This window comes from Desulfomarina sp. (assembly GCF_054039375.1).
The window spans coordinates 1-42,079 of sequence record NZ_JBPLBA010000271.1 but is presented as its reverse complement, the minus strand read 5'-3'; the positions used below and the strand labels follow the sequence as shown (position 1 = coordinate 42,079).

36 protein-coding genes and 1 tRNA gene are annotated in these 42,079 nt (G+C 49.1%); 8 read left to right on the top strand and 29 right to left on the bottom strand.

Translation table 11 applies throughout. The features are described 5' to 3' along the window. Nucleotides 1-478 precede the first annotated feature (478 nt). A complete protein-coding gene (locus tag ACXLDX_RS14915) occupies nucleotides 479-673 on the top strand; it encodes a hypothetical protein (protein ID WP_457577980.1) in 195 nt (64 codons plus the stop codon). 9 nt (nucleotides 674-682) lie between these two features. Then, nucleotides 683-1,498, top strand: a complete 816-nt coding sequence (locus tag ACXLDX_RS14910) for a histidinol-phosphatase (RefSeq protein ID WP_457577979.1) — start codon at nucleotides 683-685, stop codon at nucleotides 1,496-1,498. Here the strand turns inward: ACXLDX_RS14910 and ACXLDX_RS14905 are convergent. Then, nucleotides 1,473-3,233 carry a HEAT repeat domain-containing protein gene (locus tag ACXLDX_RS14905; protein WP_457577978.1) on the bottom strand — a complete coding sequence of 587 codons (1,761 nt, stop codon included), beginning with the start codon at nucleotides 3,231-3,233 and terminating at the stop codon, nucleotides 1,473-1,475. The two genes, ACXLDX_RS14910 and ACXLDX_RS14905, sit on opposite strands and share 26 nt — an antisense overlap. A gap of 176 nt (nucleotides 3,234-3,409) precedes the next feature. On the opposite strand from ACXLDX_RS14905, the gene ACXLDX_RS14900 reads away from it, so the two are divergent. Then, the gene (locus tag ACXLDX_RS14900; RefSeq protein ID WP_457577977.1) at nucleotides 3,410-3,934 is read left to right on the top strand and encodes a rhodanese-like domain-containing protein; all 525 of its coding nucleotides are present in this window, start codon (nucleotides 3,410-3,412) and stop codon (nucleotides 3,932-3,934) included. 8 nt (nucleotides 3,935-3,942) lie between these two features. Further along, on the top strand, nucleotides 3,943-4,818 hold the full coding sequence (locus ACXLDX_RS14895) for a metallophosphoesterase family protein (RefSeq protein WP_457577976.1): 876 nt from the start codon (nucleotides 3,943-3,945) through the stop codon (nucleotides 4,816-4,818). Between the two features lie 17 nt (nucleotides 4,819-4,835). On the opposite strand, the gene ACXLDX_RS14890 is transcribed toward ACXLDX_RS14895, so the two are convergent. The 25 genes from ACXLDX_RS14890 to ACXLDX_RS14770 form a co-directional block, all read right to left on the bottom strand. Further along, nucleotides 4,836-6,563 carry an FAD-dependent oxidoreductase gene (locus tag ACXLDX_RS14890; RefSeq protein ID WP_457577975.1) on the bottom strand — a complete coding sequence of 576 codons (1,728 nt, stop codon included), beginning with the start codon at nucleotides 6,561-6,563 and terminating at the stop codon, nucleotides 4,836-4,838. 53 nt (nucleotides 6,564-6,616) lie between these two features. Then, nucleotides 6,617-7,444, bottom strand: a complete 828-nt coding sequence (locus ACXLDX_RS14885) for an ABC transporter permease (RefSeq protein WP_457577974.1) — start codon at nucleotides 7,442-7,444, stop codon at nucleotides 6,617-6,619. Next, complete coding sequence (locus ACXLDX_RS14880; protein WP_457577973.1) at nucleotides 7,441-8,100, bottom strand: ABC transporter ATP-binding protein; 660 nt, start codon at nucleotides 8,098-8,100, stop codon at nucleotides 7,441-7,443. The genes ACXLDX_RS14885 and ACXLDX_RS14880 overlap by 4 nt, the downstream gene beginning before the upstream one ends. Further along, nucleotides 8,054-9,517 (bottom strand): two-component system sensor histidine kinase NtrB, encoded by a 1,464-nt coding sequence (locus ACXLDX_RS14875; protein ID WP_457577972.1) that lies wholly within the window; start codon nucleotides 9,515-9,517, stop codon nucleotides 8,054-8,056. Before ACXLDX_RS14875 ends, ACXLDX_RS14880 begins: the two co-directional genes overlap by 47 nt. Beyond that, the gene (locus ACXLDX_RS14870; protein ID WP_457577971.1) at nucleotides 9,510-11,156 is read right to left on the bottom strand and encodes a radical SAM protein; all 1,647 of its coding nucleotides are present in this window, start codon (nucleotides 11,154-11,156) and stop codon (nucleotides 9,510-9,512) included. Before ACXLDX_RS14870 ends, ACXLDX_RS14875 begins: the two co-directional genes overlap by 8 nt. Before the next feature lie 185 nt (nucleotides 11,157-11,341). Next, a complete protein-coding gene (ftsZ, locus tag ACXLDX_RS14865) occupies nucleotides 11,342-12,556 on the bottom strand; it encodes a cell division protein FtsZ (protein ID WP_457577981.1) in 1,215 nt (404 codons plus the stop codon). A gap of 339 nt (nucleotides 12,557-12,895) precedes the next feature. Then, the gene (gene ftsA, locus ACXLDX_RS14860) at nucleotides 12,896-14,182 is read right to left on the bottom strand and encodes a cell division protein FtsA (protein WP_457577970.1); all 1,287 of its coding nucleotides are present in this window, start codon (nucleotides 14,180-14,182) and stop codon (nucleotides 12,896-12,898) included. Between the two features lie 2 nt (nucleotides 14,183-14,184). Beyond that, nucleotides 14,185-15,201 carry a cell division protein FtsQ/DivIB gene (locus ACXLDX_RS14855; RefSeq protein ID WP_457577969.1) on the bottom strand — a complete coding sequence of 339 codons (1,017 nt, stop codon included), beginning with the start codon at nucleotides 15,199-15,201 and terminating at the stop codon, nucleotides 14,185-14,187. A gap of 116 nt (nucleotides 15,202-15,317) precedes the next feature. After that, nucleotides 15,318-16,241 carry a UDP-N-acetylmuramate dehydrogenase gene (gene murB / locus ACXLDX_RS14850; protein WP_457577968.1) on the bottom strand — a complete coding sequence of 308 codons (924 nt, stop codon included), beginning with the start codon at nucleotides 16,239-16,241 and terminating at the stop codon, nucleotides 15,318-15,320. A gap of 104 nt (nucleotides 16,242-16,345) precedes the next feature. Continuing rightward, nucleotides 16,346-17,725: a UDP-N-acetylmuramate--L-alanine ligase gene (gene murC / locus ACXLDX_RS14845; protein ID WP_457577967.1), complete on the bottom strand. Its 1,380-nt coding sequence runs from the start codon at nucleotides 17,723-17,725 to the stop codon at nucleotides 16,346-16,348. A 50-nt stretch (nucleotides 17,726-17,775) separates the two neighbouring features. Next, nucleotides 17,776-18,885 (bottom strand): undecaprenyldiphospho-muramoylpentapeptide beta-N-acetylglucosaminyltransferase, encoded by a 1,110-nt coding sequence (gene murG / locus ACXLDX_RS14840; RefSeq protein WP_457577966.1) that lies wholly within the window; start codon nucleotides 18,883-18,885, stop codon nucleotides 17,776-17,778. Between the two features lie 28 nt (nucleotides 18,886-18,913). Further along, on the bottom strand, nucleotides 18,914-20,338 hold the full coding sequence (gene murD, locus ACXLDX_RS14835) for a UDP-N-acetylmuramoyl-L-alanine--D-glutamate ligase (RefSeq protein ID WP_457577965.1): 1,425 nt from the start codon (nucleotides 20,336-20,338) through the stop codon (nucleotides 18,914-18,916). A 68-nt stretch (nucleotides 20,339-20,406) separates the two neighbouring features. Continuing rightward, nucleotides 20,407-21,486 (bottom strand): phospho-N-acetylmuramoyl-pentapeptide-transferase, encoded by a 1,080-nt coding sequence (gene mraY, locus ACXLDX_RS14830; protein ID WP_457577964.1) that lies wholly within the window; start codon nucleotides 21,484-21,486, stop codon nucleotides 20,407-20,409. 24 nt (nucleotides 21,487-21,510) lie between these two features. Then, nucleotides 21,511-24,567 (bottom strand): UDP-N-acetylmuramoyl-L-alanyl-D-glutamate--2,6-diaminopimelate ligase, encoded by a 3,057-nt coding sequence (locus ACXLDX_RS14825; RefSeq protein ID WP_457577963.1) that lies wholly within the window; start codon nucleotides 24,565-24,567, stop codon nucleotides 21,511-21,513. Further along, nucleotides 24,554-26,431, bottom strand: a complete 1,878-nt coding sequence (locus ACXLDX_RS14820; RefSeq protein ID WP_457577962.1) for a hypothetical protein — start codon at nucleotides 26,429-26,431, stop codon at nucleotides 24,554-24,556. Before ACXLDX_RS14820 ends, ACXLDX_RS14825 begins: the two co-directional genes overlap by 14 nt. A 289-nt stretch (nucleotides 26,432-26,720) precedes the next feature. Further along, entirely contained in the window at nucleotides 26,721-27,113 is a 393-nt protein-coding gene (locus tag ACXLDX_RS14815) for a hypothetical protein (protein ID WP_457577961.1), read from the bottom strand. Between the two features lie 24 nt (nucleotides 27,114-27,137). Next, entirely contained in the window at nucleotides 27,138-28,037 is a 900-nt protein-coding gene (gene rsmH / locus ACXLDX_RS14810) for a 16S rRNA (cytosine(1402)-N(4))-methyltransferase RsmH (protein WP_457577960.1), read from the bottom strand. Beyond that, entirely contained in the window at nucleotides 28,037-28,492 is a 456-nt protein-coding gene (locus tag ACXLDX_RS14805) for a division/cell wall cluster transcriptional repressor MraZ (protein ID WP_457577959.1), read from the bottom strand. Before ACXLDX_RS14805 ends, rsmH begins: the two co-directional genes overlap by 1 nt. Before the next feature lie 380 nt (nucleotides 28,493-28,872). Beyond that, nucleotides 28,873-29,703 (bottom strand): 3-methyl-2-oxobutanoate hydroxymethyltransferase, encoded by an 831-nt coding sequence (gene panB / locus ACXLDX_RS14800; RefSeq protein ID WP_457577958.1) that lies wholly within the window; start codon nucleotides 29,701-29,703, stop codon nucleotides 28,873-28,875. 181 nt (nucleotides 29,704-29,884) lie between these two features. Further along, nucleotides 29,885-30,946: a Holliday junction branch migration DNA helicase RuvB gene (gene ruvB, locus ACXLDX_RS14795; RefSeq protein WP_457577957.1), complete on the bottom strand. Its 1,062-nt coding sequence runs from the start codon at nucleotides 30,944-30,946 to the stop codon at nucleotides 29,885-29,887. Continuing rightward, a complete protein-coding gene (gene ruvA, locus ACXLDX_RS14790) occupies nucleotides 30,943-31,566 on the bottom strand; it encodes a Holliday junction branch migration protein RuvA (RefSeq protein ID WP_457577956.1) in 624 nt (207 codons plus the stop codon). The genes ruvB and ruvA overlap by 4 nt, the downstream gene beginning before the upstream one ends. 245 nt (nucleotides 31,567-31,811) lie before the next feature. Further along, nucleotides 31,812-32,285, bottom strand: a complete 474-nt coding sequence (gene ruvC, locus ACXLDX_RS14785; RefSeq protein ID WP_457577955.1) for a crossover junction endodeoxyribonuclease RuvC — start codon at nucleotides 32,283-32,285, stop codon at nucleotides 31,812-31,814. A 25-nt stretch (nucleotides 32,286-32,310) separates the two neighbouring features. Beyond that, on the bottom strand, nucleotides 32,311-33,060 hold the full coding sequence (locus ACXLDX_RS14780) for a YebC/PmpR family DNA-binding transcriptional regulator (RefSeq protein WP_457577954.1): 750 nt from the start codon (nucleotides 33,058-33,060) through the stop codon (nucleotides 32,311-32,313). 12 nt (nucleotides 33,061-33,072) lie between these two features. Further along, nucleotides 33,073-33,702, bottom strand: coding sequence for an SAM-dependent methyltransferase (locus ACXLDX_RS14775; RefSeq protein WP_457577953.1), 630 nt, complete (start codon nucleotides 33,700-33,702; stop codon nucleotides 33,073-33,075). Then, nucleotides 33,690-35,216, bottom strand: a complete 1,527-nt coding sequence (locus ACXLDX_RS14770) for a CCA tRNA nucleotidyltransferase (RefSeq protein ID WP_457577952.1) — start codon at nucleotides 35,214-35,216, stop codon at nucleotides 33,690-33,692. The genes ACXLDX_RS14775 and ACXLDX_RS14770 overlap by 13 nt, the downstream gene beginning before the upstream one ends. A 103-nt stretch (nucleotides 35,217-35,319) precedes the next feature. On the opposite strand from ACXLDX_RS14770, the gene ACXLDX_RS14765 reads away from it, so the two are divergent. Continuing rightward, complete coding sequence (locus ACXLDX_RS14765; RefSeq protein WP_457577951.1) at nucleotides 35,320-36,279, top strand: tRNA dihydrouridine synthase; 960 nt, start codon at nucleotides 35,320-35,322, stop codon at nucleotides 36,277-36,279. Between the two features lie 25 nt (nucleotides 36,280-36,304). Here ACXLDX_RS14765 and ACXLDX_RS14760 read toward each other — a convergent pair whose 3' ends face one another. Together ACXLDX_RS14760 and recN are read right to left on the bottom strand one after the other, a co-directional pair. Further along, nucleotides 36,305-37,357 carry a thiamine biosynthesis protein gene (locus ACXLDX_RS14760; protein WP_457577950.1) on the bottom strand — a complete coding sequence of 351 codons (1,053 nt, stop codon included), beginning with the start codon at nucleotides 37,355-37,357 and terminating at the stop codon, nucleotides 36,305-36,307. Continuing rightward, a complete protein-coding gene (gene recN, locus ACXLDX_RS14755; protein ID WP_457577949.1) occupies nucleotides 37,354-39,039 on the bottom strand; it encodes a DNA repair protein RecN in 1,686 nt (561 codons plus the stop codon). Before recN ends, ACXLDX_RS14760 begins: the two co-directional genes overlap by 4 nt. A 697-nt stretch (nucleotides 39,040-39,736) precedes the next feature. On the opposite strand from recN, the gene ACXLDX_RS14750 reads away from it, so the two are divergent. Beyond that, nucleotides 39,737-40,243, top strand: a complete 507-nt coding sequence (locus ACXLDX_RS14750) for a metal-dependent transcriptional regulator (protein ID WP_457577948.1) — start codon at nucleotides 39,737-39,739, stop codon at nucleotides 40,241-40,243. A 92-nt stretch (nucleotides 40,244-40,335) separates the two neighbouring features. Here ACXLDX_RS14750 and ACXLDX_RS14745 read toward each other — a convergent pair whose 3' ends face one another. Then, complete coding sequence (locus ACXLDX_RS14745) at nucleotides 40,336-40,557, bottom strand: SelT/SelW/SelH family (seleno)protein (RefSeq protein ID WP_457577947.1); 222 nt, start codon at nucleotides 40,555-40,557, stop codon at nucleotides 40,336-40,338. 91 nt (nucleotides 40,558-40,648) lie between these two features. On the opposite strand from ACXLDX_RS14745, the gene ACXLDX_RS14740 reads away from it, so the two are divergent. Further along, nucleotides 40,649-41,932, top strand: a complete 1,284-nt coding sequence (locus ACXLDX_RS14740) for a deoxyguanosinetriphosphate triphosphohydrolase family protein (RefSeq protein ID WP_457577946.1) — start codon at nucleotides 40,649-40,651, stop codon at nucleotides 41,930-41,932. Between the two features lie 70 nt (nucleotides 41,933-42,002). Continuing rightward, a tRNA-Arg gene (locus ACXLDX_RS14735) sits at nucleotides 42,003-42,079 on the top strand.

Here is a 42,079-nt window from a genome sequence, read left to right as displayed (position 1 = left end):
CGGTCATGGATTAATTATAATACTCATTTGTAAAAAGTAATGGTAATTATTAAAGAGAAATTACGGGAGTGTTGAGTCAGTGCATTATATAAAAAAAGGTATCTGATTACGTATGAAACTCAGCCTGATAAAACTGGCATATCCACAATTTGGCTGAGTTTCATGGGTAATCAAGAAAAGGTAACCGCATACCCATGAAACTCAGTCGGGCGAAGGTAATTGGTCACAGGTTCATTTCCAGGCTCACAAGCAGTCTCTGGGAAATGGTAATTACTCACAGGTACCCCAGCTTTTCACGGTCTCTTTCGTCCGCATAGGTAGGCTATAGCGAACAAAAGAGCCTGCAAAAATCTGAGGCACCTGTGAGCAATTACAGTTCAGAGGTAATAAAATCATATAATTGCTACCCCTGTGAGTAGTTACAAACAGGGAAGAATAGATTTATCGATGGTGAACCTGCCATAAAGGATTACGCTGCATGAAATTGTTTTCTCCCCCCATAGATCTCTCATCCGTCAGTACTGTTGTTTATCATCTACCCGATGGGACGACACTTTCACTGAAGATTGAAGGTATTGAAGAATACCTTGACCTGGAAATGGAACTCGGTCATATCTGTGACACTTCTGAAATCGACGGTGTTCTCCATTTTTTTCCCAGGGGTAACGCCTGAAAACTCTTTATGACGCCCGTCTTCCCAAATAAGAGACTCCCTCTGGATTACAAAACGGATCATCATATTCACACTTCGTTCTGCGGCCACGCGACTGGAGAGATGGAGGAGTATGTTCTTGCGGCCATAAAACAAAAACTCGACGGTCTGGTCTTCCTTGAACATATGGAAGAGGGGATCACGGCTGAACACTGCACCTGGCTTTCGGAAGAAGATTTTGATCTCTTTTTCATGGAAGGTAAACGGCTGCAGAAAAAATATAAGGGATTTATTGAAATCGGCCTGGGTGTTGAATGCGGTTATAACCCGGCCGCCTGCAAAAAATTACTTTCACGCCTGGAACGTCGCAGTTGGGCAGAAATCGGCATCTCCTGTCATTTTGTGAAAATGAAGGGCAGAGAAAAACACCTGAATCTGTTCAGCAGGAGGAAAGAGAGTATTGAAAAAATAGCCCGGTACGAAAGAGAAGAAATCCTGACTCTCTATTTCGAATCTCTTCTCGAAGCAGTTATCAACCTGCCCGGCACAATACTCTGCCACCTTGACGCTGCGATGAGGTTTCTACCTGATATCCACCCCACCCACAACCAGATGGACAGAATCGAACAACTGCTTGACAGAGTGAAGAACCGGGGAATGGCCCTGGAGTTGAATACGTCAGGGATGGCTATCAGGGGAGAACAGTTCCCGACCCGTACGATTCTGGAAATGGCCGTTTCAAAGAAAATACCGCTGGTCCTCGGTTCGGATTCCCACAGACCGGAAACAGTGGGAGCCCATTTTGAGACCATGAAAACGCTTACTGCTTCAATGCATCTTCCATAGCCGCTCCCAGAGTCTTGGCATTGAACGGCTTGTGGAGAATGGAATTCACTCCCGCCGCATAGGCAGCTTCGTTATCCTGCGCCTCGTTCTGGGTTGTAACCATAATAATCGGCAGAATTTTAGCAGAATATTTTTCCCTGATCCTCGAGGTCAGCTGTACTCCAGTGATTTCCGGCATATTCAGATCGGTCAGAACCATCAACGGTTTTTCTGTTTCCAGCCATTCCAGGGCTGACGCGGGAAATTCGAAAAGAATGGGATCATATCCGAGTTCATGGAGAGTTGCTTTATAGATATTGAGGATCATCCTGGAATCATCAACAGCCACCACCTTCGGTCTGACTCCGGCCTCATCTTCACCCACCAGTTTTCTGGCAAAATCATTTTTGCCCGCATCCAGCAGTAACTTGTGATAATGCTCCCTGATATCCTTATGGGTATGTGGAAGGTAGATAAGGGCCAGTTCCTGGAAAACCTCATCATCGGCCAGATTCATAAAGACATTGTCCACCTGGGCGTTGACAATGATTTTTGCTATATGCCTCGCCTCCTCTTCCGGCCCCCGCAGCAGGTTCTTTATACCCGCACCGAGAATCGGTGAAAAATTCCGGTCAATGGCTCTGGCCGCCGCCACACAGACATGATCCTCCACATCCGTCAGGCCCGCGGTCAAAGTGTAAGCTCCTTTCTTGAGAGGAAGGAGCGCCAGTGCCTCATAGGCGGCAAAGCGTACATTTGCACTCCTGGGTTCGTTGGAGAGCAACTTTCTGATGGGAACAATGGCGGATTCATCGGCGATTTCTCCCAGCACATTCAAGGTATGGATGAGAAAGTCAGGGTCATCATGGAGCAGGTTCTCTATCAGGTAAGGTACTGATTTCGGCCCTATTTCCACAAGCTTCTGCTTGGCGTAGGTCCGCATATGGGCATATTTTGAACGGATGGTATCATTGAGCTTTTCAAGAGAAATCTGATCCTGCACCTCCGAGAAGATAGAGAGAATCAGAAAATCAATCTCATTGTCCGTTCCCATTCTTTCCGCCAGCCTGTGCATCGCTGTCGGGGTTCCAACCTGACCGAGGGACTGCACTGCCGCCATTATCAGTTCACGGTTGGCTGCATAAAGATAATCGGTGAGTGTGTTGATGGCTTCGGGATCACCAATCTGGCCCAGGGTCTCTATAATCAGTAGAATCTGTGCCTCATCCTCTGATTCAGCCACCATGTCCAGGAGAATGGGAGTCGCCTCTTCGAACTTGAGTTCACCCACCACCCTGATCAACTCGGTCTTATCCTCGATATCCGGAGAAGCCAGGAACTCCAGCAGTTTTTCGGGATAAGCCAGAAGCTGACTGAGAAAAGTTTCCCGGATTATGGGCATTTCATCGGCCACTTCCACCTTTTCCGTCAGCAGGTAGAGAAAGAGGGGAATTGAAAAATCCAGCTCTGCCCTGGAAAGAAGATAGATCAGTGTTTTCTTGGTCTTTTCATCCACATGTTCTATCTGATCCAGAACAAGCCTGGTTTTCAACGCATCCCCGGTTTTTATGTTATCCTTTACCTCATCAATCATGTGTTGAGGATTTAAATCAACCATATCTGTTCCACCTGTTTTCTGAGTTCCATGCTCTTCAACCCTCAATTCTTCAGTCTGTTCCCTGGTGAACTGAAGTCCTGATTTTTCTGATTTTCGCTTTCCAGACCAGGAAAGAGCGTAATTAATAATCCTTTTCAAAAGATAATATCATAAAAAAAACAACTTTGTCTAATTGAACTGACCCATTTTTTCAGACAATCGTTGGAAAAAGCTTAATACGGCACTTTCGGAAAAGGTACCACGTATTGACAGGGGTAAATGCAGTGGATAGTTTTTAACTGACCCTCAATTCCCATCAACCTACGGAGGCCGCTTTGAAGACAAAAAACTATTTCCCCGCGTTTTTTTGCTGTGTCCTGTTATCGTTTTCCACTCCTCTTTCCACTGTCGCAGCCACCAGTATTGAACAGATCAGACAAAATGTGGTGAATCTCTGGCAACCCCTCAAACAGAACCAACCCCATGTTAATGCGGTGGAATTTAAAAAAATCATGGACAGTGGGGAAGAATTTGTACTTCTCGATGTTCGCACGGAAAAGGAATACAATGCCGCCCATCTTCCCGGCGCAATTCATATCAACCGGGGATTGATTGAATGGATGGTTCCCGGCAGAATCACGAATCCGGATACAAAAATATATCTTTATTGCCGGACAGGGGCCCGTTCAGCCTTTGCGACCCGGCGACTGCTCGAAATGGGATACACGAACGTCACCAATATATCTGATGCTTTCAGAGGATGGGTTGTTGCAGGATATCCGGTATACAACAGGCATGGCGAGTTCACTCTGAAACCTGAATCTTTTGAGAAAAAAGACCCCTATATTGAGGAAAATTAACCGATCTGATGGTTTCAGACGACTCAATTTCGGCCCTTAACAGAGGCTGCAGACAATTTACAGACTCACCCGAAACAGTCTTCCAACCGGTTCGGTTTGCTGTGATCGCAGATTGCCACATCGATATCGATGAAGACAGTATCGAACACATTCAGGATGCCATTGAAAGACTCAACCATGTCAAGGGATTGGCTTTTGTTCTTTTCAATGGTGATCTCCTCCGGGACGGTGAAGTTGAAAATGCGGAAGCAGTTCGCGACCTGCTGAACACACTGAAAACTGAGGTCTTCGTTCTCCGGGGCAACCACGACTACCAGCCTGCAGATCCGCAAAGGAGAAAAACCGGAGTCCGCTACCTGGCGCCTGATGCTTTTATCAGTTTTTTCAAAGGATTTGGCTATGATAAATTGAAAAAATCATATTACGCGAAACAAATAGCACCAGGCCTGCGCCTGCTGGCCCTGGACAGTTGCCTGCCCGATGAAAGAGAGAAATGGGGTGGTATTCTGCCGGCGGAACAGCTCAACTGGCTGGATACTCAGCTCTCCTCGCATACCGGCCAGATCCACCTGGTATTCATGCACCACGGATTAATCCACTGGAACCGGGAAGACCGGGAAGACGAGTTAAAACAATGGTACTGCATTGACAATGCCGGAGAAGTTCGGACAGTGCTGGAAAAAAACATAAGGGCCACGCCGGTTGCCATCTCCGGCCACCATCATATAAGCCTGCATAATTGCAAACTCAGGGGAATAAATTATTTCACTGTCCCGCCGCTTCTTCCTCCTGTTCCATGCTACACCCTTTTCACCATAACACCCGAACAGATTTCCTGGGAGAGTTGCGACCTCTCCAGCCACAACTGCTCACAGGGTCAATAACTCTTTGTTTTTCAAGCTCAACTCTCCGGTAGCCAGTCTGCCCCCATGCGTTTGATCACATTGTAGCCGCCAGGTAGAACCAGGTTATTGGTCAGCCCCATCGCATCGAGGAAAACCTGAATCTCAAAGGAACGCGTCCCCGCATTGCAGAAAATGATCAGGGTCTTGTCCGTCGGCAATTCACCATAACGCTCACGTATTTCATCATAGGGCAGAGAAATCCAAAGGGATTCACCAAATTTTTCCACAAATGGTGTCGACTGCTTGACATGACGGACATCAAGAACCAGCCAGTCCGGCTCAATGGAACGGTCTGCCATAAAGGCGTAGAAGGAATCCATGGAAATCTGCCTCATCCTCCCCGCACAGAGATTATCTGCCACATAGGCAGCACCATTGATGGGATCAATGGCACTTGAAAAAGGAGGGGAATAGGCCATTTCCATATTACTGAAATCATCTATCACCGCATTGTTGCACAGGGCCACTGCCGCAGCATCCAGTCGGGCCAGCAGGCCGTCGCTGGTGGAACCCGCTCCTTGAAACCCCAGAACCCGCCTGGTTTTCCTGTCGAAAATCATCTCCAGACACATAATGGACTGGGTAGGATAAAAATGAGCCCGATCCGCGGGAGAGGTCAGTGACACCTCAGCATCAAAGCCCTCCGCCAATGCCGTTTCCAGGCTAAGTCCCGTGGAGCCGATAGACATCTCAAATGCCTTCAATATGAAAGAACCCACTCCGCCCTTGAAAACGGAAACCAGTCCCGCCATATTGTCCGCGGCCACCCTGCCCTGTTTGTTCGCCATTGAGCCGAACGGGGCGAAAAATTTCCTCCCGGAAATCAGATGCGGGATTTCGATACAATCCCCTGCTCCGTAAATATGCGGATCCGAAGTCTGCAGCCTCTCATTGACCACGATGGCACCACCGTTTGAAACATGGAGTCCCGCCTCTTTTGCCAGCTCTGAGCGGGGCCTGACACCCACGGCCATGATGACAATGTCTGCCACCAGGCTCCTCTTTGCCGTTTTCACGCCCACAGCCCTGCCATCCTCCGTGATAATCTCCCTGGCCGCTTCACCGAGAAAGACCTCCACGTTATTATCCCTCAGGTGTTTTTCCAGGATTGAGGAAAGAGTTCGACTGACAATACGGGGCAGGAGCTGATCAGTAAATTCAACAAGGGCGGTTTCCACACCCCAGAGGTCAGTGAAGGCTTCGGCCATTTCAATGCCGATGGCTCCTCCTCCAATAACTACCGCTTTCCCAACCTTTCCCCTGGCAATTCTTTCCTTTATTTCCACAGCCTTATGGATATCATTGACGGTAAAAACCCCATCAGCATCACTGCCGGGAATGGGCAGGGTAACTGGACGGCTGCCGGTTGCCAGCAGGAGGACGTCATAGGGAAGATCGAGTTTTTCACCAGTTTTCAGATCCTCAACCGTAACTGTTTTCTCATGGCGGTTAATGGACAGGGCACGGGTTGAGGTTAGAGTTTTCACACCCTTGGCCTTTTCAAAATACTTTTTGTCCCTGAGCATATGATAACTTGTTGACCGCAACTCCTTTTCATCTGAGACATCTCCGGAAACATAATAAGGTATGCCGCAACCACCGTAGGAGATCAGGCTGTCCTGGTCAACCATGGTCACTTCCGCGTCCGCCAGCAACCGTTTTATCCTGCAGGCGGCCTTTGGCCCGGCCGCAACACCACCAATGATCAAAACTTTTTTTCCCATCTCATACTCCATTCAAAATAATGTAACTACTCAAAGGGGCAATAACTCAATGATTAATCAAACCGTCCCTGTCCATTTTCAGAACCGGACCCTGCCAACCTGTCCAGACAGAGGCGATGCCGCTTATCAAACAGATAATAGCCGGACATCCATATGGCACTGATAACGCCAAATCCTGTGCCTGCTGCAATCAGAAACATGATCAGGATCTGGTACTTGACCGCCTCCACCGGGGGAGTACCTCCAAGAATCTGGCCGGTCATCATACCGGGCAGACTGACCAGGCCGGCGGCTGCCATGGAATTGATGATCGGCACCATACCGGTGCGCATGCAGTCCCGGCGTATATCACTTGAAGCCTCTTTCCAGGTCTGACCGAGAAGCAACCGCTGTTCAACAACATTTCGCTCCCGATGAAACTGGTCGGTCAGTCGGTCCAGAGCAAGAGCAATACCTGTCATGGTATTACCGAGCAACATGCCGAGAAGAGGAATGGCGTACTGGGGCGTATACCACGGCTTCACACTTATCATGAACAGCAGAGCCAGAAAGGCAACGGAAAAGGAGGAAACAAACATGGCGCCAATGCCGATCCCATATCCGGTCCAGCCCTTCATCCTTCTCTTCTGACGGGCTGCCACCTCCCGGCCGGCCGCGAACAGCATGACCATGGACATCAGCAGAATCATAGGAAATCTGGCATCGGCAAAGAGAAAACGCAGAATAAAACCAATAATCAGGAGCTGCACCGTCATCCGGCAGCCGAAAAAAATAATTTTTTTCTCCAGGCCCAGGCTGAGAAGCAGGCTGAGGAGGGACAACAGACACACAAGGGCCGCAGCCATACTCAAATCCCAGGCACTGAGTGCTATTACATTCATAGCCAGGTGGATTCCAGAAGATTCTTTTTTTCCATGACAAAAAACCTTGACGCAACCCGCCGCAACTGTTCAGGATCATGACTGACCCAGAAAATTGCCGTACCATGTTCTTTCTGGTAGCCAAGAATAAACTCTTCCACCAGAATCGTATGATTACTGTCCAGGGCGGAACAAGGCTCATCCAGCAGCAGCACACCGGGTCCGTTACATATTCCCCGGAGCAGGGCCAGTCGCTGTTTTTCTCCGGTGGACAGCCGATTTGTCTGCCAGTTGAACACGTCCGGTTCAAAGCCGACACCGGCCAGCAGCACCTCCGCCGCATCTCTTCCCATTTCTTCGGGGAAATGATCTCCCACCAGCTCATACCACCAGGCTGACTCGGCTGGAATCATTGTTACCATTGAGCGCCAGGCCGGTGCGGAAACCGCTTCCGCCGGAACATCATCCAGCAGCACCCTGCCCTCATGCTCCATGAGATCCGTCATGGCCCGTAGGAGCTGGGTCTTGCCGATCCCCGAAGGGCCGCTCAGGCCAACACATTCCCCGCCCCTGATTTCAAAACTGTAGGGACCGTTATCAAGAAACCGAATAGCCTCAACACGTAGAATATCAGGTGACCGCCGGGATATCGATGATGAATATCGTTCCTTTTCCAATCTCACTCTCCACTGTTATTTCCCCGCCATGACTTTCAACAATATTTTTCGTTATGGCAAGGCCCAGCCCCGTGCCCTTGCTTTTATCCGTAAAAAATGGTTCAAAAACCATCTTCAATTTTTCTTTTTCAATACCTCTGCCGGTGTCCCTGATGGAAAACCGGACTTTATCCTTTTCCATTGACGTTGCCACCTGAATGCTGCCCCCTTCTTCCGTGGCATGAAGGGCATTTATAAACACATTGAGGAGTGCCCGGTAAAACAGGTCCCTGTCCAGTAAACATCGCTTCAAATCCGGTGCCAGGTCCGTAATCAATTCAATGCGCTTTCGCTTGAGCTCTGAAGAGACGAAATCAAGCACCTTCTTGACCACCCTGTTCAGATTATCCTCCCTGAAATCCATCTTCTGAGGTCTGGCAAAATCTAAAAACTCAACGACGATGGCATTGAGCCGAATAGTTTCCTCCACAATGATTTTTGCCAGATGTTCATTGCCCGGAGCCAGTTTTTCAATCCGTTTGGCGAGAATTTCTGCAGTACTGCGCACTATTCCCAGGGGACTTTTGATTTCATGGGATACAGTGGCAACCATTTTTCCAAGATGAGCAAGCCTCTCATTCTGACTCAGCTTCTCTTCAAGGCGAAGTCTTTCTAGGGTTCGTTTTTCCATGATCTCCCCGGCCCTGAAAACAATACTGCGCAGAACCAGGAAAAGAATCGCCATGACCACACTTGAAACGATGATAATACGTCCCTGTAATCTTATAATATTAGCATAGCTGCGGGAAAGGTTTTTCTCAATCTCAATGACCCCCATAATCAGATCACCCCCCTCTCCATCCTGGCGAACCTGACGAAAGGGAATAAACGTTTTCAGCTCACACTGCACATCACTGCCGATATGAAGCAGACTGAAAACAGTACCACTGTAAAAGAGTTTTGAGTTGGAGATCCCCTTCAATGCTTTTTTATACTCCTCTCTCCCCAGGTTCTTTTTCCCGACCAGGCCGGGAACGGTCGAATAGGAAATAATATTGACACTGGAATCATAAATGGTGACTGAGTCAATTTTCAGCCCCTGGATAACCCCGCGGATAATGGAATCCAACAGCTCGAACTGCTCTGGATTACTGAGGGCGATACCACCATAACGGACAACTGCAGGCAGAACAAAACGCCTGAACACCTGCTGATTAAGATTTTCTGCAAGCAGCAGTGAATATTCCTCGTTCTGCTCCATCATTACTTCCCTGGCATTATTAGAAATAATCCAGGAGAGAAACAGGGTGAAGACCAGGATCACAAACAAGCTGGAAAAAGTGAAATACTTGACAAGCTTGAATGGCTTCAACCCTGCTTCAAGTTCCCGTTTCCGGATAGAGTCAAGATTTTCGGGTGAGAGTGCTTTTTCAGCCATTGCATACTCCACACAACCTGCATTTTTCCGTATTGCAGGGCACACTGCTCCTGGCAGTAAAACTCTTTTGATATTCCTTCCAGAGAAAACGCTGCCTGATGGAGTGGTCAATAATAGACCATGGGAAATAGTCCTTTTCTCCGTACCCGCGCACCGCGTACTGCTCAGGGGAAAGCCCCACGCATTTCATTGCCTGTTTCCAGGGCGTCCGGTTGACAGCCATTTCCAGCAGCATATCCGCCACCCGCCGATCCCCCCTGGCCAGAACCGCCTGAAAGAGCACATTATCCGGTTTATCGTGGTTGACATGGACGTTTGCATATTTTTTAAACCCTTTCTTCAGATACTTCAATTTTTTCTTCAACCCGGCTACAACTTCTCCGGCCATTCGTCTCTCTCCACTCTCCAGCTGCTCGCTGACTCCGAAAGCATGGAACTGAAACGGGGTCCAGGCTTTCGGTGTAAAACAGTTGATGGAGATGGTGATGTCGCACAGCCTCCCGCGACTTCGACCGATGGGATCGGTTTTTTCCTTGATTTTCGCCAGGAGTTCAATGGATTCGTTGAGGTCCTCAAGGGTTTCAGACGGCAGACCGATCATCAGGTACAGTTTGAGTTTGTAGATACCGGCATCAACCAGCCGTTCAGCGGCCAGAATGAGATCCTGCTCATTCAACCCTTTGTTGATCACCTTTCTCAGCCTCTCCGAACAGCCGTCAGGGGCAATGGCCACGCTTTTCAGACCACTTTTAGAAAGCAGCTCAAGCAACGGACCAGACAACCTGTCGGCACGCAGGGAGGAAAAAGAGAGGGCACAGCCGCTTTTTTGCAGATAATCTGACAGGGTATCCAGCTCCATTGCGTCTGCCATCTCCATACCGAGCAGTCCGATCCGGGATATTTCCCGATTTCTTTCCTCGATCCCGGCAATGACCGCGTCCGCGTCCCAGAGCCTTGGAGGCCGGTAAATATAGCCTGCAGCACAGAAACGACATCCGCGGGAACAACCACGACCCAGTTCCGTAAGGAAGAGATCTGAGAATTCAGCTTCGGGAGTAAGAAGCTGGGAATGGGATGCTGTCAGGCACCGATCCTGATAGATTTTTTTGATTTTCGGAACCAGACCGGGTTCAGGATGATGAGCGACAAGTCTGCCGCTGTCGTCATATTCAGGTGTATAGAGGGTGGGCGCATAACACCCCCCATGCGCCCTTGAGATATTGTAAAGGAGATCCCGCCTCGAGGAACCTGGAAAATGTTCCAGCAGGAATTCAGTCACCTTCCCCAGCAGGGGCTCCGCCTCTCCAATGAAAAAGAGATCCACAAACGGTGCAAGGGGCTCGGGATTCATAAATGTGGCCACACCTCCGCAGACAACCAGAGGAGAACCGGGTGAGACTCTTTCATCACGATCCGCTGCCAGAGGTGCAATACCCCCACTGAGCAACATCTCCACCAGGTGAAGATAATCGTGTTCGAAACTTATGGAAATATAGACAAGGGGGAACTGGTCCAGTTCTCTGCCTGACTCAATGGAAAGAAGACGTTCTTTGTTCTCGGCCAGAAAAAAACGCTCACAGACAATGGATTCGAGGTTATTCAGGAGTGAATAGACAAGCTGGAAACCAAGGCTGGACATACCAACCCTGTACCTGTTCGGATAGAGAAGAGCAATGGGACGACGGCCTGTCCATTTCTTGAGAAAGCTGCCTTTCTCCTGCTCCAGTAAATAATCTCTCCTGCTCCCGCCACTTCCGGACGCCTGTTTTCTTCTCTTGATAGCGACCTCCTGTACAGGAGCCTGACCGACAGACCTGGTCCAATCTAATTGGCATTTCTGCGCAGATACGCAGGAATTTCAAGATTATCCTCATCCATGAAATCACCCTTTCTCCCTTCCGGGCTGCCGGAAGACCCGAGGTTGTCAAACATATCAAAATTTGAGCCGGGCAGAGGGGTTACCCTTGGATGAATATTAGGAGTCGCAGGAGCCCCTTTGACTATTTTTTCAGGTTCCTTATGGATATCCTTTTTTTTAATATGATCCTCCACCGGATTAATGGTCTTCTTTCTGCCGAGGACATCCCCAACTCCGGTGGCGATGACGGTTACATGCAGTTCATCACCCAGGGAATCATCATAAAGTGCACCGATAACCACCCGGGCATCATCGTCAACCTTCTCCTGAATAAGAGCAGAAGCCTCCATGAATTCAGACATGGCAAAACTTTCCTCTGAAGCAGAAATATTAATCAAAAGACCGCGGGCCCCTTCAATACCGAAATCTTCCAGGAGCTGGTTATCAATCGCTCTCGTTGCGGCTTCAATGGCCCTGTTTTCACCGGAGGCCCTTCCCGACCCCATTACGGCAGGACCAACTTCCCGCATGACCGTGCGCAGATCAGCAAAATCAGCATTAATGAGGCCGGGTACATTGATAAGATCAGTTATTCCCTTGACAGCCTCCAGAAGAACAGTATCCGCCATGGACAGCATTTCCGCCAGCTTGCTGTTTTTCTTCATGATGGAGAGTAACCTGTCATTGGGTACAGTGATGATGGTGTCAGCATATTTCTGCAGCTCCTGCCATCCTTCATCTGCATTTTTGGCACGAAGTTTTCCTTCGAAACCAAATGGTTTGGTAACAACCGCCACCGTCAGGGCCCCAAGCTCCTTACTGGCCTTGGCCACTACCGGTGCGGCACCGGTCCCGGTTCCTCCGCCGAGTCCCGCGGTGACAAAAACCATGTCACTGCCTTTGAGCGCATCCTTGATTTCCTCCAGCGACTCTAAAGCGGCAAGACTCCCGGTTTCCGGATCGGCACCTGCTCCAAGCCCCTTGGTTATACCAGGCCCTATCTGAAGACAGATATCAGCTTTTGACTGGTTCAAAGCCTGCTTGTCGGTGTTGGCCACAATGAATTCAACTCCCTGAAGTCTATTGGTAACCATGGTGTTGATGGCATTGCCGCCACCTCCACCTACACCAATAACTTTCACAACAGCAACACCTTCTGATTCAGCCATCCTGAATCCCATATCTACCCCCTGACTGTTACTTTCCATACTTCTATCTCAATATTATTTCTTCTTCAATCCGTGACGACCTCGGTGATTTTTCCTTCGACAGCACCTTGAAATACAACCTGAATCCTGCAACCGGAAAGTTCAGAGTCTGCGAGACTCAGGATTCGGTAAAACTGCCAATTGTAAAATTCAGATAAAATCCATTTTTCATTTTCTGAAGAGCAGGATTCAGGTATTACAGTTCAGAGGTAATATAATTATATAGTTCCTGCCCCTGTAAATAATTTCTTTCAAGTTCTTAACAAAACAATATAGCATCTGCTGTAATTCCCTGAAAGCCAAATCCTGCACTTACATGATTTTTTTCAACCACCCCTTTACCTTACCAACCATGGTCCTGTTCTGACGTTTGCCATCCCGATGCAGATTCCTGCCGTACATGACAAGACCGACGCCCGTTGTGCAGCGTGGACTGAACAGTTCATCAATCCGGCCTGTTATTCCAGTGGGGTATCCTATTCTCACCGGCAGATCAAAAATCTGTTCCGCCAGCTCCACGAGGTTGGCGAGGAGAGCCGTCCCGCCTGTAATAACCACCCCACCGTTGATCTTGTTTTTCTGACCGGACGCTATTAGTTCTGCATTCATCATCTCCAGGATCTCAACGATACGGGCCTCAAGAATATCCACCAGAACCTTCTGGGTTACCTTTCTCGGCTCCCTGTCTCCAACCGTGGGCACATCCACCACCAGATTCGGTTTTATAATTGAAGATATGGCTCCACCGTAATCCTCTTTTAATCTCTCCGCTTCCTGCAGAGGAGTCCTCAGGCCCACGGAAATATCATTGGTGAGATTATGTCCCCCCAGACCAATTTCACAGGTGTGCCGAATTGTACCATCACAAAACACCGCAAGATCCGTTGTCCCGCCGCCGATATCAATCAAGGCCACACCCAGTTCCATCTCGTCCAGACTGAGAACCGCATTGGCGGAAGCTATGGATTCCAGCACAAGTTGGGCTACATCAAGGCCTGCCTTATTGCAACAGGTCACAAGATTATGCACCGCACCGAGGTCAGCCGTTACGATATGAACATTGGTTACCAGCCGCACCCCGGTCATACCCACGGGATTCTGGATACCTGTGTGATCATCCACCATGAATTCCTGGGGGATTACATGGATAACCCTCTGATTCTCCGAAATCTTTACGGTTCGTGCCGCAGCAATCACCTCTTCTATATCAGACTGCTGGATTTCCCTGTCATTAATGGCAAGAATACCGGGACTGTTGAACCCCTTGATATGATTTCCGGCTATGCCCACGTAGACATAGACGGAACGCAGATCACACTGGGCGTCCTCTTCAGCCAGGGAAACGGCCTGCTGGATTGACCGCACGGTACTTTCTATATTGACAACAACGCCCTTTTTCAACCCCACCGACGGTGCCGTTCCAACCCCGATTATTTCAATGTTTCCATCAAAAACCTCACCGACGACACAGCATACTTTAGTAGTACCGATATCCAGGCCGACCACAAGTTCTCCCGGTTCCTGGTGAATATCGTCAGCATGTTCCTTCTGGGAAACGTCTTCTTCGTCGTTTATTATTTCCCTGTTCTTCCCATTCATACTCAGTTAACCTGGTTGACTCTCGAAACGAGCACCTTGTCTTGTAAATAGTCCATCCGGATATATTCAATTCCGGCGATACGTTCATCCCTGTTCCGGTTACTGTACAGATATCTGAGACACCGAACCAGGTTTATGTATTTCTCTTTAGTGTCCTTAGTGTTACCATTTCCAAAGTAAATTGGAAACGGATATTCCACCAGGTAAATCACCATTTCCCCCTTCCTGTTCACATGGACTTCAGAAACAGAATGGACAGGCAGATGAGGATCATTTTTCCTGACAAACTTTAATAAAGTCAATATATTTCTGAACGCTTTTTCACGATCTCCGGCATCTTCAATTTCCTCCACACCTGTAACCACCGGGTAATCCACATCCCCCCCCACAGGTACATCGAGAAAGGGTACTCCTTTTTTATCTATATACACAAGCTTGTCGGATCCTGAAACAGTTCTCTGCAGAATTGCAACAGGTTCATGCTCCCTGACAGTAATGACCACGGAATCCGGCCATTTTCTTTTCATGTTGACGGAAGCAATATGTGGATTTTTCAGCAATTTCTCCCTGACTGTATCCTCATCCAGTCCTATCAGGCTGGTGCGATGGACTATTATTCCTGAAAGCTCACGAAGCTGATTGTCAGTTACTACACTGTTACCTGAAAAAACCAGTCTTTCCACCTGAAAAAAAGAAATACCTGAAAGACAGTCAGCCAGAAATCCACTCCCAAACAAACCCACGGCAACGAAAAGAGGAACTGCCGCCAGAACAGCCGCTGTTCTGGCGGCTGCACGCCGTCTGCCCCTGTTTGAAACCCTGCTGTAATCCGACCGGATTTTCCGCTTTATGGACCATCTCTTTATTTTTAAAAAAATAGTTTTTTTTCTGTTCAGGTTGTGGCCTTTTTCGCCGGGAACACCTTTGATATGCAGTTCGTCTGTGCGAACTGTCCGCTCTCCATTTCTCCCCTTTACGGCTGACAGGACTATCTTTTTCAAAAAAGAAAACATTTCCATTCACCCCCTGGACCGAATTCCTGTACAGATGAACCGGCATGACCGGCCCCTGAGGCACAGTCACAAAAACCAATGAAAATCCTGACTGCGGCAATAAAACCTTCAACCGAGGATTTTCAGATAAAATGGACTTCCGGCTGCAACTCCACTCCACTGTCCTCTTTAACTTTTTTCTGGATCCTGTTCATCAGACTCAGGACATCGCCCGCTGTAGCCTTTCCGCAGTTCACCAGAAAATTAGCATGTTTTTCCGATACCATGGCATCACCTACCCTGACCCCTTTGAAACCGCTGGCCTCAATTAATCGCCCGGCACTGTCATTATCAGGATTCTTGAAGAAAGAACCGGCATTGGCAAAACTACTCGGCTGAATACGCCGACGCTTCTCCTGGAGCCTGCGACAACGACCCCTTATCTTTTCCGGATCCTCCCGCTTCAACAGAAATTCCACCTCACTGATGACAGCCCCGCCGGAAATATCGCTGTAATCCTTCCAGCATCTATATTCAAAATGCAGATCCTCCCGTTTCAACACCTTCTCCCCGTCATCGGAAGTCAATGTTATGCTGTTAACAATTGAACTGATATCCTCACCCCAGGCCCCCGCATTCATTATAACCGCACCGCCGACGGTTCCGGGAATACCACCGGCAAATTCCAGTCCCGCAAGCCCCTTTTCCATGCAGTTCAGAGAAAATCTGCCCAGGCTGCAGCCGGAACCCGCCCTGACAAGAACCCTGTCATCACCCATGTCAATACAGCCTGAAATTGCCTGGAATTCTTTACCCAGCAGAAGGATTACACCGGGAAATCCACGATCCGCCACAAGAAGATTGGTTCCGCGACCAATTATACGCCACATGATTTCCTCTTCTTTGAGAAATTTCAGCAACAGAACCAGTTCCTCCTTCAGATTAACAGTAACAATTGCTTCTGCCGGACCTCCAATGGAAAAAGACGTGTAGATACTCATCATGCACTCCCATTTCACCGGATGTGAAACAAGAGAAACAAGTTTCTCTTTCTGGAAACTGTTCATGATCTCCTCCCGTATCGTTACCATTCCCAGATTCAACAACTCTATGAGCAACCACTCACATAATCAGCAACTCTTTGATTTTATATTCTTTCAACGCTAACTGATCAGTTGTCCTTCAGGGCTTTTAGCAGCTCCTCCCCGACATTGACGATATTACCTGCCCCCAGGGTCAGTACAAGATCACCCTGTTTCAGGAGGGGGAGAAGCTTCCCGGCCATGGTGGCGACTTCAGCCATGTACAGTACATGTTTCTGGCCATGCTTTCTCGCGGCCTCAAGCAGCTTTTCACCGGTAACCCCTTCCAGCGGTCTCTCGCTGGCCGCATAGATTTCGGTCATCACAAGAAGATCAGCCTGGTGAAAACAGGTCTGGAACTCTTTAAACAAAGCCTTCGTTCTCGTATACCTGTGAGGCTGAAAAAGCACCACAAGTCTTTTATCCGGCCATGCCTGCTTAATCGCCGACAGAGTAGCCCGTATTTCCGTTGGATGATGCCCGTAGTCATCAACCACGGTAATTCCAGCGACTTCCCCTTTTTTTTCCATTCGCCTCTGTACACCTGCGAAACTCTCCAGACCATCCTTGATCTTTGCAAAACTCATCTGCAGCTCCAGACCGACACCCACCGCCGCCAGGCTGTTGTACACGTTATGTCTGCCCGGCGGAGCAATGGATAATTTGCCAAGTTCCACGCTATTCTGCCGGACGTCAAAATGCACCCTGCCATTGTCATAGTAGAGATTTTCCCCGTAAATATCGGCCTGGGGGGTCAAGCCATAGGTTATCACTCTTTTACTGATTTTCGGCAGAATATCTGCTATGTTCCCATCATCCAGACAGACTATGGCCGCACCGTAAAACGGAACCTTATCAATGAAATCAAGAAAAGTTTCCTTGATATGATCAATATCCCGATAGTAATCCAGGTGTTCCAGGTCTATATTGGTGACCACCTCCAGTACCGGTGCCAGTTTCAAAAATGAACCATCACTTTCATCGGCCTCAGCCACCAGGAATTCCCCCTGCCCCAGCTTTGCATTGCCCCCGAGGGCATCAACCTTTCCACCGATAACAACTGTGGGATCAAGACCTGCATTGGCCAGCATCCAGCTCACCATTGCGGTGGTCGATGTCTTACCATGGCTCCCGGCTATGGCGATCCCGTATTTCTGCAGACGCATCAATTCCGCGAGCATCTCCGCCCGCTGGATCACAGGAACATGCGTTTCCAGTGCCCTGGTCACTTCCGGGTTATCAGGGGAAATGGCAGAGGAGGTCACCACCACATCGGCTCCTTCTATCCAGTCACTGCTGTGCCCCTGGTAAATCACTCCCCCGAGGCTCTCCAGTTTTTCTGTAATCACTGAACTGTTCAGGTCCGACCCGGATACTCTGTAGCCCAGGTTCAGAAGGAGTTCGGCAATGCCACTCATACCAATACCGCCAATGCCGACGAAATGTATATGTCTTGTTTTCCAATGCATAATCAGTAATTGGTCTCAGGGGTAGAAACTCTATGATTTTATAACCATAACTATGTGATCAGTTCCAGGCAACAGGCCACAATCTTTTCAGGGGCATCCGGCCAGGACAGCTCCTGCATAGCCTGGCCCATTTCCTCCAGTCTGGTCTCATCTGAGACCAGTTCCAAAATCTGTTGCGCAAGAATTGAACCGGTCAACTCCTTTTCCTGGTACATCTTGGCGCCACCACCCTGAACATAAAACTCTGCATTTTTAGTCTGGTGATCATCCGCCGCATGAGGATAAGGAATAAGGATCGCCGGCTTACCCAGCACCGCGATTTCCGACAACGTTGTCGCCCCGGCTCTGGAAACGAGAAAATCGGCCCGCTCATACACCTTTTCCATTTTCGTGAAGAACGGTTTCACATTTACCCTCACACCAGCTTCCCTGTAACTGTCAATAACCATCTTCAGGTCATTTTCTCCCGTCTGGTGAATCAGGTTTATTTTTGAAAAAAGGTTGTATTCAGGTGACAGAAATGCATCCACCACCAGCCTGTTCACTCCACTGGCTCCCTGACTGCCGCCCAGAACCAGTATTGTCTGTTTTGTCGCAGCCCCTTCTCCCCTGCGATCTTTTTTCAGCAGATCCAAAATTTTTTTTCGCACCGGATTTCCGGTATGCACCGTTTTGTGTTCTGGAAAATATTGCGCACTTCCCGGAAGAGACAGACAAATCCGATCCACTATCCTTCCCAGTTTTCTGTTGGCAAGCCCCGGAACCGAATTCTGTTCATGAATAATCGTGGGAATACCGATACTCTTTGCCGCGGCAACAACAGGTCCGGTAACGTATCCGCCGACTCCAAAAACGACATCGGGTTTGAATTCACGCAGAATCCGTACGGCCTGAACATAGGAAAGAGGCAGGGCAGCCAGAGCTTTTACCAACTGAATTATATTTTTTCCCTTCACTCCATAGCTGAGGATGGACCTGCTGGTAAAACCATAAACTTCCAGGCTGCCGCTGTCCATTTTTCTCCTTGTACCGACAAACAGCACTTCAGTGCCCGGCAGTTGCCTTTGAAACTCCTGAGCAGTAGCAATGGCGGGAAAGAGATGGCCACCGGTGCCACCACCGGTCAGCAGCAATCGTATTGGTTTTTTTCCCTTTATCATCTGCTCCTCATTTGCCTGTCCCTGTCTGTTACCTTCGATCCTGACCAGAAATTCCGGCCAGGTTAAGAACCGTTTTTTTAAACAACCTTCCACGCTGCCCATAACCGGCAAACATATCAAAACTGGCACAGGCCGGAGAGAGAAGAACCACGTCTCCGCTCTCCGCGTATTCCAGTGCCCTTTTAACCGCATCCTCCATGGAGACTGCTTTGGTGCGGACCATCTCTTTTCCCAAAGCCGCATTGATAAGAGGTGCCGCCTCTCCTATCAGAACTACGGCCTTGACTTTTTCCGCTATCGCAGCAGTCAACAGGCTGTAATCATCTCCCTTGTCACGACCGCCGAGGATGAGAACTGTTGAGTTTTCCCCCATCTGTTCCAATGCGGCAATAACCGCTCCGGTATTGGTTGCCTTTGAGTCATTGAAGAACCTGATGCCGTCAAGCTCTGCCACTGGTTCCATGCGATGCTCAAGGGGTAAAAATGAATCCAGGCCATGCTGAACCTTTTCACGGCTGCAACCAAGAAGTCTTGCAGTCATTATTGCCGGACAGCAGTTATAGAGACCTGTGGCATCACCGAGAGCAGTTTTTTCCAGGGAATACTGCTCATCATCACCCTGAAACGACAGGATGATGTTCCGATTGGAAATCCTGATGTCCTGGTTCTGATCTCTGCCAAACGAAATCACTGTTGCCCTGCCGCCTGGAGGAATACTCATGCAGTCCCGGCAATCACTGTTAACGATGGCTGTACTCCCTTTTTTTTGATGAATGAAAATATTCATCTTTGCCCGGAGATATTTTTCAAAACTACCATGCCTGTCCAAGTGATCCGGGCTGACATTCAGAAGCACCGCCACATCGGGCGCAAATTCTCCTGCACTCTCCAGTTGAAAACTGGATACTTCGAGGACCAGAATGTCATAACCCTCAGGCTCCAGAAGGTAATCAAAAAGAGAAATTCCTATATTACCGCCGATAAATACCTTTTTCCCCGCTTCTTGAAGAAGCTGCCCGGTAAGAGTGGTCACTGTTGTCTTGCCGTTTGTTCCAGTGATTGCCACTACCGGCCTGTTTACTGAAGCTGCAAAGGCAAGTTCCCCGGCAATCACACACCCTTTCGCCCTGAGTTCCTCAAAAAGGGGTACTGCCGTATCCACGCCTGGACTGGGAATAATTATTTCCGTTCTGGAAAGAAAATCAAAACTGTGCCCTCCAGCTTCCCACTCCACTCCGTTTTCCGCTAGAAATTTCCCTTCATCCTCTAAAAACTTCTTCTCATTCCTGATATCTGAAACAAAAACTTCAGCGCCTCTTTTCAGGCAATATTTCACGGCACTTTTCCCTGAAATACCAAGACCTACTATGGCCACTTTCCGACCACTGTCTATTTTCAGAATCCCGTCCACTACTTTCTTCCCGTAGCCATTCACAGGGCTATAAAAAATCAAAGAGTTACTCCCCCTGTGACCAATTACATTTTATCAGGTCTTGTTCATCTGACCATCCGGAACAGCTGTCAGCGCAATTTCAATGTTGCAATGGCAAAAAGCCCCAGGATTATAGATACAATCCAGAACCTGACCACCACCTTGGTCTCATGCCAGCCCTTTTTCTCAAAATGATGATGAAACGGGGCCATCAGGAAAATCCGTCTGCCCCTGGTCATCTTGAAGTATCCAACCTGCATGATTACGGAAAGGGCCTCCATCACAAAAATCCCACCCACAATTGCCAGCAGAAATTCCTGCTTGATAATAATGGCTATGGAACCTAACGCACCTCCCAGGGCCAGGGATCCCACATCACCCATGAACATCTGGGCCGGATAGGCATTGAACCACAGGAACCCCAGGCAACCACCAAAAATTGCACCGCAGAAAATCGACAGCTCCCCGCTGCCTGCCACGTATGGAAGACGAAGATATTCTGCCAGTACCACATGACCTGCCAGATAGGAAAAAACCAGGTAAACTGCCGCGGTCACAATTGTTGGACCGGCTGCCAGACCATCAAGACCATCAGTCAGGTTGACGGCATTTGAGGCCCCGACGATCACAACAATGGCAAACACCACATAAAACCAGCCAAGATCCGGATGAAAATTCTTAAAAAAGGGCAGGCTCAAATGGCCATCAAATCCCGGATGGAAATACATGAACATGCCGACCACTCCTCCACCGATAACCTGCAGGATCAGCTTACCCCTTGCACTCAACCCCCTGGAGTTCTGTTTCTTTATCTTCCGATAGTCATCGATATAGCCAATCACGCCATAGAACAGGATGATGAAAAGACCAAGCCATACAAGGACATTATCCAACCGAGCCCATAACAGAGTGGCCAGCGTGATACCAAAGAGAATCAGAACCCCTCCCATGGTGGGTACACCTTTTTTGGCCAGATGCGTTTCAGGTCCATCATCCCTGATGACCTGTCCAATCTGAAACCGCTGCATTGTTCTTATGAAAACCGGCCCCAGAAAAAGAACAATCAAAAACGCTGTTACCGCTCCGCCGATTGCACGAAAGGTAATATATCGAAAAACATTGAACCCGGTAAAAACCGTGTGCAATGGATAGAGGAAATGATACAACATCTTTTATTCTCTCAGGACTTCGTGTTAACCGGTCAGTTTATCGACAATAGTTTCAAACTGCAGACCGCGGGAAGCCTTTACCAGCAGCAGATCACCCGGTCCCAGTTTTTTTTCAGTAATCAATTCTTCTACCCAGATCACAGCTTCTTTTTTTTCAGTTAAAACCTTCACGGCATCCTCCGCCATTCCTCCGGCGACAGCACCTTTTCGCACTTCGTCCCGGAACTCCCCAAGAACAGCAACATGGTCAATTTCCAGCTCCGCCACAAGCCTTCCCAGGTCAAAATGAGCTGCTGCACTACTCTTTCCCAGTTCAAGCATATCTCCAAGAACAGCAACCGCCCGTTTTTCCGCCGCCTGTCTCAGAGTTTTCAATCCTGCCGCCATGGAGGCCGGATTGGCATTATAGGTATCATTGAGCAGGCCGTAACCTCGGGGGCTTTTCAGTATCTCCATGCGTTTATCCGGTGCCCTGAAGTCTGCGAGCCCGGCTGCTATTTCAGACAGTTCCGCACCCGCAGCTTTTGCAATTGCCGCCGCCGCCAGACTGTTGCCGACATTATGTTCCCCCAGAGTATAGAGATGAATATCCTCCCTATCGGTTCCGCAGTGCAGGGTAAAAGTGATAACGCCCCTGTCCTCAAGATTGATATCGGATGTCCATAGATCCGGCTGCACACCTGTAACCTTGCCGGATACACTGAAACCTATTTTCCTCTGGCCATATTTTTCGGATAACCTGCTTACCAGGGGATCATCAAGATTAACGACCAGGATACCATCATTCCGGGTTCCCGCAAAAAGTTCCTCTTTGGCTCTGGCGACACCGTCAATACTTCCGAGTTTTTCCAGGTGAGCGCCATGGACATTGACAATACAGCTTATATCCGGATCGGCTATTTCCACCAGGCGCCGCAGCTCTCCCGGTTGGTTCATCCCCATTTCCAGAACAACAGCCCGGTGGTTCAGATTCAGGGGCAGAAGCGACAATGGCAATCCTATCAGATTATTAAAATTTCCTTTTGTTTTCAGAACACTATCTTCTGTATGCTCCGGCCCGACAGACCATTTTCGTTTAAGAATGGCACTGACCATCTCCTTGACCGTAGTCTTTCCACAACTACCGGTAATCCCGATAACTGTCTGTTCACACAGCCTGCTCACCTGCTTTCTTCTATAGGCCGCCATATCTCCTAAAGCCCTTGTTGTATCTTCAACCCGTATTACCGGGACAACTGGGGATTCGGGCAAAGGCGCCTCTTTTTCCAGTACAAGACAACCGCATTTTTTTTCAAGGGCCTGGTCAACAAACCGGTGGCCGTCAAAATGTTCACCTTTCAGGGCCACAAAAATTGCCTTTTCCGCTATTTTCCTCGAATCTGTTGAAACCGGGCCCAACAGGCCCTGCCTTTTTCCGTCAGGCTCCAGTTTTCCCCTGGTAGCCCTGGCAACTCTCACCGCTGTCCAGGAGGAAAGGATATTTTCCGCCTCCAGCCTGTCATCAAAGAACTGCCTGCCCCTGAGGCTCAGCTGATACGTTTCATGGCCTTTGCCGGCGATGAGCACGACATCTTCTGGTCCCGCCGAGGTTATCGCCAGGCGGATCGCATTTCTCCTGTCTCTCTCCACTACAATCCCGCGATCTCCAGGCTGTCTTTCTCCAAGCCACGTATGTTCCCTGAGTTCCAGACCGCTTTCCTTCGTCCCTTTGAGAATCTGCCTCACAATCAGTTCCGGATCTTCTGTTCTAGGATTGTCGTCGGTAATCAGGACAACTTCACTGAAACGACAGGCTATCTCACCCATCAGGGGGCGTTTGCCATTGTCGCGATCCCCGCCGCAACCGAATACACAGAAAATTTCCCCGTGCGGCAGGGCGGCCACGGTCTCCAGTACGTGTTCCAGCGCATCGGGTGTATGGGCATAATCCACCAGGACAACAGGGCCATCCAGAGACCCTTCCGCCCTGTCCAAAACCCGCTCCAGCCTCCCGGGAGCACCGGTGGATTTCTCCAGCCCCTGTCGAACACTGTCCATGTCCATGTCGATGGCATGACAGAGTCCGCAAGTGGTCAGGACATTGTCCATATTGAATCTACCCACAAGTTTCGATTTTAACTGTACGGGGTTACCGGCAAGTATCAGATCCATCAATGTCTCCTCCAGCCTTGTTCTAAAACCGATTAATCGAACATCGTCCTTTTCACCGTCCCCCCAATACACATTTTTTCCACATTTGTCTTCACAGGTGCGAACCAGTTTTCTGTACAGGCCAGCATCGCCCTCCAATCTGGATTTCCCAGGAAGTACCGCGATTCCGTCTTCCTCAAGATGTTCCTGAAAAAGACTGAGTTTGGCCGCAAAATACTCTTCCATCCCCCTGTGATAATCAAGATGATCTCTGGACAGGTTTGTAAATGCCGCAGTCCTGAAGCGAATATTACTTATTCTTTTCTGACTCAGGGCATGGGAAGAAACCTCCATAATCACGAAACTGACACCACTGTCCGCCATTTTCCGTAACACTTGCTGCAACACCATGGCTTCAGGTGTTGTAAAACGTGTCTCAAGAATCACCTGTTTTCCACTATTGACACTGTACCTGTTATTGACTGTACCGATCACTCCAACTTTGTGACCTGCCTCAAGCAAAACACTTTCGAGAAGATAAGTTACCGTCGTTTTGCCGTTGGTTCCCGTCACCCCGATCATTGTCAACTGATCAGCCGGATTACCAAAATAATTTGCAGCCACTAAACCATAGGCCCTGCTGCTGTCCTCAACTTCCACCAGGACCCCCGCCCAGTCTGCAGGTATACTACCCGCCCGGCCTTTTTCACAGAGAACTGCCGTACAGCCGTTTTCAATTGCCCCGACTATAAAGTCATGTCCATCAAGGCGGGATCCATCCAGAGCAACAAACAGCATTCCGAAAGCAGCCGTTCTTGAATCGGAGGTAACCCCGCTGATGACTGTACTGTCAATCGTTTTTCCATCCTTTCCAGGGGCTACACTGTATTCGATACCTTTCAGCAGTGACTGCAACGGTAACTGATATGAAGAAGTGTTACTGGTGTTCATCACGCTCCGGTTTTTCATCGTTCATTAAATTTTTCGGCCTTGCCGCCAATACAAGGATACACTCAGATATCCCTTGCAATGATGCTCCGGCGGCAGGTTTCTGGGAAACAACCCTACCTGTGCCCCTGAAATGAATCTTCAATCTTCTGTGCTGCAGCAACTGGAAACTTCGCCTGAGACTCAACCCTTCCAGGTCCGGCATTACCCCCGCTTCCACCTGCTGATCCGTTCGCTTTTTATTTCCTCCGCCTGAAAGTCCTGGGCTGCCTTTGCCAAAAGGATAGTTCCCCTCATCTGTCAGTTCAGGTTCCACCACATCAGCAACATTTTTTGCCACCTGCTGCAGGACGGAAATCCGATCAACAACACGATCAACCAACTCAACCAGTGAAGTGGGTTTCTTCTCTTTTTTTTCAGGCAGCAGGGCAGGTGCCCTGACAGTCACCAGCATTGCAAGGGGAACAGTATCCGCCGGTATCAGCGCAAAAAGTACTTCCTCATGCTGAAACCCTTCATCCGGACCGGAATTGACCAGAAGATCCCTGTCGCTGAAATAGAGAGTGCCCGACGATCCTGGAATTGCCATGCTTTTCAACAGTCGCCCCATCTCATTTGAGCTGCTGTTTATTGTTTCGGATACGGAATCAAATTCACCTTGATAAACCGGCAGGGGAAATTTCTCTCCGGAAACAGTATCCACAACGGCGCCTACGGCATGAGGTCGTATGGCTATACCGCTGTCGAAAAGCTCCGTCAATCCGGTGAACAGTTTCAGGGGAGTGGTGGATTCCGGAACCAGACCATATTGCTCCCCTGCAACCTGGTTGAACAGTTTCATGTCGATGGTCCTGGTTCTTTCCCCCTCTTTATACAGGGAAAAATCGGTATACCATTCATCCGTCAGCCCCAACCAGTTCCAGAGCCGCAATTGAAATCCCAGATTCATCCCGATTGAGGAAACAGACCAGGGAAGTGTATTCCCCATTTCCCGCGATCCGAGAAGATTTGCAGCATCCCGCAGGAGAATCCGGAACCCGCGGGGGATCACCATAGGCACGAGCAGTTGATTTTCCAATATCTCATGGGAATACAAGGTAAACTGATTCGGATCAAATCCAGGGTGCTGTGCACCACCAACCAGTTCTCCCGTTTTTCTCTCCATCAGCCAGGCACCGACCTTGTACCCGGATCTGCGTCCGGCTATTTGAACCACCAGATCTTCCAGAATTTTCTGGATTTTGAAATCAACCGTAAGAATCAGATCAAGGGGGCGCCCCATACCATTCCCCCCACCTTCCACAGTATCGCCGGCAAGCAATCTATCATAAAAGAATTCGACACCTGCAAGACCGATATTATTTTCTACGTAACCAATAAGATGGCCGGCCTGTTCACCAGCCGGATAGAATCGTTTCTGCTCCCTCTGGAGATACACTCCGGGGAGATGTCTGCTTTTCAGAGCAACTTCCTGTTCCTGACTGATATCTTCAGAAATCCATACCCTGAGGGCACCACTTTCCAGCCTGGCTCTCAGAACATCCGGCCGAACGTGGAAAACCGCCCCCAGTGCCTCCGCGGTTTCCGGAATTGATTTTATTTCTTTGATTCGCGCATACACTGAAACTCTCTCCAGGGTGACTGCAACCTGTTTCAGGTTCCTGCCATAAACTGTACCACGTGGAATTTCCGTTGCGGGAAATGTGGATCTGACCGTTGAAAACAGTTTTTTTACCGATTCGATCACCCCATTGTCCGGGGCATGCTTCCAGAAGACTGCTCCAATCCCTGCCGCGAGAAGAAAGGCAAAAATAATCCGTGTCTTTTTTTTGCTTTTCTGCACTCGCAGGCGGGACTGTTTGATCATATTCTCTCTCTCATCGTCCTGATGAAAACAATGTCGTTAACTTAAGGACAAGAAGGTTAAGGAAAGTCCCATTCTGACCTTGGTCAAGGGTGCAATGGGACTCATCGCTTAAGTTAACGACATTGCTGATGAAACAGTTTCCGCCCCTGGAGAAATTAAAAAGCAGCGGAAAAACAGGATCAACCGGCGTGGCCGAACTCTATGGTCCAGCCTCAAAAAACCAATAAAAACCCCGACTGCGGCGCTACAACCTTCGGCTGTGGATTTTCAGATATCTCCCGCATATCGGTTAAAGTACAGGGGAAAATGTCCCCCTCCTGCTGTTGTACCTTATAACCTGTCCTTTGGGTTTATACAGGGAAAGCTTTTCTCCAGCCATACGCTCAATCTGCTCGGGACTCCTCAGGTATTCCCTGTCTGCCTCCAGTCTGAAATTTTCGAGCCTCAATTCATATTTTTTATTCTCTGCAACCGAAATTGACCTGTCAGCATTTCTGATTAAGGCTCCAATAAAAATATTGGTGGCAACAACAGGGACCAGTAGAAACAGCAGAACCTTCACCGCCGGTTTCCATACTACGGAATCAACAACGACCCCCTTTTTACGGGCCCCGGAGTATTGTCCTGCACCACTCTGTACACCGGAACGCATATACGGCTGTACTGGATTTTGAATATTCATGTTTTTCCTCCCGGCTTCCTGCCGCTATTTTTTCTCTGCCACCCTCAGACGTGCACTACGTGACCGGCTGTTTTCAAGGATTTCATCACGGGATGGCACAACTGCTTTCGACGTGACAACCTCCAATTCCGGATTTTCCCGGAATTTTCTTTTTACAATCCGGTCCTCAAGAGAATGAAAAGAGATCACACAAAATCTGGCTCCCGGTTTTAACCAGTCGACTCCGTCATCAAGGATTCGCGCCAGATTTTCCAGTTCACTGTTCACCGCTATCCTGAGAGCCTGAAAAACTTTGGTGGCCACATGGATTCTGCCGGGATGAAACCGTCTGGGAACGGCCCTGGAAATAATTGACACGAGCTGCTTTGTTGTCCTGACCGGTTCCTGTTTTCTGCTCTTCACAATGGCTGCAGCGATGGGTCGTGCCTGCCGCTCTTCACCATAATAAAAAAAAATATCGGCGAGTTCTTCCCGGGTGCAGCCTGCAAGAATAGATTCGGCAGTCACAGCCCCCCTGTTATCCATTCTCATATCAAGCACTTCATCGCGCTGAAAACTGAACCCCCGTTCCCCCAGGTCAAGCTGCAGTGAAGACAGACCCACATCAATCAGCAGACCATCGACACCATCAACACCGGCTTCAATCAGTCCTTCCCCGATCTCGGCAAAATTTCTTCTCACTATCTGCAACCTGTCACCATACGCTGCCAGCCTTTTTCCGGCTTTTTCAATAGCGCTTTCATCCCATTCAAAACCTATGACTCTGCCATCGGGAGCTGATCTTTCAAGAATGATTTCACTGTGCCCACCCAGTCCGAGAGTGCCGTCTACATAAACACCACCAGAAACCGGCTGGAGATACTCCATGGTCTCTGCCAGAAGAACCGAGGTGTGGATTTCCTTTTCCCTGGTATCTGCAGTCATCAATACGAACCGAGCTTTCGAACCTGATTTTCGTATTTTTCGAAATTTTCTTCTGCCTGAGCATTGTCGGCCAGGAGTGCATCCCGATCCCATATCTCCACCCAGTTTCTCATCCCGGACAAGGTCACTTCCTTATCAAGGCCGACGGCCTGCTTCAGATTCTGGGGAATACGGATCCGGCCCTGCTTGTCCAGAGTACACTCCTCCAGATTCCTCATCAGGTAACGGACAAAGGTTTCATTAAGATCTCCGGTTGGTCCCTCATTCCATATCTTTTCCTCAAGGGCCTCCCAGTCAGCAACAGGATAAACACGAAGATATCTCTTCCAGGGAGCAAGAATCAGTATTTCGGATTCACGATTCCGCAACACATCACGAAAGCGGGCGGGAAAATTCAACCTTCCCTTATTGTCCAGAATATGATCCGAACTGCCACGAAAACGATTCCTGATCACCGAAGTTTCTCCTTGCCACACGGCACCACAAATAGGGACCACAACCCACTTTACACCACCACTACCCTATCTTTTATAACAGGGCACATGGATGTGTCAAGTAAAAAACTTGTGGAACTTCAGGAGGATAAGAGCAATAACAGGAAGAAAGAAAACACTACATAAAGGATATGCATCCGAACAGACACACTATATATAGTAGAAAGAGACAAAAAAACCACCAGGGCTGCCCAACAAACAGTTTGCCCACAGAAACATCTAAGAGGTTGTTATTGAAGGATTTTAATAAAAGACTTAACAGGAGAGAAAAACAGAAAAAATCAGGGTGGTGTAAAGTGGGGCGAATTAACACCCCACTTTACACCACCCTGATCAGGCAATTACTCATCAAGTAACTGGCGATAATCCACCTCGCTGGTAAAACTGTGCTCCTTTTCAGGATACTTTCCAACCTTCACCTCATCATGAAACGCTGTCACAGCCTCCTTGATCATTGGAGCAAGATTGACATATTTTTTGACGAATTTTGGAGTGAACTTCTCAAACATACCGATCAGGTCATGGGTGACCAGAACCTGCCCATCGCAGTGAATACCGGCACCGATACCAATCGTCGGAACAGAAACCGATTCGGTAATTATCTTGACCAGGCTGTCCGGTACACATTCAATCACCATGGAAAAAACCCCGGCCTCCTCCAAAGCCCTTGCCTCATTAAGCATTCTCCTGGCGTCATCAAGTCCACGACCCTGAACCCTGTAGCCACCCAGCTGGCTTGCACTCTGGGGCGTAAGCCCAATATGTCCCATAACGGGCACTCCGGCGTCAACAAGCCCTTTGATTACAGAACATACGGCAATCCCGCCTTCAAGTTTGACCGCATCACAACCAGCATCCTTGATAAACCGTATGGAGTTCAAAACGGCATCTCGCACCCCCGTCTGGTAGGAACCATACGGCATATCACCGATAACAAAGGTGTCTGGCGCACCGCGGCGGACCGCTTTGGCGTGGTGGATCATCTCATCCATGGTCACCGGAACAGTGGAGTCATAGCCCAGGACAACCATACCAAGAGAATCACCGACAAGCAGGGCATCCACCCCGCACTCACTCAAAAGGCGGGCCATTGCCGCATCGTACGCGGTCAGTACGGATATTTTTTTATTTTCAGCCTTCATAGCCCGGATTTCGGTCACTGATCTACCCATAATTCTCTCCCTTTTCTGAATCCCACCCTGTTGATCTGAAAATTCCCGACTGAAGGTTTGTACCGCTGCAGTCGGGATTTTCATTTGCTTTTTGTACCCTCTGGGCATAACTGGCTGAGCCGTAATTGGTCACAGGGGTAACAACTCTGTGATTTTATTACCTCTGAGCTGTGGGGTCCGGTCATGCCGATTTATCAAAAAGTGACTTTTGATTTCCCGCGATCCGCGGTGCCGTCCTGCCGAAATGCTCATAGGCGGTAGCCGTAGCCACCCGCCCACGGGGAGTCCTTTTCAGAAATCCGGACTGGATAAGAAACGGTTCGTAAACATCTTCCAGGGTATTTTTCTCTTCACACACTACCGTTGCCAGAGTATCCAGACCAATGGGCCCGCCCTGGAATTTATCAATTACGGTCAGCATGATGCGGCGGTCCATATCATCAAGGCCGTACTGATCAACCCCGAGAAGGTTAAGCGCTTCACCGGCAACTTGCGCATTGACAACCTTATGATTACCCACTTGAGCGAAATCCCGGACTCTCCTGAGCAGCCGGTTTGCGATCCGCGGTGTTCCCCGGGACCGCCTGCCAAGCTCAAGGGCCCCGGATCGATCTATTTTTACATCGAGAATCTTCGCAGAGCGCATCACAATACTGACAAGCTCCTCCGGGGAATAAAATTCCAGCCTGAGAATCACCCCGAAACGATCACGCAGGGGCGGCGTCAACAGACCGGTCCTGGTGGTGGCCCCAACCAGGGTAAACCTCGGAAGATCCATTTTAACCGACCTGGCCCCGGGCCCCTGGCCGATGATGAGATCAAGCTGAAAATCCTCCATAGCCGGATAAAGAACTTCTTCAACCGCATGATTGAGCCTGTGAATTTCATCTATAAACAGGACATCCCCCTCCTGCAGGCTGGTCAGAATCGCTGCGAGATCCCCCTGTTTTTCAATGACGGGACCGGAGGTCATCTTGATACCGGCCCCCATTTCGTTGGCGATAATATAGGACAGGGTTGTTTTACCAAGGCCGGGGAAACCATGAAAAAGGACGTGATCCAGAGGCTCACCTCGACCTCTGGCCGCCTGGATAAAAATGGAAAGACTTTTACACAGGGTTTGCTGGCCGATATACTCCGCCAGACTTCCGGGACGAAGCCCCGTATCCCCGGTCGGCTCCCTGGCGGCCGGTTTCGGGCTGACCAGACGTTCTTCCGCAGAAATATTTTCCTCAATATTCATACAAGAGTCCTCAGTGCTTCACGGATCAGCTCTTCCACTCCCAGCTCCGCAAAAAAATCATCCCCGAGCCTTTTTTTGACTGAACCAAGAGTTTCTCTTGCCACGGGATCAGAATACCCGAGGTTGACCAGGGCAGAGATGGCATCCGCCACCGGCGAACCCGCCACCGGAACCACAGGTTGATGAACGGATGAAAAATTCACTTTTCCCTCAACCAGATGCCCGACCTTTTCCTTTAAATCGACACAGACCCGCTCCGCTGTTTTCCTGCCAACTCCCTGGAGAGTGGTCAACGTCTTGATATCCCCTTCCATTATTGCCCGGCAGAGATCGGCGACCTGGAGCCCTGACAGCATAGCGAGGGCCAGCTTGGGACCTATTCCGGACACCGTTTTCAGGATAAGAAAAAGTTCCTTTGCCTCAGGCTCCAGAAAACCGTAGAGGGTGATGGCATCTTCCCGGACATGAGTATGAATATGAAGAAGAACTTCCTCCCCCACTTCCGGCAGCCGCGCCACACTGTCAGTTGCCATAAAAACCTCGTAACCCACCCCGACGACATCGATAACCGCTCTGTCCGCCTGTATTGAAAAAACCCTGCCGTTAAGTGCTGCAATCATGATATATTATTTTCTGATTACGTATAAAACTCAGCCTGTTATTTGTGAGCCTGGGGATTGGGCCTGTTTTATCAGGCGTATTTCAAAAATCACATTAGACTGATTATAAAATGATCTGCACTGACACTTTTTCATTTGAATTCCTTATCAGTTGAGATTTCCAGTGGTTTTTGACCGTAGGCGAGCCGGATAAAACGGGCCCAATCCACAATTTGGCTGAGTTTCATGGGTAATCAAGTATTATTTTACAGGTGAAATTGATTGGCATGACAGATAGCCACAGCCAGAGCATCAGCCGCATCCGGGCTGGGTGAACCATTCAGGGCCAGCAGGACTTTGACCATATGAAGTACCTGCGTTTTTTCCGCCTGTCCGTAACCAGCTACAGCTTGTTTTACTACCCGGGGGCTGTAATCGTAGACAGTCAGCCCATTCTGCATGGCGGCCACCACTGCCGCCCCGCGGGCATGCCCCAGCTTCAGTGCCGAACGCGGGTTCCTGGCCAGAAACACATCCTCGACAGCTCCGATAACGGGGTTATGGACCTGAATAACCTCGTTGATTCCCTCAAATATCTCATTGAGCCGGTAGGAAAACGGATAGTCCGTCGTGGTTTTAATGACACCGCAGGCCACAAAAGAAAGTCCGTTACCTTCCGCGTCTATAACACCATATCCGGTAATCCTGCTGCCGGGATCAATCCCGAGAATACGTTCCACTTTTTTTGCAGCTCCCGGCCCGGCTTTATGAAAGCTGTTCCATCAGCTCATCGTCAATATCAAAATTGGCGTGCACTTTCTGCACATCATCATGATCTTCGAGATTTTCCAGCAATTTCAAAAGAGATCGAGCCACCTTTTCATCGGTCACATCCACAGTATTCTTAGGAATCATGGAGATGGAAGCCTCTATAAAACTGATACCGGCTTCTTCAAGACCGCTGCGGACATCGTCCATATCTTCCGGGGCGGTCAGAATATGGAACTCGCTTTCTTCCTCGATGATATCATCAGCTCCCGCCTCCAGGGCGTGATCCATCAGCTCTTCCTCAGACACCGTTTCCTTGTCCACAAGGATAAGACCCTTTTTTTCAAACATCCAGGCAACACAGCCGGATTCCCCCAGGTTCCCATTGCTTTTGGTGAAGTAATGACGGACATCAGCCACGGTCCGGTTCCGGTTATCGGTCATGCATTCCACCAACACGGCAACTCCTCCCGGTCCATATCCTTCGTAGAGGATTTCATCATAAACTTCTCCGGCTATTTCGCCGGTACCTTTCTTAATTGCCCGGGCAATATTATCCTTGGGCATATTTTCCGCCTTGGCCGAGGCTATCGCCGCTCTCAACCTGGGATTACCCTCCGGATCTCCACCACCGGTCCTTGCGGCAACAGTAATCTCCTTGATAAGCCGGGTGAAGATCTTTCCCCGCCTGGCATCATTAGCACCTTTCTTCCTCTTAATTGTTGACCACTTTGAGTGTCCTGACATATTTAATACCTGTTATTTATTTATTGGCTGCCCGGAAGAAGCGGCCGGTTTTCTGTATCTCATGCCAAGGACAAAAACCTCCCTGCTCTCAATTCTGGAGCTCTTCGGCTTTATCACCTTGACCATATCAAACCGGCTCTTCATTTTTTTCACAAAACCGGGAAAATCCTCTCCCTGAAAGACTTTGCAGATATAATGCCCCTTGTTCAGTAACAGCTGTTCAGCCAGGGACATGGTTGTATTGACAAGATCCAGGGACCTTTGGGCATCAACCCAGCGACTGCCTGATGTTTTCGGCGCAAGATCCGAGATCAACACACGAAAAGCGGGCCTGAATCTGCGAACCAGAGGCACCAGTTCAGGTGCAGTAATATCCTGACAGAGCCAGTGGATAGGTGCCCCTCCTGGACGGGGACTGCAATCGACCTGCTGCAGATCCACCCCGACTACTATACCTTTCGGACCAACTATTTCCGAGGCATAGAGCGACCAGCTCCCCGGATAACAGCCGAGATCCAGAACACTGTCCCTCTTACGAATAAATTTATATTTCTGCTGAACCTCTTCCAGCTTATAGACAGACCTGGCCGGGAATTTATTCTTTCTGGCCTTCTTTGCATAGTAGTCGTTTACTTTACGCACGTTTTAGTCCATTTATTTTTCTTTGACAAGACGTATCCCGCATTTCCGAGAAAACCCTCCACCCAACTGATGGCGGAATCCCGGTCTTTCACCTCACTTTCCACCATGGCTATTTCCAAACCATCAAGGATCGCGGAAAAAATAGGCCCGGGAGTAAGACCGAACCGCTCCGCCAAATCTGTTCCAGTGAGCAGACGCGGGCCTTTAAGTATCGGCCTTATGCTCTCCCTGTATTCTCTGCACACTTCCTCAAAAAGAAATGCAATCTCGTCTTCCATGTTCTCCGGCTTCAGTTCTCCCCGCCCGGCCAGACTGTCCGCCATGGCAAGAAGAAAAAGAGCAGGCAGTCTCCCACCGGCCCGTTTGCAGATTTTTAATGCGGCCCTTTTTGTAATCCCTCCCGTTCTTATATTATTACAGAGATGAAAAGGATGCATGTGCATGCTGATGAGAGAGGCAACAAAATCGGTATCCCTGCCACTCCAGCGCATCCGTTTTGCAAAGGCGGAAAAAAGCTTTTTTCCTGCCTCATCATGGCCGTAAAAAGTAACCCGCCCGGTTTCCTTTTCACTTTCCCTCCTGGTCCCGGGTTTACCAATATCGTGCAGAAGTGCCGCCCATTTCAATCCCCGAACCACATGCTCACCCTGAAGATATGTTTTCAATATCTCACCTGCAGCCGGAAAATACGTTTCAGGAAAAGCAATCAACTCCTCCATCATCTCCAGTGTCAGCATGTTGTGATCAAACACATCCAGATGATGGAATCTTGGCTGGTTAACCCCCTTTCCCCGGTATAATTCCGGCAACAGCCGTTCTAGAAGACTGGTTCCATGCATGTCCTTCAGGGTTGCGGCGGTTTTATTCGAAGAAAAAATCATGTCCAGTTCAACACGAATTCTCTCCGGCGCAACCCGGCTGATCAATGCGCTGTTTTTCTCTATTGCAGACATTGTTTCCTCTGCCGGGAAAAATCCCATTGTGGCCTGAAAACGAAACGCGCGCACCATCCGGACAGGATCATCGACAAAAGCGGCCCCACAATGACGCAATACACCTTTCTGCAAATCGGCAAGGCCGCCGGCAGGGTCGAGCAGATTCAGTTCTGCCCCGTCAGCGGAAAACTCTGCAAAAGGTATCGCCATGCTGTTTACAGTGAAGTCCCGCATCAGCAGATCTTCTTCAATACTCGATACATTTTTCCTGTAATCGGCCACGTCTACCTGGATATTCCGCCAGACCAGACGGGCTCCTTCATCCTCAGGACCTGAAAGATCAACAAAGCTCCCCCCACCCAGGATGGCGATAACAGTTTGAACAAAGGAGATTGCCCCCTTCGCCAGAGCAATATCCAGGTCTCCCGGATGCTTTGCCAGAAGTATATCCCGAACCGTTCCTCCCACAACATGCAGCTTGATTCCATCACGACCGGCCGCTTCTCCCAGAGCCTGAAGCAGTCTGTCCGGATAATACGCCGACAGTCGGGCCAGCTTATGGAGTTTTACTTTACACACTTCTCATTTTTCCCTACATTGCATAAAATCTAAAACCAGCATTTCAGCACTATTGCTGTGTAACTGCTCACTTACCAGACATTCTCTATCCTGTACAGTCAAAATGAACACCATTCAAAACAGTAGACAACCCTTTATTTACCTGGCTCCCATCAGAGGAATAACAGATGTCCTGTTTCGTAACACCTTTTTTCGCCATTTCGGCGGAATCGATGCGGTAATTGCCCCCTTTATCAATCCCCAGAAGAACTGCCTGTTCGACGACAAAATGCTCAAGGATCTATTGCCGGAAACAAACGACATTCTTCCCATCCCCCAACTCCTCCACACGGACCCCGGGGATTTTCTTTCCCTGGCCGAACGTCTGGCAGATCTCGGTTATTCCCATGTCAACTGGAACCTGGGATGTCCGGCCCCCATGGTTACCAGAAAAAAAAGAGGTTCCGGCCTGCTTCCTTATCCCGAAAGAATACTCTTTCTGCTGGAAAAAGTCAGCAGCAGGATCCAAATGAAACTGTCCATCAAAACACGTTTCGGCTACGAACAGAAAGAGGAACTCTTTCATCTTCTGCCCCGGTTCAACGACTTCCCTTTAAAAGAGATCATCATTCACACCCGCCTGGGAAAACAACTGTACAGAGGAAAGACTGATCCCCGGAGTTTTGCCACCTGCCTGAAGCTGAGCCGCCATCCTCTTATATATAATGGGGATATAGTCACTGAAGACGATTTTGCCGGACTGGCTCACCGCTTTCCCGACACATCCGCCTGGATGATCGGCCGGGGACTGCTTATGAACCCGTTTCTGGCTGAAGAAATCAAGGGGCTGCTGCCCGGTGACGGGGAAGCAAAAAGAAACAGGCTTGTCGCCTTTCACGAAGAACTGTACAGAGGCTACAGAGAACAATTGAGCGGGCCGGGCCATCTCCTCGGTCGCATGAAACAACTGTGGCTCTATCTTATCACCTCTTTTCCCGGAAAGAAGAAAGCGTTCAAAAAACTGAAAAAAAGCAGTACGGTTTATGCCTTTGAGGAAAGTGTCAAGCAGATTTTTGACCTGTAGATGAACTTTCCTCCATACAGTGCGGTTACTCCATCCGCCACTCCCTGAAGAGAGAATCCTCCAGAAAAGGAACGGTTTTTCTTTCCGAAAGTTCACCCAGGGTAAATATCACCTCTCCGGGGGGACGTCCGCCGTCAATTTTTCGCCCGTAACGAACAACAAGACGTGCTGCCAGTTCCAGATCCCTCTTTAGGCTGTCACTGTCCGGATAGTACGCGGCGGCCCTTCTCAACAGGGCTGTCGGCCCCGGTCGCTGTTCCATCCACAGGAGCGCATCATCTTTTCCGGCAAGTGTTTCCAGTCTATCATTATCCCGTTCATCCCGGCCGAGAACCAGCCAGCCGCCACCGGGCAGAATAAACTGTCTGCCAACCAGCAGCAACCGCACATCTTCGGTTGTGATTTTTGCCGGTGACAGGGGAGAATCATCAGAGTAGAGCCTGCTTATTCTTCGGCTGAGAATGGGATCGGCCAGAATACAGCCCCCGGCCGGAGCCGGAAAGTCAGTAATACCATACTCTCCTGCCAGGGAAATCTGCCTTGAACGCCCCCGACCGCTGAAATCAAGAAGCTTCTCCCTGTCAACCCAGCCTTTTTTTTCCGCCTCTGTTTCCGCCATGAGTTTTGCACTGAGCGGCCTTAAAAGAAATGACCTGGTCCCCGAATCTCTCTCGATCACATTCAGGGTATCCCTGCGCTGGGACATGGGACGTTGACCAAGAACCTCCCCGGTAATCAGGAATTTCGCTCCTCTTTCTGCCATCATCTCCCTGGCCTTTGCCAACATGAAAATTTTACAGTCTATGCAGGGATTGAAATTTTTTCCGAATCCGTGAGCCGGATTCTTCAAAAGTTCAAGATATTCCGAGCTGATGTCAAATAACTCCACATGAATACCATAAAGCCTGTGCATTCTTTTCCTGTGGGTCTCTTTATCCGCAAGAATCCTGTAGTTGAAAAATGGTGTCACAAACTGAATGGCCGTAACGTCAATCCCCTGGGACATCACCAGGCGGGTTGCCAGAATAGAATCCAGACCACCTGAGAAAAGAGCCAGCGCCTTTATTTTCTGCATCATGATTCACTTCCCGCGGTTAAAAGCTGTTCAGCCCATATCTTTGTCTGTTCCGTGGCCGACTCACCTGCCAGCATCCGCATCAGCTCTTCTACCCGCTGATGAGAACCGAGACGTTCCACTGCAGAAAGAGTCCGACCGCTGGAGATCTCTTTTCTGACCCGATAATGAAGAGTTCCCCTTGCGGCAATCTGGGGCAGGTGGGTAATACAGAAAACCTGGTGATGTTCCGCCAGCTCTCTGATTTTTCTGGCAACCGCCTCCGCCGCTTCACCACCAATCCCGGCATCCACCTCGTCAAATATTACTGTTTCAACCATATCTTTTCTGGCCAGAAGGCATTTCATGGCCAGCATCAGCCTGGACAGCTCACCTCCGGAGGCGACTTTCGCAAGGGGCTTTGGTGGCTCCCCAGGATTGGCGGAAAAAAAGAATTCGCCACGATCCCAGCCCGTTACCCGTAGATTTTCGGGCACCTGTTCCACACCCTGCCAGTTGACATAAAATCCGGCGCTGTCAAAAGCCAGGGAGTGCAATTCCTTTTCCATGGCCTCCTCCATAGCCAGAGCCGTCTTCCTGCGGGCCAGAGATAATTCCCGCGCAACCCTGCAGGCAGCCTGCTCCGCTCCGTCAACTTCCGCCTCCAATGCTTCAATCTGCCTGTCCATATTATCAAGACGCTGCAACTCTTTTTCACCCCTGCCAGCAAATTCAAGAATTTCATCCAGGCTTTCACCATATTTACGTTTGAGACGCCTGATCATGTCCAGCCGCTCACTGACAATCTCCAGGCGGAGCGGATCACTCTCCAGGGAATCCCTGTAATATCGCAATTCATGGACATGATCCTCAGCCAGGTAGGTAAAACCACTGATTTCATCCCTGATTTTTTCTGCGCCCGGATCCAGTTCAGCAAGCTGCTCCATATTCCTGCGCAGTTTAATCAGCCCGTCCATCAACTCAACAGACAGCAGATGATAACTTTCCCTGCTCACTTTTATTAAGACATCAGCACTCTTAAGCCGCTTCTTTTCCAGTGCGAGCGACTCATCTTCACCCGGTTCAAGTTCTGCTTCTCTGATTTCATTCACCTGGAATTTGAGAAAATCCCTCCTCTGTTCCTTTTCCTGCTCTTCGGCGCGTAATCGGGTCAACCTGGTTTTCCTGTCCTGCCATATATCAAAAAGATCAGCCAGTTCCCTGCGCATCTGCCAATGTTCACCCAATGTGTCGAGAATATCCAGATGCAGGGACGGCTGCAGCAATTTCTGATGATCGTGCTGACCTGCGACACTGAGCATATCCGCAGTCAGGTCCGAGACGGTTCTGGCCGTTGCCAGAGAACCATTAACATAAAGCCGTGAACGTCCGGAACGGGTGATCACCCGTTTAATGATAACCTGACAGTCATTACCGAAACCGGCCTCATCAAGCTTTCTCAATAAATGGGAGTGGGCTGGATTCAATTCAAAAAGGGCTTCAATTTCACATGACCGGGCACCGCTTCTTACCCAGTCAAGAGATGCCCGGCCACCGGTCAGAAGATGAATGGCGCGCAGCATGATTGATTTTCCGGCACCGGTTTCTCCCGTCATCACAACAAGGTTAACACCATTCCGACGATCAAAATCAAGATCAAGGGTTTCAATCAGCGCAAGGTTTTTTATTCGCAGTTCACAAAGCATAATAACAGTAACCAGGCTCCACAGAGACTTCGTAATATTTTAAAAATAACATATTGAATATTCAAAACAAATAACATTAATACCGGGCCCGGGAACATAAACCGATTCAAGGGCAGGTAAAAGTAATTCTCACGTCCCGACTTGACTCTCCCTCTAAAGGACTGTACTTTAAATCTGAAACTGTGACGACTTCGTGACCATTGCTGAATCCTGAGCCTCGCAAACTCAATTTCCTGCTTAACTATCAACATCCTGGACTATATTGACACCTCAGCACCATTGAATTCCTCATTTCCAGCAGGGAAGCGAAGACTCCGAATTTGCCGGTTGCAGAATTTAGATAGTGTCAGTCCAGAAATGAGGATTTTTGTTCGAGATCAAGGCGCACAGGAAATTTTACCGCAGACATATAATTGATATCGGAGTCTACGCTTACCTCCGAGGTTAAAATTTTTCGGCCAACGCAGATATCGAGCAAAAAGACCAACTATGGACAGGCACTGGATATCACAATAACATACAAAACCACCGTTACAAAAAACATAAACAGGCACGATCAGGAAAATTATTTGCATCCCTGTGCCCCCTCATGGATTCAAAGTTAGACAAAATGCGGCTTAACCGCCCAGTGCCTGGTGTCCAGCCAACAGGCAAAAACAGTCCACTCTGAATACCCATTATTCAACAACAGATCAACATGAAAGAGAAAGCGGATCTCAGTGCAAGCCTGGAAGATTACATAGAAGCCATTTATCACATTATTGATGAAAAGCTTGTTGCCCGCAGTAAGGAAATTGCGGCAAAACTTGATGTCAGCCGGGCATCCGTCACCGAAGCATTGAGGGCCCTGTCCAAAAAGGGCCTTATCAACTATGCCCCTTACGAGGCCATCACCCTGACTGATAATGGAAAAACAGTGGCGGAAGATGTCATTTTTCGTCACGATGCACTGAAACGTTTTTTTATTGAAGTGCTTGCAATAGACACAACCATTGCCGAAGAAGGCGCCTGCAGAATTGAACATTCGGCACCACCGGAGATCATTGCCAGAATGATCAGTTTCACCAAATTCATCAAAGAGTGCCCAAGGGGCGGCGATGATCTCATCAGAGGTTTTGCCGAATATTGCATAGAGGGAAGACAGGAGGAAAAATGCAGCTCCTGTATTTCAGGATGCCTGGGTCCCGAACAGAAGGAAAACTAACCCCCCGTCATTGCCATCTTTTTACTTTCTGAATCCGTGATGGCCTGGTGATTTTCTGTTTACTGTTGCACTCACAGGGATTCAGGTAATTTTCAAACGGTTTGAATCAGTCGTTCGACTTCTCCATCCTCCGGAAAACGACCCAGGCTTTTTTTGGAAAAAAGCAGTTTGCCGTCGGCTGTAATTTCAAAAACACCACCAGATGATGAAATCAATTCGATTTCTGCGTTAAACTTGTTCTTCAGCTCTTCCCCCAGACTGGAGGCACGCGGTTCATAATTTCACTTCGTACAATATTCAATCGAAATTTTCATGGTCAATCTCCTTGAAATGGTTTTAAATCTCATCTGGAACAACTGTATTCATTTTTTCACAACATCGCAATCGTAAAACCCGATAACCGGCATGGCCGGACTCTATGGCCCAGCCATTTATGCCCAGAGGGTACAAAAAAACAATGAAAATCCTGACTGCGACAATACAACCTTCAGCCGAGGATTTTCAGATAAAACAGACGGCATGAGGAAACAATCCCCACTTTTCAAAATCCTGGAAAAACTCGATGGGAACGAGTATAAAAATTTAGTATTTTCAGCCACAAAAAGTAACGAAGGTATCAGGAGGTATCCCGAAAAAAAGCCTGGATACCGGCAGCAGTTTGCCCTGGACGCGGATCGCATTCTCCACTCCCGGGCCTATATGCGCTACATCGACAAAACCCAGGTCTTTCATCTTGTTGACAACGACCATATCACTCACCGGGTTCTCCACGTTCAGCTCGTGTCCAGAATAGCCAGAACTATTGGCCGTTTTCTCGGTCTTAACGAAGATCTTATAGAGGCAATAGCCCTGGGGCATGATCTCGGCCATCCACCTTTCGGCCATGACGGAGAAAAATTCCTCGCAGAACTATGCCTGGATCATGGACTTTCCCCTTTCCAGCATAATATACAGTCCGTGAGATTTCTTGATACCCTGGAGCGGAAAGGAAGAGGCTGGAACCTGACCCTCCAGGTCCTGGACGGCATCCTGTGCCACGACGGTGAGGTGCACTCACGCCGGTTGTCACCACAGCCCATATCAGATTTCAATGAATTTGACAGACGTCTGGCAGCCAAAGAAAACAAACCGGACCTGGCCGTTCTTCCGGCCACTCCGGAAGGGTGCGTCGTCCGCCTGGCAGATACCATAGCCTATATCGGCAAGGATATTGAAGACGCCATCATTCTCGGTCTGATCCGGCGCGATGACATCCCGAAAAGATGCAGGGAAAAACTGGGAAAAACCAACGGAACAATCGTCTTCAACCTAGTCACCGACCTCATCAGCAACAGCAACCTTGCAGACCCGGAAGCAATTCAAATCGGTTTTGGCGAAGAGGTGTCGGATCTCCTTCTTGAACTGAAAAAATTCAATTACGAAAGAATCTATCTTGCTCCGGAAACCAAACGGAACATCCCACTGATACGGGACTGCTACCAGGCCCTTTTCACCTTCTATCTTGACTGCCTGAAAAACAACCCCGGCAATCTTCCACCAGGCGTTGACCTGATGGCGGACATGGATTTCATTTACCGGGATCATTTAAAATATGAGAGAAAGATTTGTGATTTTATTGCCGGAATGACGGATGATTATTTCATAACTCAGGCCCGCTTGATCGGCTGCACGGTTCCCGACTCCCTCTAAAAAATAAACCGGAAAAATATTACCATTGACCTCAACCGGCGAACATGGTATCCAACTGCACAATCAGTGTGCACCCGTAGCTCAGCTGGATAGAGCACCGGACTTCGAATCCGGGTGTCGGGGGTTCGAATCCCTCCGGGTGTACCA

Bases quoted from the DNA above. Each gene is read 5' to 3' on its own strand.
- ACXLDX_RS14915 (WP_457577980.1), top strand. From the start codon at position 479: ATGAAATTGTTTTCTCCCCCCATAGATCTCTCATCCGTCAGTACTGTT.
- ACXLDX_RS14910 (WP_457577979.1), top strand. From the start codon at position 683: ATGACGCCCGTCTTCCCAAATAAGAGACTCCCTCTGGATTACAAAACG.
- ACXLDX_RS14895 (WP_457577976.1), top strand. From the start codon at position 3,943: ATGGTTTCAGACGACTCAATTTCGGCCCTTAACAGAGGCTGCAGACAA.
- ACXLDX_RS14890 (WP_457577975.1), bottom strand. From the start codon at position 6,563: ATGGGAAAAAAAGTTTTGATCATTGGTGGTGTTGCGGCCGGGCCAAAG.
- ACXLDX_RS14885 (WP_457577974.1), bottom strand. From the start codon at position 7,444: ATGAATGTAATAGCACTCAGTGCCTGGGATTTGAGTATGGCTGCGGCC.
- ACXLDX_RS14875 (WP_457577972.1), bottom strand. From the start codon at position 9,517: ATGGCTGAAAAAGCACTCTCACCCGAAAATCTTGACTCTATCCGGAAA.
- ACXLDX_RS14870 (WP_457577971.1), bottom strand. From the start codon at position 11,156: ATGTCCAGCCTTGGTTTCCAGCTTGTCTATTCACTCCTGAATAACCTC.
- ftsZ (WP_457577981.1), bottom strand. From the start codon at position 12,556: ATGGGATTCAGGATGGCTGAATCAGAAGGTGTTGCTGTTGTGAAAGTT.
- ftsA (WP_457577970.1), bottom strand. From the start codon at position 14,182: ATGAATGGGAAGAACAGGGAAATAATAAACGACGAAGAAGACGTTTCC.
- ACXLDX_RS14855 (WP_457577969.1), bottom strand. From the start codon at position 15,201: ATGGAAATGTTTTCTTTTTTGAAAAAGATAGTCCTGTCAGCCGTAAAG.
- murB (WP_457577968.1), bottom strand. From the start codon at position 16,241: ATGAACAGTTTCCAGAAAGAGAAACTTGTTTCTCTTGTTTCACATCCG.
- murC (WP_457577967.1), bottom strand. From the start codon at position 17,725: ATGCATTGGAAAACAAGACATATACATTTCGTCGGCATTGGCGGTATT.
- murG (WP_457577966.1), bottom strand. From the start codon at position 18,885: ATGATAAAGGGAAAAAAACCAATACGATTGCTGCTGACCGGTGGTGGC.
- mraY (WP_457577964.1), bottom strand. From the start codon at position 21,486: ATGTTGTATCATTTCCTCTATCCATTGCACACGGTTTTTACCGGGTTC.
- ACXLDX_RS14825 (WP_457577963.1), bottom strand. From the start codon at position 24,567: ATGAACACCAGTAACACTTCTTCATATCAGTTACCGTTGCAGTCACTG.
- ACXLDX_RS14820 (WP_457577962.1), bottom strand. From the start codon at position 26,431: ATGATCAAACAGTCCCGCCTGCGAGTGCAGAAAAGCAAAAAAAAGACA.
- ACXLDX_RS14815 (WP_457577961.1), bottom strand. From the start codon at position 27,113: ATGAATATTCAAAATCCAGTACAGCCGTATATGCGTTCCGGTGTACAG.
- rsmH (WP_457577960.1), bottom strand. From the start codon at position 28,037: ATGACTGCAGATACCAGGGAAAAGGAAATCCACACCTCGGTTCTTCTG.
- panB (WP_457577958.1), bottom strand. From the start codon at position 29,703: ATGGGTAGATCAGTGACCGAAATCCGGGCTATGAAGGCTGAAAATAAA.
- ruvB (WP_457577957.1), bottom strand. From the start codon at position 30,946: ATGAATATTGAGGAAAATATTTCTGCGGAAGAACGTCTGGTCAGCCCG.
- ruvA (WP_457577956.1), bottom strand. From the start codon at position 31,566: ATGATTGCAGCACTTAACGGCAGGGTTTTTTCAATACAGGCGGACAGA.
- ACXLDX_RS14780 (WP_457577954.1), bottom strand. From the start codon at position 33,060: ATGTCAGGACACTCAAAGTGGTCAACAATTAAGAGGAAGAAAGGTGCT.
- ACXLDX_RS14765 (WP_457577951.1), top strand. From the start codon at position 35,320: ATGAACACCATTCAAAACAGTAGACAACCCTTTATTTACCTGGCTCCC.
- ACXLDX_RS14760 (WP_457577950.1), bottom strand. From the start codon at position 37,357: ATGATGCAGAAAATAAAGGCGCTGGCTCTTTTCTCAGGTGGTCTGGAT.
- recN (WP_457577949.1), bottom strand. From the start codon at position 39,039: ATGCTTTGTGAACTGCGAATAAAAAACCTTGCGCTGATTGAAACCCTT.
- ACXLDX_RS14750 (WP_457577948.1), top strand. From the start codon at position 39,737: ATGAAAGAGAAAGCGGATCTCAGTGCAAGCCTGGAAGATTACATAGAA.
- ACXLDX_RS14740 (WP_457577946.1), top strand. From the start codon at position 40,649: ATGGCCGGACTCTATGGCCCAGCCATTTATGCCCAGAGGGTACAAAAA.